Annotated in this window: 38 protein-coding genes and 1 tRNA gene; 14 read left to right on the forward strand and 25 right to left on the reverse strand. The window is 59.0% G+C overall.

Annotated elements, in window-relative coordinates; translation table 11 throughout:
• Positions 1–134 precede the first annotated feature (134 nt).
• Both NZK35_RS00180 and NZK35_RS00185 read right to left on the reverse strand, forming a co-directional pair.
• A complete protein-coding gene (locus NZK35_RS00180) occupies positions 135–1334 on the reverse strand; it encodes a trans-sulfuration enzyme family protein (RefSeq protein ID WP_259630582.1) in 1200 nt (399 codons plus the stop codon).
• Positions 1331–2512: a trans-sulfuration enzyme family protein gene (locus NZK35_RS00185; protein WP_259630583.1), complete on the reverse strand. Its 1182-nt coding sequence runs from the start codon at positions 2510–2512 to the stop codon at positions 1331–1333. The genes NZK35_RS00180 and NZK35_RS00185 overlap by 4 nt, the downstream gene beginning before the upstream one ends.
• A 385-nt stretch (positions 2513–2897) precedes the next feature.
• On the opposite strand from NZK35_RS00185, the gene NZK35_RS00190 reads away from it, so the two are divergent.
• Complete coding sequence (locus tag NZK35_RS00190) at positions 2898–4301, forward strand: hypothetical protein (protein WP_259630584.1); 1404 nt, start codon at positions 2898–2900, stop codon at positions 4299–4301.
• A 441-nt stretch (positions 4302–4742) separates the two neighbouring features.
• A complete protein-coding gene (locus NZK35_RS00195; protein ID WP_259630585.1) occupies positions 4743–6281 on the forward strand; it encodes a HEAT repeat domain-containing protein in 1539 nt (512 codons plus the stop codon).
• A 105-nt stretch (positions 6282–6386) separates the two neighbouring features.
• Here the strand turns inward: NZK35_RS00195 and NZK35_RS00200 are convergent.
• Positions 6387–6460: transfer RNA gene (locus NZK35_RS00200), tRNA-Ile, on the reverse strand.
• A 442-nt stretch (positions 6461–6902) separates the two neighbouring features.
• Entirely contained in the window at positions 6903–8051 is a 1149-nt protein-coding gene (locus NZK35_RS00205; RefSeq protein ID WP_259630586.1) for a hypothetical protein, read from the reverse strand.
• Between the two features lie 1761 nt (positions 8052–9812).
• Between NZK35_RS00205 and NZK35_RS00210 the strand changes: the two genes are divergently transcribed.
• Together NZK35_RS00210 and NZK35_RS00215 are read left to right on the forward strand one after the other, a co-directional pair.
• Positions 9813–10940: a patatin-like phospholipase family protein gene (locus tag NZK35_RS00210; protein ID WP_259630587.1), complete on the forward strand. Its 1128-nt coding sequence runs from the start codon at positions 9813–9815 to the stop codon at positions 10938–10940.
• Between the two features lie 50 nt (positions 10941–10990).
• On the forward strand, positions 10991–11644 hold the full coding sequence (locus tag NZK35_RS00215; RefSeq protein WP_259630588.1) for a hypothetical protein: 654 nt from the start codon (positions 10991–10993) through the stop codon (positions 11642–11644).
• 217 nt (positions 11645–11861) lie between these two features.
• Here NZK35_RS00215 and NZK35_RS00220 read toward each other — a convergent pair whose 3' ends face one another.
• A complete protein-coding gene (locus tag NZK35_RS00220) occupies positions 11862–12713 on the reverse strand; it encodes a hypothetical protein (RefSeq protein WP_259630589.1) in 852 nt (283 codons plus the stop codon).
• Positions 12714–12892: 179 nt separating this feature from the next.
• Between NZK35_RS00220 and NZK35_RS00225 the strand changes: the two genes are divergently transcribed.
• The gene (locus tag NZK35_RS00225) at positions 12893–13801 is read left to right on the forward strand and encodes a 3-methyl-2-oxobutanoate hydroxymethyltransferase (protein WP_259630590.1); all 909 of its coding nucleotides are present in this window, start codon (positions 12893–12895) and stop codon (positions 13799–13801) included.
• A gap of 104 nt (positions 13802–13905) precedes the next feature.
• Here NZK35_RS00225 and NZK35_RS00230 read toward each other — a convergent pair whose 3' ends face one another.
• The gene (locus tag NZK35_RS00230; RefSeq protein WP_259630591.1) at positions 13906–15084 is read right to left on the reverse strand and encodes an EF-hand domain-containing protein; all 1179 of its coding nucleotides are present in this window, start codon (positions 15082–15084) and stop codon (positions 13906–13908) included.
• Between the two features lie 304 nt (positions 15085–15388).
• Between NZK35_RS00230 and NZK35_RS00235 the strand changes: the two genes are divergently transcribed.
• Together NZK35_RS00235 and NZK35_RS00240 are read left to right on the forward strand one after the other, a co-directional pair.
• Positions 15389–16105 carry an SIMPL domain-containing protein gene (locus tag NZK35_RS00235; protein ID WP_259630592.1) on the forward strand — a complete coding sequence of 239 codons (717 nt, stop codon included), beginning with the start codon at positions 15389–15391 and terminating at the stop codon, positions 16103–16105.
• A 293-nt stretch (positions 16106–16398) separates the two neighbouring features.
• Positions 16399–18279, forward strand: a complete 1881-nt coding sequence (locus tag NZK35_RS00240; RefSeq protein ID WP_259630593.1) for a sulfatase family protein — start codon at positions 16399–16401, stop codon at positions 18277–18279.
• A gap of 195 nt (positions 18280–18474) precedes the next feature.
• Here the strand turns inward: NZK35_RS00240 and NZK35_RS00245 are convergent, their stop codons facing one another.
• The 5 genes from NZK35_RS00245 to NZK35_RS00265 all read right to left on the reverse strand — a co-directional run bounded on the left by NZK35_RS00245 (position 18475) and on the right by NZK35_RS00265 (position 25120).
• Positions 18475–20109, reverse strand: a complete 1635-nt coding sequence (locus NZK35_RS00245) for a sulfatase family protein (protein ID WP_259630594.1) — start codon at positions 20107–20109, stop codon at positions 18475–18477.
• Positions 20110–20149: 40 nt separating this feature from the next.
• Positions 20150–21571, reverse strand: coding sequence for an AI-2E family transporter (locus NZK35_RS00250; protein WP_259630595.1), 1422 nt, complete (start codon positions 21569–21571; stop codon positions 20150–20152).
• Between the two features lie 48 nt (positions 21572–21619).
• Complete coding sequence (locus tag NZK35_RS00255) at positions 21620–22468, reverse strand: hypothetical protein (RefSeq protein ID WP_259630596.1); 849 nt, start codon at positions 22466–22468, stop codon at positions 21620–21622.
• 13 nt (positions 22469–22481) lie between these two features.
• Positions 22482–24020 carry a hypothetical protein gene (locus NZK35_RS00260; protein ID WP_259630597.1) on the reverse strand — a complete coding sequence of 513 codons (1539 nt, stop codon included), beginning with the start codon at positions 24018–24020 and terminating at the stop codon, positions 22482–22484.
• Positions 24021–24271: 251 nt separating this feature from the next.
• Positions 24272–25120, reverse strand: a complete 849-nt coding sequence (locus NZK35_RS00265; protein ID WP_259630598.1) for a DUF1571 domain-containing protein — start codon at positions 25118–25120, stop codon at positions 24272–24274.
• Positions 25121–25326: 206 nt separating this feature from the next.
• Between NZK35_RS00265 and NZK35_RS00270 the strand changes: the two genes are divergently transcribed.
• Positions 25327–26574, forward strand: coding sequence for a serine hydrolase domain-containing protein (locus NZK35_RS00270; RefSeq protein WP_259630599.1), 1248 nt, complete (start codon positions 25327–25329; stop codon positions 26572–26574).
• A gap of 58 nt (positions 26575–26632) precedes the next feature.
• On the opposite strand, the gene NZK35_RS00275 is transcribed toward NZK35_RS00270, so the two are convergent.
• From NZK35_RS00275 to NZK35_RS00295, 5 genes are all read right to left on the reverse strand, one after another.
• Entirely contained in the window at positions 26633–28810 is a 2178-nt protein-coding gene (locus NZK35_RS00275) for an efflux RND transporter permease subunit (RefSeq protein ID WP_259630600.1), read from the reverse strand.
• A gap of 1 nt (position 28811) precedes the next feature.
• Positions 28812–29585: an alpha/beta fold hydrolase gene (locus NZK35_RS00280; protein WP_259630601.1), complete on the reverse strand. Its 774-nt coding sequence runs from the start codon at positions 29583–29585 to the stop codon at positions 28812–28814.
• A 495-nt stretch (positions 29586–30080) separates the two neighbouring features.
• Positions 30081–33206: an efflux RND transporter permease subunit gene (locus NZK35_RS00285; RefSeq protein ID WP_259630602.1), complete on the reverse strand. Its 3126-nt coding sequence runs from the start codon at positions 33204–33206 to the stop codon at positions 30081–30083.
• A 52-nt stretch (positions 33207–33258) separates the two neighbouring features.
• Positions 33259–34557 (reverse strand): efflux RND transporter periplasmic adaptor subunit, encoded by a 1299-nt coding sequence (locus NZK35_RS00290; protein WP_259630603.1) that lies wholly within the window; start codon positions 34555–34557, stop codon positions 33259–33261.
• 70 nt (positions 34558–34627) lie between these two features.
• Entirely contained in the window at positions 34628–34876 is a 249-nt protein-coding gene (locus NZK35_RS00295; protein ID WP_259630604.1) for a DUF6868 family protein, read from the reverse strand.
• Between the two features lie 100 nt (positions 34877–34976).
• On the opposite strand from NZK35_RS00295, the gene NZK35_RS00300 reads away from it, so the two are divergent.
• On the forward strand, positions 34977–35681 hold the full coding sequence (locus NZK35_RS00300) for a potassium channel family protein (RefSeq protein WP_259630605.1): 705 nt from the start codon (positions 34977–34979) through the stop codon (positions 35679–35681).
• 13 nt (positions 35682–35694) lie between these two features.
• On the opposite strand, the gene NZK35_RS00305 is transcribed toward NZK35_RS00300, so the two are convergent.
• Positions 35695–36633 (reverse strand): SHD1 domain-containing protein, encoded by a 939-nt coding sequence (locus NZK35_RS00305; protein ID WP_259630606.1) that lies wholly within the window; start codon positions 36631–36633, stop codon positions 35695–35697.
• An 83-nt stretch (positions 36634–36716) separates the two neighbouring features.
• Complete coding sequence (locus NZK35_RS00310; protein ID WP_259630607.1) at positions 36717–37403, reverse strand: RNA polymerase sigma factor; 687 nt, start codon at positions 37401–37403, stop codon at positions 36717–36719.
• A 128-nt stretch (positions 37404–37531) separates the two neighbouring features.
• On the opposite strand from NZK35_RS00310, the gene NZK35_RS00315 reads away from it, so the two are divergent.
• Positions 37532–38101, forward strand: coding sequence for a sigma-70 family RNA polymerase sigma factor (locus tag NZK35_RS00315; protein WP_259630608.1), 570 nt, complete (start codon positions 37532–37534; stop codon positions 38099–38101).
• Complete coding sequence (locus tag NZK35_RS00320) at positions 38098–39831, forward strand: serine/threonine-protein kinase (RefSeq protein ID WP_259630609.1); 1734 nt, start codon at positions 38098–38100, stop codon at positions 39829–39831. Before NZK35_RS00315 ends, NZK35_RS00320 begins: the two co-directional genes overlap by 4 nt.
• 332 nt (positions 39832–40163) lie before the next feature.
• Here NZK35_RS00320 and NZK35_RS00325 read toward each other — a convergent pair whose 3' ends face one another.
• Positions 40164–41819: an alpha/beta hydrolase gene (locus NZK35_RS00325; RefSeq protein WP_259630610.1), complete on the reverse strand. Its 1656-nt coding sequence runs from the start codon at positions 41817–41819 to the stop codon at positions 40164–40166.
• 126 nt (positions 41820–41945) lie between these two features.
• Complete coding sequence (locus NZK35_RS00330; RefSeq protein WP_259630611.1) at positions 41946–42410, reverse strand: Fur family transcriptional regulator; 465 nt, start codon at positions 42408–42410, stop codon at positions 41946–41948.
• Between the two features lie 168 nt (positions 42411–42578).
• Here NZK35_RS00330 and NZK35_RS00335 point away from each other — a divergent pair, with 168 nt between their 5' ends.
• Positions 42579–43523: a ZIP family metal transporter gene (locus tag NZK35_RS00335; protein ID WP_259630612.1), complete on the forward strand. Its 945-nt coding sequence runs from the start codon at positions 42579–42581 to the stop codon at positions 43521–43523.
• A gap of 70 nt (positions 43524–43593) precedes the next feature.
• Here NZK35_RS00335 and hemW read toward each other — a convergent pair whose 3' ends face one another.
• Both hemW and NZK35_RS00345 read right to left on the reverse strand, forming a co-directional pair.
• Positions 43594–44739: a radical SAM family heme chaperone HemW gene (gene hemW, locus NZK35_RS00340; RefSeq protein ID WP_259630613.1), complete on the reverse strand. Its 1146-nt coding sequence runs from the start codon at positions 44737–44739 to the stop codon at positions 43594–43596.
• 169 nt (positions 44740–44908) lie between these two features.
• Positions 44909–46567: a hypothetical protein gene (locus NZK35_RS00345; protein WP_259630614.1), complete on the reverse strand. Its 1659-nt coding sequence runs from the start codon at positions 46565–46567 to the stop codon at positions 44909–44911.
• Positions 46568–46672: 105 nt separating this feature from the next.
• Here NZK35_RS00345 and NZK35_RS00350 point away from each other — a divergent pair, with 105 nt between their 5' ends.
• Positions 46673–47149, forward strand: a complete 477-nt coding sequence (locus NZK35_RS00350) for a thiol-disulfide oxidoreductase DCC family protein (protein ID WP_259630615.1) — start codon at positions 46673–46675, stop codon at positions 47147–47149.
• Between the two features lie 233 nt (positions 47150–47382).
• On the opposite strand, the gene NZK35_RS00355 is transcribed toward NZK35_RS00350, so the two are convergent.
• The 3 genes from NZK35_RS00355 to NZK35_RS00365 all read right to left on the reverse strand — a co-directional run bounded on the left by NZK35_RS00355 (position 47383) and on the right by NZK35_RS00365 (position 50466).
• Positions 47383–48186, reverse strand: a complete 804-nt coding sequence (locus NZK35_RS00355) for a phosphoribosylformylglycinamidine synthase subunit PurQ (protein WP_261364502.1) — start codon at positions 48184–48186, stop codon at positions 47383–47385.
• Between the two features lie 113 nt (positions 48187–48299).
• Positions 48300–49715: a sporulation protein gene (locus NZK35_RS00360; RefSeq protein ID WP_259630617.1), complete on the reverse strand. Its 1416-nt coding sequence runs from the start codon at positions 49713–49715 to the stop codon at positions 48300–48302.
• The gene (locus NZK35_RS00365; protein WP_259630618.1) at positions 49690–50466 is read right to left on the reverse strand and encodes a hypothetical protein; all 777 of its coding nucleotides are present in this window, start codon (positions 50464–50466) and stop codon (positions 49690–49692) included. The genes NZK35_RS00360 and NZK35_RS00365 overlap by 26 nt, the downstream gene beginning before the upstream one ends.
• Positions 50467–50586: 120 nt before the next feature.
• Between NZK35_RS00365 and NZK35_RS00370 the strand changes: the two genes are divergently transcribed.
• The gene (locus tag NZK35_RS00370) at positions 50587–51348 is read left to right on the forward strand and encodes a VTT domain-containing protein (protein ID WP_259630619.1); all 762 of its coding nucleotides are present in this window, start codon (positions 50587–50589) and stop codon (positions 51346–51348) included.
• Positions 51349–51636 lie beyond the last annotated feature (288 nt).

Here is a 51636-nt window from a genome sequence, read left to right on the forward strand (position 1 = left end):
TCCGGTGTGTTGGCAAAGATGCGCAAGCCGGAGGGCTTGCGCCCTGCCGCTAAAACCTCGTCCAACACAGGAAATAAATCGTTCACGGCGTAGGGCGGAGCGCGGGAACCAGGGGACAAGGAGATGCCGGTCGCTCACGCGTCCCGTTGGGAAGCCGCGTTGATCGCGCGGGCCAGATCATCGCGTAGGTCTTCAAGCGATTCCAACCCCACCGACAAGCGGATCAATCCGTCGGTGATGCCGAACCGGGCGCGATCGGCGGCGTCATAGCTGGCGTGGGACATCGTTGCCGGTTGCTCGATCAACGATTCGACCGCCCCGAGGCTGACCGCCAAGTGAAACAGCTTGGTCGACTCGCACACCGCCGCGGTTTCCTCGATGCCCGCATCCAACTCGAACGTCACCATCGCCCCGAATCCGCCGACGAGTGTCTTGCGCGCCAACTCGTGTTGCGGGTGACTTTCCAGCCCCGGATACAGCACCATGCGAACCTTCGGATGTTGCTCCAGCCACCGTGCCAAGGCGAGCGCGGTCTTGGACTGTTCCCGGATCCGCAGATCCAACGTCTTCAATCCGCGGCTGACCAAGAAACAGCTCAGGGGATCCAGCACTGCGCCGGTCGCATTTTGGATGAAGTAGAGCCGATCCAAGAGTTCTTGATCGGCCACCGCCAGCGTGCCGCCCAAGCAGTCGCTGTGACCGCCCAGGTACTTGGTGGCCGAGTGCATGACGATGTCGATGCCGTGTTCCAGCGGTCGCACCAGCGCCGGTGTCCCGAAAGTGTTGTCGACACCGATGATCACGCCACGTTCTTTCGCGATAGACGCCAACGCCGACGGATCGGGGATCGTCAGCCGCGGGTTGCCGATCGTTTCCGCCCAAATCAATTTCGTCCGATCGTTGACCGCTGCGGCGACGGCGGCGGGGTCGGTCATGTCGACCAGCGTGACATCAATCCCGCTTCGATTGCAGATCTTGTGCAGCAATCGATACGCACCGCCATACAGGTCGCATCCGGAGACGACATGGTCGCCGTTTTCCAACAGCATCGTGACGCAGTGGATGGCGGCCATGCCACTGGAAAATGCCAACGCACCGACGCCCGACTCCAGCGACGCCAGCGTGGTTTGCAGATTGCTTCGCGTCGGGTTGCCGCTTCGCGAGTAGTCGAACTGGCCCCACTCGCCCGCACCGGGTTGGCGAAACGTGCTGGCCAAATGGATCGGCGGGACGACCGCACCGGTCGCCGGATCGATCTCGTTGCCGACGTGAATCGCGCGGGTCCGGAAAGAACTCTCGACCGCCGACACCGGGTGTCCGTCCTGATCGCTCATACCGACAGAGCCTGCTCCAGGTCGGCGATCAAGTCATCACCGTTTTCGATCCCGCAGGACATGCGGATCATGTTGTCAGCGATCCCGAACCGAACGCGGTCTTCGGGGGTGCAATGGAAGTAGCTCATCACCAACGGTTGTTCGATCAGCGATTCCACGCCGCCCAGACTCGGGGCGATTCGCGGGATACGAGCCGCATCGACGATGTTGGCCGTTTGTTTCCAATCGGCGTCGCGAATCGTAAACGTGATCAACCCGCCAAAGCCACGCATTTGGGCCGCGGCGATGGCGTGCGTCGGATGGCTTTTCAGCCCCGGGTAATAGACACGCTCGACGCGTGGGTGCGACTCCAGGAACTCGGCGATGCGGAGCCCGTTTTCGTTTTGACGCTGCATCCGCAATTCAAACGTCTTCAACCCGCGTTCGAGAAGGTACAGATTGTGGGGCGAGCTGATGTTGCCCAGGATGCCGCGCATGCTGCGAACGGCTTCTAGTTGCTCGCTGCGTCCGCAAAGCACGCCGGCCAGCAGGTCGTTGTGCCCGCCCAGATACTTCGTTGCCGAGTGCAGCACGTAATCGACGCCGTACTCGGTGGGATTCATGTTGTAGGGCGTCGCCAGCGTCGCATCGATCAACGTCTCGACTTCGTTGGCTTTGCCGACGGCGGCGAATTTTTCCAGATCGATGACCGACAGGTGTGGATTGGTCGGCGATTCGCTGACCAACATTTTGGTGTTGCGGTTGATCGCCGCTTCCATCGCGTCGTAATCACCGGTCGTCACTTGGCGGGTGACCACCCCGAAACGCGAAAGGTGTTTGGCACAGAACTCCCGACTGCGGTGATAACACTGGTCGAAGAAAACAATTTCGTCGCCGGCGGACAGTTTGGTCATCAGCAGGCCGACGATCGCCGACATGCCGCTGCCATAAACGATCGCTTCGTCGCACTTTTCCAGCGCGGCAATCTTGGCCTCGACACTGCGTTCGTTGGGATTGCCGTAGCGTCCGTATTCCTCACGCTGCTCTTCGCCGTTGACGAACCGAAGCAGATCCTCGGTCGATTCAAACGTGAAGGTGGCGGCGGTGTAGATCGGGGTGGCAATGCTGCCGGAGTCTTTCTGGCGAGCTTCCCCGGCGTGAACGCATTGCGTGGACAGTCCGGCACGTCGTGTGGGCATCGTCCCTGGCCTCTCCGTAACACGTTCCACCCTCGAATTCGCGGCCGGATCGTTCGCCGGCAGGGAAACGTTGCCTTGGTCAGAAGGCGTGATCGACGAAGGCGACGTGGCGTCACCGCTTGTTTGCTTTGTTTGCATGGCTCTTTAGCAGTAAGGCTGCAAGTGGCCGTAAATCCCATGAATTACGATTCGGACGGAAGATCGACCGAAATGTCACTCCCCACAGACTAGCTGCACGGGATAGAATCGACAAGCGAAAACGTGTTGACGCGACGGCAGCTCGCCTCCTTGGGACCCATTTAGCGGCATGATCGGTTCATTTTCTCAGCCCTGGCCAAATCGCCACCGTAGCCCGGCCTACGGCTCCCCTGCGTACCGAACACGGGTGTGGTGTGCGATTGTCGCGGCGGTGCACCTCTGCCTTTGGGGGGGCAGCGGTCTGGGGACCGCTGGCCTGGAGACCGTCGCGATCGGTCAAGAACCGGTTGCTCCGCCGGAAATCCGCCCCACCGCCGAGGCGGCAGCCGCCGGAAATCCGGTCGCCGACGATTTGGCGGAACAGGCCCGCCGACTCGTCGATGGGCTGCGCAGCGACCAATTCGCCGTCCGTGAACTCGCCTCCGAACAACTGTTTCGCCTCGGCCCGGCCTGCTTGCCGATCCTGCGAGCAACCCGTCGCCAAAGCAGCGACACCGAGCAATCCGACCGCTTGGACCGCATTATCGATTCGCTGGCCAAGCAGAACCTGGAATCCCGAATCCGCTCGTTCTTGCAAGGCGGGCCGTCGGAACTGGAGAATTGGCCCGAACTGGAAAAGTGGTTTGGCGATTCGCCGCGAATCCGCGAGCTGTTTGTCGACCTGTATCGCGAGCACCCCTACTTGGTCGATGCGCTCGGCGGCACACCCCAACAACTCTCGATGGGACTCTCGCGCGTGCACCGCCGGCTGTTCGAACGCGGCGTCGGCCCCCGCGAAACCCCGCAGCGTGTCGACTTGATCGCGTTGCTGTTGCCGATGACGGATCCCAATTTTCAAGCCGCCCCACGATCCGATTTGATCGTCGCGTCGCTGTTACAGCTTTACCCCGCCAACGACTTTCGAAAGGATGCCGTCTTTGGCGAACCGTTCATGCGAATGGTCGCCAAGTGGATGTCTCGCAGCGACCTGAGCATCCGCGAAAAGGTGCTGCGTCTGGCGCTGCAGTGGGAGATGGACATCGGCCTGACGCTCGCCGTGGAAACCCTGAAACAAAACCCGGACCCCATTTTGTTGTGCCGCTGTATGCAAACGATCTCGCGACAGGGGACGCGTGAGCATGCGGTCTTGCTGGCCGCGTACATCAACGACCCAACCGTCGTGTTCCAAAAACGCTACCTGGGCGTCCGCGGCGGTGAAGTCCAGGTGGGCGACGTCGCAGCCGCCTCGATCGCCCTGCTCAACTCCGTTCCGGTCACCGAAATCGGCTTCGCCGAACCCGCCGAACACCCGATTTTCGGGATCATCTACGAAGAGCTGGTGGTGCCGTTGAAGGTGCCGACGAAATCCGCCGGCGGTGACCAGGACGATGACAGCAACGACGACAAGGACGGGGACACAGCGGACTCTGCCGACGACGAATTCCTGGACGAAGACGACCTGACTCCGCTTCAACCAGGCGACCTGTCGCCGAAGGAAATCGCACGCTTGATCGAACACGCCAAGCGGCGGGAAGCCGCCCGAGTCGAAATCCGCCTCAAGGCGCTCGAACTCGTCCCGGCCGCTGCGGCGGAGGCTCCTCAAAAGAGCTGACCACAGTGCCGGTCTCCCATGGCGGAGCCGGAACTTGGGTGCGCTAGTGCGACCCCAAACTTTGATGTGGCACGCCGCGGGACGTCGATTCTTTTACTGCAGGATTTGGCAACCGATTTAGATTCTCTCCCTCTGGGAGAGACGGCGTTTGCGCAGCAAGCAAACGCCAGAGAGGGGACGTCCCCTGGCGTGAAACCGCTGCCGCGGTGGAACGAGAAGTGCGTCAGTAATACAATTGATGTCCTCCGGGAGAGTGACTTCTTCACCTGATGCCTAGGGAGTCGAGTGAAGCGAGGGAAGGTCGAACGGTGAATCGCCACGTCCACTCAACGACTTAAAAACTGCACGACCGCGGCGGTGGACGGACCTTGATGGACCGCTGCCTTCCGGTTATCACTCCGAAGCTGGAAGCTTACGCCACTTTCCCGGACCTTTTTTGTCGTGTCGATCCAGCAGACCACCACTTCGCTCCTCGGCCGCGACACTGACCCGGTCGCCGCCGGTTACCAGCTTCGCGACCTGGCCACCGGCGATGCCGCCTCCGCCGTCGCCATTCTGTGCCAGCTCGCCGGCGCCCGGGACCGCCTGGCCGAATCGGACCCCGCCATCATCGGCGCCTTGCTGCGGGTCGTGCACACGCTGCTGGCTCAAGATCGCTCCGAGTCGTCGCTGGAGATCATCGGCTCGCTGACGCCGGAGGTGATGGAGCAGATCGACGACTCGCTGCCGCCGGAAACCTCCAATCGCCATCTGTTATTGCACCTGTTGACGATGGCCCGTTCACGCGAGTCGCTGCAGGTGTTCGTCGAGATTTTGAAGCAGCGGCCGCCGACGGATTGGATGGACGCCGCTCAGATGCTCAGCCCGCTGATGCAATACGACGATTGGCCGGTCGACGCCGTGTTCCCCGCCGCGCTGGAGTGTCTTGCTGAACCCGCGCTCGCCGCGTCGCTGTTGGATCTGGCCAACTACCTGACCCGTCACGGTCGCGTCGCCGAGCACCCTGCCGCGGGCATCCTCGACACGCTGACCGCACTGCTCGGACAAGTCTCCAGCCGCCTCGGATTTTTTGAAGACAACCCGCGCGCCTTCGGTGACGACGTGCCGACGGTCCAGAAGCGTCTGGCCGAAGCGGTGGCGCTGGCGGTCGCGTTGTGCGATTCGCTGGCGTTGATCGGCGACGAGTCCGCGATCGCAAAACTGAACCAAACCGTCTTGCTGCGACACCGGCGGGTGCAGTGCGAAGCCGCCGGGGCGCTGGCGAAACTTGGCGACGCAGAAGGCCGCAAGCGATTGATCGAACTCGCCGGCGATCCCGCCGCACGCTTGCGCGCGATCGCCTACGCCGACGAACTGGACTTCGGCAACGAGATCGACGAAGCCTATCGCACCCCCGACGCGACGGCGGAGGCCGAGATGGCGTTGTGGCTCAGCCAGCCCCATCAAATGGGTGTGCCGCCGACCAACGTCGAAGTCGCCGCATCACGCCGATTGCTTTGGCCCAGCTTCGATGATCCGGTTGACGTGACGCTGGTGCGGTTCGAATACAACATGGGCGAACGGGGCTACAGCAACATCGGCATGACCGGGCCGGCAGTCTTCACGATGGCCTGCGACCTGGCGGACATGCCGATCGACGACATCTTTGCGATCTACGCCGGCTGGCACGCCGACCACCAAGACATCTTTTCTGTCCCGACCGAAGCGATGAACGAAGCCCAGCGACGGGCGATGGAAACGTTCCAACAGCACCTGCAACACCTCGGCTACGAGGAACTCAAACCCGTGCTGCTGGGGCTGTTCCTGGACGAGCGGGCCGGCGTGTTCACCGCGACCCGCGAAGGCACCGCATGTGTCGTCATCACCGACGGCTTAGAAACGATCGACCAAGCGACCGCCGGACGCAGCCGCCCCTTGAGCGGCGAAGATCTGTTCAACCTGTACAAGGGACGAAAGATGCTGCGGACGTTCAACCCGTAAGACGCGTCACGTGCGCCAACAGGGCAGCGCGGAGCGTTCTTGTTAGCGGCAGGGCGCGAGCCCTCCGGTCGTTCACGGTTAAAAAATGCTTCCCAGCGTTGCCAATAGGGGTGGCAGGACTCGAACCCGCGACCAAGGAATTATGAGTTCCCTGCTCTAACCGACTGAGCTACACCCCCGGTGCCGGCCGACGATTCTAGCCCAAATCCGGGCCCGTTCGAAGCCGGGCAGCGCCGTAACGCGCGGGGAATCCCTGACCACCGTTTGAGTCAAAAACAGGCCTCCACCGGACCAATGCCCGATTTTTTGACCACCAAATATTCTGACCAGCGTCTTCTCTCCAGCAACCCCCATCGGGGACAGAGCACGCGTGCGACCAGTGAATCGAGTTCCGGAAGTGTGGACCAGAAGAGGTAACCCACCGATAGCAGCACGAACCCACGGATCATCTTGACGGCGGTCGTTGGCACCAGCATCCCGGCTCTTCCCAATCATTCTGCCCCGGATCATTCTGCCATCCATCGACCGGCACCGCAAAACAGTCGGCAGTGCCAATTCGTCGAGAGCTGGCACTGACGGAGATCCTCCGCGGGCGTTTTCTTGAGAACGGTTTTTTTACAACTACTCTCGCCGGGACTGTGACACAACGGTCACTTGCGGCACGATGGATTGCACCAGTTCGTCAAGCCTTTCCCAATCGTTTGCTAAAAAATCCTGGATCGGAATCTCGAACATCGAGTGATCATGGGAAACAACCGCGACGGTCGTTTCGCCGATCCGAAGCTGCTCGACGTCGCTCCACTGGACCACTTTTTCATGATCTTCGTGGCAAACATGCAGGCCAGTCGGGTGCATCCAGCCCCATTGGAATGCCTGCGGTTCCGAAGTCCCCGGCAGGACCTGGCGGCGTACGGCCAACGCTTTCTCTAAGGCGACCCAGCAGAGCGCTGCGGCTATCGATGCGGCGATCATCATCTCGCTCAGAAGCAGGATGAACGCGAGCGAACCGGCGATGAACGCCATCGCCCCCGGCCAGTAGAAGCTGAATGCCCCAGAATTCAACGCTGAACTCGAATTCCGATTGGGAATTGGAATCTCAAATCGCAACGCGTCGCTTGGTGCTTTGCTCCAATCAAGACTGCAGCGAAAAACCGGCTCGCTCTCATCGACCGCACGAAACCGATTGATCTGCTCTCGCGCCGACGGAAAGTCATACCCATCAATGCATCGTGCCGGGATGCCGATCAAACCGGTCCTTGGAAAACTCAGGTCGAGTCGAATGCCGTTGCGATTGACGGTCACGCCGGAAAAGCTCGACCAGGTGTACTGGACTTTGGTCACATGCTTGTTGAACAGAAACAGCCCATTCGAATTGATTTCACCGCTCAAACCCCCAATCAGACTTGGCTGCATTCGGACCAGCCTTCTCGCGATCCGTGAGCGCGTCGTCGCCCAGAATGCCGCACCGCAAATCATTGCCAACATCGAAACGAATGCGAGTGCGGCGGCGGTAAAACGAATCGAGGTCTGGGCGGAAAGTCCAGCGAAAGCGAGCACAGCGAGAAAGGGGCCGATTACCAGTACGCACAAGCCAAGCAGAACGAGGTTGATCCATGACACCGAAAGAAGTCGTGCGATGTCATCCTCGGTGACTTCGCCGCTAAACTCGTATTGATCGGATACGGCGGGATCGAAATCGAAAGCCGGTGGTCGGTATGGATTTTCGAACACAATCGCCGCCCAAACGCCTTCGCTGTCACACGTAGTCAAGCTTGAGTCGCGATTGTATCAGCAAAAAGGGCGACAGGTTTGTCAGCGTCGACAAGATCGCCAACGCCTTTTTGCTTTGAGTTTCACCCGCCGAACATTGACCGGCGACTATCCGTTCTCCTGGCGTTCGTCTGCAAGTTCGGATCTGATGAACTCTTCGATCGGTTCATAATATTCCTCGACCGACCGGATTGCAAACCATCTGGAAGAGCATTCGACAGACACGGAATTTGACAGGGGGTTGGCGGCCCTTCGCCTTCAATCAGCGCGAGGGGTCACCCTGATCGTATGATTCGGGTTGTGCGGGCAATCGACTCGGCAACTGGTCGGCCAAGCCCGGGACCTTCGTTGCAATCAACCGCTACGCAGGTAGTCTTCCGGATCTAGTATTCGACTTCGAAGTCAAACCAAGTGGGACACCATGGCGATTTGCGAACACTGTCACGCCGGAGTTGAGATTCCTGAAGGGAGAGCGTGGATCGACTGCGGATCGTGCGGCCGGGTGGCATTTGGATTCAGTGAGCGAGAGTATTCAGCGCAGCGACGGGTACGAGAGATCGCGGGTCCAAAGAGTCTTGAGGGGCGTGCCTTGACTGCTGCGAAAGATCTTCGCAAATGGTTGAGAGCCACGACACCTCCGGGCTTCAGTTGGGTGCGGATGTGGGGGACGTGCAGCAGCGCTGTCGGCTTCAAGTTCGAAGATGATGGCAGTGTCTTGCTTTACAATCCCAACAACCCGAACCTCGGCCGTCCATCACTTACTCGTCGAGAAGTCACCATTGGTGCAACCGTGATGAGGCGACGCAAAGCTCGGGAGCTTCGTTTCACCGAAAGCGTGCTCGGGCAGCCTCAGGGAGTGATTCAGTTTAAGGACTACACCTTGGAGGGTTAATCGACTGAGCAACACTCCCGGTCGTTGGCGACCGCCTTGGAACGTCGCTTCTTTTACTGCAGGATCTGGCAACCGATTTAGATTCTCTCCCTCTGGGAGAGACGGCGTTTGCGCAGCAAGCAAACGCCAGAGAGGGCCCGCGCTGCGAAAGACTTGGGGCCTTGCGCTACGATCAAATCCGTCACTGAGACAATGGACGTCCCCTGGCGAACCGAGCCGAGCGATCCTTGATCCACCACGGCACAACGCATGAAAGTGCGGGCATTCTGCGCCCCCTCGGTCGCCGCTTGCCGGTAATCTGTCCATCAAACCTCAGCAAGACGAAAGCGCTCTCACGACATCCAAGCCATAACGATGACGAAAAGTAACGCAGCGATGGCGAACGTGATCATTAGCCCTCCACAGCCAATGGAATTGTTGGGTCCACCTACATCGCCGAAAAAATCGAAGTCGTCTAGCAAGGTACTGACTCATTGGTGGATTGAGTAAAAGGCCGATGGCAGTTAGGACCGTTTTTATCGTAACCCGAAACAGCGGACGCGGTCGCTGCCGACGAGGAGATGCCCTCTGACGAGCTGTCTTTTCTCGCTGCTTCGATCAGTCGGACCCGTCTGATCAGACCGATCCGACTGATCTTCCCACGCTGAAGTTGGATAAATTTCGCTGACTTACAAACTCCGAGAAATGCTTTCGGTGCCCACGACCGAGGCGAGTTTTGATACTCCGGCGGCAAAACGCTCGCTTGCCGGATTGATCTGGATCTGGCGTTTGCTGCGACATTAGGATCGCCGCGTCGTCTGACTCGCACGTCTCTCCCGGTTGCGTGAGTCCTTTGAAAATCCAGTTTCACGCCATCGCCGCTCTGTTTCATGAAGATCTCCCTGGCATTTTCCGGCGGTGGCGTCCGTGCGACGGTGTTTCACCTCGGTGTTCTGGCTCGGCTGGCGCGGCAGGATTTGCTGGGCAACGTGGAAATCGTCTCCAGCGTTTCCGGGGGCAGCTTGGCTGCCGGGCTGGTCATCGCATCGGCCGGTTACCGTTGGCCGACTAGCGAACAATACCTGCATGACATCGTGCCCCGATGCCTTGCACTGCTGACGACGCAAAACGTGCAGCGGACTTACGTCCTGAACTCGCTGCTGTTTCCGTGGCGACTGGCGACCGGTCGAGCATCGGTGCTAGGCGACGCGTTGGAAAGCAAATGGGGCATCAAGGGATCGCTTGCTGATTTGCCCGTCGCGCCACGCTGGATCATCAATGCGACCTGCTATCAGACCGGCAAGAACTGGCGTTTCCAACGCGACTTGATGGGCGACTATCAAACCAAGTACGTCACGGATCCCGATTTCCGCTTGTCGCACGCGCTGGCCGCGTCGGCCGCGGTTCCCGGTTTGATCGGCCCGCTGCGTCTCCCATCGCGCCGACACCGGTGGAGCGAGTTTCGTGATGGCGATTGGCACAGAATCTCGCCAAAGTACCAACACCTCCACCTTTGGGACGGCGGTGTGTACGACAACTTGGGCGTCGAGTCGCTGTTCAAACCCGGCGAAGGCCTGTGCGATGGCACCGATTTCCTGATCGTGTGCGACGCCTCGCGCCCGCTCTCGAGCGAAACCCGGCAATCACGCTGGCGGCCCGGCTACTTGAAGGCATCGATGCGGCTGGTCGACATCGCGACCGACCAGGTTCGCAGTCTGCGGACCAGAATGCTGATGGAGTACTTTATCCAGAACCCGGGAAAGGGCACGTATTTGCGTTTGGGGTTGGCGACGAAGAAGGTTTACGCACGCCATCCCGGCGCCGGCAAACCCGCCTTGACCGACGACGAAGTCAGCCGGGTTTCGCGGATCGAAACCACACTGCGTCGGCTCACCCACAGCGAGTTCAGCCTGCTGTTCCGCCACGGCTTCGAAGTCGCCGATGCAACGCTGTCCACCTACGGCAACGAAGCCCTCGGCCGAGTCCCCCGCAATCGAGTGCTGTTCAGAGCCGCGTGAAGTTTGGTCGGCCGTCGAAAACGGTTCTGCACAGATTCCAATGCTGTGAGTTGCTTGACAGCACCATCGAGGACCGTTCTGCTCACGGTGGATGCCTTCGCCGTGGGCAGAATTCAGAACGAGGTCTCGAATGCCTCACCGGCGTCAGGCTTTCCGTTTTCGACACGCTGATCATTGACCCGATGTTTGTCGGAAACGGGGATGACCAGTACGGCTGGATCGAAAGAACTTACCTGCAGAAATCAGAACTGCTCGAGGCGGCGAAGGTGACCCAGGGGGATGTGAGGAGCAAATGGCGATGGAAATCCGGAGTTCATGACTTTGAAATTGAGTTGGTACAGGGCAAAGCCTACGACTACCTCCCTGTAAAAGTCACGTTCAAAAGCAAAGACACGAGCAGGCCTGACCATTTTGGCGAAACCGCGATCAAGTGGAAAAAGCATCTGTCAGGGAAATTCCTTCCCTACGTGTTGAAGATGGCCTCGGAAAGCCCATTCGGCCAGAAGCAAGAACACCATCACTGGGTCCTTGACTGGCGTCTTGGAGATGAACTGCCAAGTGACTTCTTCCAGTGCGGCCTATCGGACTTCCGTACTCAGTTTACGCCCATCTACGATTTTAAGGTTGACGTCTACGCGCGTCCGAGCGGACTCATCCTCGGCACTCCATGGAAGACTCCCGAGGCACTTATTGAGGACGAGTAGTGTCGTTGGAATTGCTCATCAACGGGTGACGGATGGGGCAGCGGCTTTGCGATGGTTCGTACCGACATCCTGCCTGCGCTCTATCATTCTGCCCCGGATCATTCTGCCACCCCGATTACATGAACGATCTGTTCCCAAGCGATCTCGATCATCCAACCGCATTCGATAGGCCCAGCATTCCAGCCTGCGACGGCATCGTTGATGCCCAAACCCGCCCCTACTGATCCGGCCCGTGGCTGGACTCGATGATCACGGGTCGTTCGACCTTGATCCCCCAGGCTTTGAGCGTTTGGTAGGATTGGTCGCGGACGCCGTAGTACTTCGTGCGGGTTCGATCGTCGGCCATCTGTTCGCTGTACCGTGTGTCCTTCAGCAGCGCACGGAGCCGGTCGATGTTGGCTTCGGACTTGAAGTACCGCAGCACCTCGGCGGCCTTCGATCGGCTTGAATAGCTTTCGGAGTTCAGCAATCCGATCGCCAGCGTCTCCAGCTGCTCGTCAACGGGTACGATCAGTTGCCCGTAGGCTCCCAGCTTGGATTTGATCAGCACGTCCGGCGGAATCGGCAGACGAACGGTATGCAGCTGCCGCACGTTGGGTGGCACGCGGGCGATAATCTCCCTGGCCGCCTGGATGACAGCGTCTGGATTGCGCAGGATCGTAAAATCGGCGCGAAAGACTTCGACCTTGTCCGGCGTCAACTCAATCAACTTTGGCGAGAACTGGTGATGATCGCTGTGTGCGATCAGCAGACGGCTCGATCGCTCCTCAACGTCTTTGAACCGCGCCGTCGGGTGTTCGACGAACAGCCCCATTTTCTCGTGACGTTGCTCGAAGATCGGGTACTTGAGCGTTTCCTCCACTGCGATCGTGATGCCAGGCTTCTCCGAGCCGCCGGGGATCGGCTCGTCGCGGACCCTGACGATTCTGGCAACCCAAACCCGGTCCGCGTTGATGATCCAACTTTCCAGGCTCTCTGCGGTGTAGAACAAGGGTTGAGCCGTGGCGTGATCGCTCGCGAAGAACGCGAACCCCAAGACGACCACTGAAATTCGGCAAATGCGACGCATGCGTACCAGCTCCTGAAAGGGGCGAACCACTCGGGATTCCCTGTTGGAGTATAGCCGACGCGGTTCCGCCGTCTGGCGACGGCAGCGACGCTCGCTTTGATTCCTTCCGAGCGGTGCGATATGTTTTGCGACATCTCACACCAATTGCCGTTTCTTCTCTGGAACAGAAAATCAAATCGATGAACTCCGACGCAAACCCACCCAACGCATTGCCTCCCAGAGACGCGCACAAACGAGGGCTACACCGAACCATGACCCTCGGTGGGGCCTATGCAACCCGCAACCACACCATCAAGCACCTTCAAGATTTGAAAGGAAAAACCGTTCTCACCGAGACCATGCCGTTTACGACCAGCGAGGCGGTGGCGGCGGAAGCGGCGGGAATCGACACGCTGAAAGTCAAGTTTGATCCAGCGTATCCGGCCGGTGCACTTGCGATCCGAAACGCAGCGCCGCACACCTTCATGACGTTCTGTATCGGATTAACAAAGATTGCGACCGCGGCCGAAGCGGTCCGTGCCGGTTACGACGCCATGGAACTGGGCGCCGATGGAATCATGTGCCAATGGGGACCCGACTTCATTCGAGCCGTTGCGGATGCGGGAATTCCGGTTGAAGCTCACGCCGGCCTGGTGCCCCGCTTGAGCACCTGGACGGGAGGCCTGAGGGCGGTCGGCAAATCGATCGAAGAGGCGATGTGGGTCTACGAGCAGATTCAATCGTTTGAAGAAGCAGGAGCCTGGGCGGTGGAAGTGGAAGTCGTACCGGCCGAGTTGCTTGCACAGATCTCCAAACGTACCCGCCTGGTGACCTCGTCCATCGGTGCGGGCAGTGGCGGTGATATTCAATTCATGTTCGCCGAAGACATTTTGGGCAACCACGCTCCTCCCTATCCACGGCACACCAAACAGTATCGGAACCTGTTCAAGATGGAACAGGCGATTCAGGCGGAGCGAGTCGGGGGCTTTCGAGACTATATCGACGACGTCAAAGGCGGACGGTTTCCTGGCCCCGAACATGTGGTCAAAGCGCCGGAAGGATTGATCGACCAGTTCCTTGCCGCAGTTGACGGCGGCCAGGACAAGTAATTTCCATCAGCAGCGATGAGTGCTTCATTTTTTGACCACCCAATTTTTTGACCCGATTCTCCTTCGCAATGCGCCGCGACGAGTCCCGCGCTAACCTCCCGTCTTCAGGGCCGCTTCGTCTTCTGGATGAAACGCGCCAGTTCTTTCATGTCGACCTCTGCGTCGCCGTCTTGGTCGATCAGACTGAGCTTTTGCGGGGAGAGCGGGCTGTCGCGGTCCGCCCCGCTGGCGGTCAATTCTGACTTGGACAATTTGCGATCGCCATTGGAATCATTTCTCGCGATCAAGATCGATGCCCGGTTAGCGGATTCATCGTCGAACCCCAGAAGCTTTCGCTGCTTCGCCAAATACGTTTCGATTTCCAACAACGACAGGAGTCTGTCACCATTTTCGTCGGGGCTACCGAGGTCGGGGTCTGGGTCGGCTTGGTGAAACAGGTTCGCCGGCACTAAACCGTCGCCGTCTGGGTCGCTGCGTCGGATCACATTTCTGGCGAGCAATTGATCCGCAGGCGTCATGCCCATTCGCATGCGGCGATCGGCCAGGTATTCCGCCAGCTCCGAGACCGATAGCGATTCGTTGTCGTTTCGATCGAACTTCATCGTTGCCGAATCCAAACCGACCCTTTCGAGTTCGTCACCGGCCAATTGCCGATCCCCATTGGCATCGCCCTGGTTGATCAACGCCATCGCACCACCCTGGTCACAGCCCTTGACACCCAACTCGTCGCGAAACTTGCGTTCAAACGCCAACCCGCGAATCAGTTCATCGGGAGAAAGTTCGTCGTCGGAATTTCGATCGTAGCTTTCGATCTGATCTGAAAACGTATTGTTCTCCAGTTCCTTCAACTGCAACTTTCCGTCTCGATTGCTGTCATATCGCTTGGTGTAACGGTCGGCCAGAATCGCATCCATCTGCACGATCCCCGCCCGCTCACGTTCGGCGGCGAGTTTAAGCGTGACTTCGACGGACTGCAGGTTACCGCTGCGATTGAGATCAAAGGGGCGGATGTCTTCGCTGGTCCACTTCAGCCGCTCGTACTCGGATTTGCTCAGCGTTCCATCGTCATCCAAGTCATGCCGAGCATACAGTTTGGCGGTCGCCGTCAAATCCATTTCCAGTAGCTTGATCGAGAGCGGATCGGCCGGCTCGGATGGCGTGCCGGCGTCTTGTGCAACGAGCGATGGCGTGGCATGCAACGCGGCAACGCAGGCAAGAAGAACGAGCAGCCATGCCGGAGAACGATTGGATCGGCAACAGTGGGAGAGCATCAGGGTCGGCATCTCAGAACGGCTCCGCGTGATGGACTGAAGAGATCGGACACTTCTATTCGGCTCGTTGCCAAGTATAACCGCCATGGCGGACCAAACGTTCGACCTCCCCACGCTGCGCTCGACCCTCCCGCCAGGAGGGCGGCTATAAAAACCTGCTGCATTTTTCTCGCGGAGGCAGCGAGGTTTGATCGGTCACACGCCGTCGATTGACGCCCCATCGATGGTCCACTAGTGTGAATTCGGAGCAGCTGCTTGCAACCGACCGCCACGCCGGTGCAGCTGCACCGGTCTGATTCGAAATGGAACTCAACTTATGAACACACGTTTAACATTCGTCGCTGCCTTGCTGCTCCTCCCCCTGGGGATCGCTGCCCAGGAGCCACACTCTGAAACCGGCTCCGCCAACCGGGTGATCGTCGTCAGCGGGACGGGAGAGGTGAACGGCGTGCCCGATGTGGCCGAAATCAATGTCGGCGTTGTGGTCGAGGCAGACAGCGCCAAAGCGGCGCTGGTCGCAAACAACGATCAAATGGGGCGACTGCTGGACAAACTGAAACAGCTTGGCATCGCCGAAAAAGACATCCAGACCAGCAGTTTTAACGTCGCGCCACGCTACCAACGCTCGCGCAATCCCGACGGCCAGCCTCCCAAGATCGACGGCTATCGGGTGACTAACCAGGTTCATATCCGCGTGCGTAAAATTGAATCGCTGGGCGTCGTGCTCGATCAAGTCGTCACGGCCGGCGCGAACCAAATCAACGGCATCAGCTTTTCGATCGCCGATTCAGAAACGTTGATGGACGAAGCCCGCAACAAAGCCATCCGTGACGGCAAACGCAAAGCCGGCTTGATGGCCAAGGAAGCCGGTGTCAAGCTCGGCCAACTCGTGGAAATCCGCGACCACTCCGGCGGCGGCCAGCCCGCACCGATGCGTTTCATGGCGATGGCCGAAGCGCGTTCGTCGGTGCCGATTCAAACCGGCGAACAAACGCTCTCGGCACAGGTTCAACTGACGTTCAAGTTTGAATAGGTTCCGGAGGTGGCGCTGCGCTGACCTCCGGCTACTCGCTGCAATCCCTCCGGGATAGCTGGGACGCCGCGATGGGTGAAGGCTTTTCGCACTTGGTACGCCTGGCAGTGCGAAAAGTGAACAAGAAAGTGCAAAGCAGCTGGAGTCGGCCCCACCTGCCGCCACCGAGCTCGAGTTCGCCTGGGCCTGAAAAATTGGCACCGTCTGACAGGATCCGTTCTAATCAGGTCCTGTGACCGGCCCTCCCGAGGAGCGAGAAAGTTCGATCTCTGCAACCAACGCCCGCATTCGACATGACAATTAACCCGCTTCGTCTCGCGATCCTGTTCGCCGTGACTTCATTCACACCATTCGCCGTGGCGAAAGATCGCCCCAACATCTTATGGCTGTTCGCCGAAGACACCTCGCCGTGGATGGGGTGCTACGGCGACCCGGTCAATCAAGGACAGACACCGAACATCGATTCGCTTGCCGAGCGTGGCGTGCGATTTTCGCGAGCCTACGTTCCCGCACCGGTTTGCTCGGCATGCCGATCGGCCATCATGGCTGGGACGAATCAGATTCGCTTCGGTGCACACGAACATCGTTCCAGTCGCGGCCCGGCCAAAATCAATCTGCCCGAGAACATGAAACTGTTGCCCCAGTTGGTGAAAGAGACGGGCTACTTCACCTTTAACTTCGGCAAGGACGATTACAACTTCGTCTGGGATCAAGCGGCGACCTATTCGCTGCAAAAGAAGAACCGGGCTGCAATCGATTGGCAGGAACTGAAAGAAAACCAACCGTTCTTCGGCCAGATCCAAACGGCCGGCGGGAAGAACAACACCGCCAAGTTCCCGGCGGATCGAAAAACGGATCCAACGTCCGTGACCGTCCCGCCGGATTACCCGCAAAACCAACTCTATCGCGAAACGGTCGCACAGCACTACGACGCGATCCGAAAAGACGACGATTTCATCGGCACCGTGCTCCAGGGGCTCCGGGAATCCGGTTTGGACGACAACACGATCGTGGTCTATTTCGGCGACCACGGCGCAAACAACTTGGTGCGTCACAAGCAGATGCCGACCGAAGGCGGGTTGCACGTTCCGTTCCTCATCGCCGGTCCTTCGCCCTATGTGCCGTCACCCTGTGTTCGCGATGATCTGGTTGATCTGCTGGACCTGTCCGCGACGACGCTCGCGTGGGCCGGCGTTGACAAGCCGGATTGGTACGAAGGCCAGGATCTGTTCGCCGAGATCGTCGTCCCACGCAGCTTTGTGGCGGCCGCCAAAGATCGGCTCGACCATACCATCGATCGTGTCCGCACGATTCGCACCGACCGGTTTCGTTACACACGCAATTTCAAGACCGATCGGATCTTGCTGCAGCCCCAGTACCGAGACAAGCGACCGTTCTTGCAAAACCTTCACGAACTCTATCAGTCCGGTGAACTGTCGCCGAAGCTGACGGAAATCTATTTCGGCGAGCGGCCGGCGGAGGAGTTTTATGACGTCAAAGCCGATCCCAGCCAAGTCAACAATCTGATCAATGATCCCAAGCATCGCGACGAGATTCGGCGACACCGCCAGTTGCTCGACGAGTGGATTGCGGTCGGAGACGAAGGCGTCGACGAGGAGCCGCTTGCCGAGCTGGCCTATCAAGCCAACGGGCAGAAATGGGGCGAAGGGGTCAATCCCGAATACGAAGTCGTTCGCTCGGATAGCGATGGCGACGGATTGTCCGATGACTGGGAACGCATCAACGGACGCGACGCGTCCGACGGCCGGCTGCTGTTTACGTTTGATTGCGGCGGATGGCAAACCGAAGGCTGGAGCGGCAGCGATGAAGCGATGGGCAACATCGCGGGCCGGTTGGGATTTCTGGATTTCCGGCTTCCGGGCGGTAAGGCGATGATCACACGGCAGGGATTGAAGCTGGACCCGGCCAAGAACCAAGGTGACCTGGCCATCGATCTGCGTTCGGCGCCCGGCACCCAGGTCACTCTCATGGTCGGTGAAAGCGAGTCCACCGCCACCATGCACGACGCTACGCAGACGGTTCGCTTTCCATTGGATTGGAAAGACACCGTGCGTCAAATTGACTTGCGATTTGATGGTCCACCCGGAAGCGTCGTCGAAATCGATTCCATCGCCGTCGTGCCGGCACGGTCGTCATCGGATGGCCGCGACTAAGTAGCGTGTGGAGCTGTTTTTAGCTGCCGTCGTCAGACGGCGGCTGAAGCGGGACGGAGATGGCAGAATGATGGAGATGGCGTTTGATTCTGGCTTCGCGATCGGAGCGGTCAGGACATCATTCTGCCCCGTATGATTCTGCCACTTCCAATCCTACTGTCCCCGCCACGTGAAACGCGTGACGCGATCATGGCTTCACTGGCTGTTCTTGCGCGTCGCTTGTTCGTATTGCGCGGCCGAGATCCATTTTAGATCGTCCCAATACCCGGTGTCGTTGGGTTGGTCCGGACCAACGGTCGTTCGTCCGCGGAGGACGATCTGCGTGGCTTTGGCTTGCAGATCCATGGCGATTGTCATGTTTTCGGCGAGCACGTTTGTTGTTTCACCGGGATCTTCTTCCAGGTTGTAGAGTTCGGCGTCGGCCCGACCGTGGGGCAAAACCAGTTTCCATTTGTCTTCGGTGATCGCGAATCGACCGTTGATGGCGTGGTTGATCAGCGGTAATCGGTGACGGTTGCTCACGGGATTGACGAGTACCGATGCAAAGCTGTGACTGTCGACACCTTCGTCCGGTTGTAGGTCGATGTCGAGAAGCTCGGCGAAGGTCGCCAGCAAATCGATTTGTCCCACCGGCCGATGCCAGCTTCGTCCCGGCGACAAGATCCCCGCGGACCAGCGGACAAAGAACGGGACGCGATGGCCGCCTTCGTAGATCGAACGTTTGCCTTCGCGATAGCGGAAATTACTGCGGTGACCGAATGCTTTGATGCGTTGCTTCCACGAGCTTTCCGGACCGTTGTCGCTGGTGAACACGATCAGCGTGTTTTCCGCCAATTCGGCATCGTCGAGGAACTTGAGAATGCGGCCGACGTGGAAATCGGTTTCGATGACAAACTCGCCATAGCCGCCGCAATCACCCTGGCCGTGGAACTCGGGCAACGGGCAGACCGGGTAGTGTGGCGACGTCAGCGGCAGGTACAGAAAGAATGGTTTCTCCGAACTTGAGCCCGATGTATGCGACTGCATCCATTCGATCGCGGTGTCGGTGAACCGTGTCAAACACTGGTTGTCGATAAAGTCCGGTGCGACCTCCATGCCCTGCTTGCCGAGCGCCTGTTGCGTCGCTTCGGGGGTCGGCTGGTAGGGCGGCATGATGCGATAGTCCATGTGCCGTGCATTCGGTTTCTTGGCGGTGAAGACCGTCGGCGGCACCTTGGCATGTCGGCCTTCGAACCACGCCAGCACGCCGTAGTTGAGCGACGCGGGGACCCCAAAGAAGTAGTCGAAGCCTTTGTCCAAGGGCATGTCACGGGTCGGCTGAGACCAATCCCGGTTCTTGTGGTTCGTTCCCGGAAAGTCCATGCCGAGGTGCCATTTGCCGACCATGGCGGTCGCGTATCCGTTGTCACGCAACATCGACGCGATCGTGGTCCGTCCGTCTCCGATCAAGCATTCGCCCTCGGCGCCCATCACTCCCGTTTTCAGCGTCGTCCGCCACGAATAGCGTCCGGTCAGCAATCCGTAGCGTGACGGCGTGCAGACCGAATCGGAGGAATGCCCGTTGGTGAACGTGATCCCTTCGGCGGCCAATCGATCCAGATTCGGCGTCTTGAACTTGGCATCCGGATTCAAACAGCTGGCATCACCAAAGCCTTGGTCATCGGTATAGATGACAAGAATGTTGGGGCGAACCGGCTCGGCTTGTAGGGCCGGGGCGGAGAGGGCATGCGTCAGCAGGGCGGCAGCGGCCAGGACGCCCCACGTTGTCGTTCGGTGTCGCGAGAGTGACCGCCGAAAACCCATCGGCGTCGAAGCAAGGCGTTGGGTCATCTTGAATCCCATTGTTTAGAAGTTTGGAAGGTTGACAGCACTACGGAGCGACAGCGGGGGTTTCCAAGCGTCCGGCCATGATGTTCGCGATCTGGCGTGTCGGCTCGAATCGCTCGAGCACGATCTTGATCGCCGCGGTGATCGGCGTGGCCAGAAACATCCCGATGATGCCCCACATCATGCCCCAAAACATCAATCCCAACAGAATCGTGACGGGGTGCAGGTCGGACGAATTGCCCATCAACTTCGGCTCGACCACGTTTCCGCTGAGGATTTGGATGGCCGAAGTTGCCACGATCACCGAGACCATCCAGACGATGTTGCCGGACGGATCCAACAAGATCAACGGGATCGGCAACAAACTGGCGACGATCGGCCCGATGTTGGGAATGAAGTTCAAGAGAAACGCGAGCACCCCGAACGACAACGCCATCGGGACGCCGAACATCCGCAAGGTGAGGCCAAACACGGCGCCGGTGCCGATAGAAATCACCGTCTTCAGCGACAGGTAGCCCCGGATCTGCGAGTCGATTTCGCGCAACGTCGCGGTCTGGGCATAAGACGACTTGCCAAGCAAAAGAAAGAAAACGTAGATCAGAACGACGATGCTGGTCGACACCAGACTCAAAAAGGCCTGCAACACGACCGAAATGCCGTCACGCACGAAGGCGTCTACCAGTTCGGTGGCCTCTTGCATCCGCGACGATTCGACCGGAACACTTCGTGCGCGAATTTGCACGGTCGGAGTTTCCAGGAGCGGGAGTGATTCGTTCTCGCTTACCTCGGCATCTGCCGCGGACTCTGCAGCCGGATCGGAGCCCGGTGGGGCATCGGATGAAGCGGCGGCATCCGCCGGCGATTCAGCATCCGCCGGCGATTCAGCATCCGCCGGCGATTCAGCATTCGCTGGAGAGACAGCATCCGCCGGAGGGTTTGGGGACGCGATCGGTTCCGGAGGCTCGGTGGAGTCGACCGTGGTTTTGCGGTCGACGGCGGCGCCCGGCGGATCCAGGGGGAGAAACCCGCCGTCAGAAGTGGTGGATTGGTCGTCGTCGTTGGAAAACTTAACGCCGACAAACTTTTTTAGCGAGAGCGCGTCGAAGGAGAGCTTGTCATCGACCTTGTCCACCAATTGCCGCACACGCGTTCGGTATTCTTCTTTGTTTTTCGCCAGATCGATGATCGAGAACGAGATCGTCAACCCGAACACGCCCATCAGGCCGACCCCCAACAGAAACGCCATCCCGGCGGCGGCAACGCGTGAGACGTTGAACCGGTACTCCAGGTAAGACAGGATCGGGCCGACGCCGCTGACAATGAAACAGGCCACGACGAACGGTACCAGCACCGGTCGCAGCCAATACATCATGTAGATGCCCGCGACGCCGGCCAAGACCATCAAGCAGACCGTCTGGATCTGCTGGTCGCTGATTCGTTTTCCCGGCTGATCGGAATCTGGCATCACAAACTCATCTGCGTTGATGGGGTCAGCGTCGCGATCTCGATCAGATCACTCCGGTTGACGATTGCGGGTGGACTTGAGCTGCGAATTATAGGGGGACAGACTGCTCGGCGAGATCACCTCGGAAGGGATTTCCAAGAACCGCTCCAACGTCGCGGAGATGCGCACGATCGCGTCCCAGTTCTCCGTCACAAGCGGTTGCGAATGTGCCAGATTATTTCGCAAGGCTTCGATCTGGCCCAGCACGGTCTTGATTTGCGACCTTGAGCGATCCCAGTAGGTTTTCCGGAGTTGCTCCGATCGCGACAACAGCTGTCCCTTGTCACCGAGTTGCAAGCAGTCGATCAGGCGAACGGATTGATTGCGTCGCCGTCGTTCGGATTGGAGTGAGACAGCTTTTGCGTATCGCGACGCGGATACAAACTCGGTCCATGAGTCGTCTTGATAATGGTTGGCAACAATCCGTGTCAGGCTGAGTTCGAACAGCGTGACCATGCCGAACAGCCACATCCGCATCGGTGGTTTTTCGAAATCGTTGCGGACAATCACGCCGACGGGTTGGCCGAGCGCGGAAACCAGAAGAAACTCCGCGACCGACAGCGCGGTGACCACCGTATGGAGCGGTGTCGCCGCGGCGACGATCTGGATTTCCGAGAGTGGAACGAGTTGTTCGGTCAGGGGCCGATCGTCGTACAAGGCTTGCTCGATGCAACCGATGATCATACCGTTGTGCCGGATCCCGACGACCGACAGCGGACGATCGACCATGAAGGTCCCGACGGCATCGATATCTGCCGTCGTGTCGAAGGAAGCGATCGGCTCGGCGATGTCTTGCGCGACGAATCCCTCGTAGAACACGCGGCGCAAGCTGTCGACCGTATTCGTCTGGCCTTGCATCAGCGACCCAGGCCTAAAACTCGATCTGGTACTTCTCTGTCATCGTCCGGCGGATGCCGGCTGTTTCCTGATCAATCATCTGCCAGATTTGTTGCACCGATGCGGCGCCCGCGGTGCGTTCTTGACGCGTGATGATCGCATCGGTCCGCCCCTTTTCACGCAGCGACGCTTGACCGGCTCCGACGGTGGCCGTGTAGCCTTGGGGGCCATATCCGCCTGAGTTGTAGCCATAGCCCACGCGGTAACCGCCGCTGCTGTAGGAGTACCCGCCGGATCCCGCATTGTTGCTGGCTCGCCGATTGGAGGCCCGCATCCCGACGCCTTTCATGGACATCTCGGCACTTCGAAACAGCTCCGCGATGTTTGAGCCGTAGTTCAACAGTTCTTCGTCGACATTGAGAATGGGCAGGTTGTCGATCTTGCGGGCGTAGCGGTCGTACCACATCGCGGCTTGGCCGAAGGTTTTGACCTGGTCACGTTTCGGTTTCTCACGCAAGTCTTCGATTAACGTCGTCACCGAATTGTAGTATTGCTGGGCAGCGATCGTTTTTGCCGAGCCGTCGGGGTCCGAACCGGGCGACGACGCCAGTTGCATCGCATCGGAAAGCTCATGCGGAAGCTCCAAAATGCTCATCACGCGGCGAGCACCGTCGGTGGAGAGCGTTCCTCGAAGCATCAATGTGTTTCCACTGACCGAAGGCGTCCAATCGTGAAAGTCGTCGATCATTGCACCCTGTCGCTGCAGGACTTGGATCAGCAGTGGCTTGCCAATGTTCGCCAGCAAGCCTGCGTCAGCACTAAAATCGACTCGTACCGCTCCGACCGTCTTGTCTGTCACGGTCACTCCCAACGTGATCCCCTTGACGCCCGTGATCAGCTTGGTCAACTCGCCGAGGTCAACTCCCGACTCCTTCAGCGGTTCGAAGGCTTCCAACCGAGATTTCACCAGTTCGGCCGAAAGTGTGTCTGCGACATCCATCGCCATGATGACCGGCGTTCCGACTTCGGTTGCGTACTTGAAGGCCTGAGCCAGGTATGGCGAATACTCCGCATCGGACGTCGTCGTGTCCGTCTTCCGCAACCAGCGACTGACGTCCTGTCGGTTTGCCGGCGTGTAAGTCCCCAACAGGTCATCGGAAAGCTGAATGATGTAACGATCGTTCGGTAATTTCGCCGCCGTGCGGCCCTCCAGGTTGTCCATCGCTCCGCCGAATCGCTGGGCAACCGTCGAGACACTGCGTTTGCCTTGCAACCGGACGAGCGCCATTTCCCAAATCGATTTTCCAAATTCAAGATCGGAGCGTCCGGCCAGCAGCACCTCCTTGGCATCCGGTGGCAGGGCCGTCAGGCCTGCGTCATAGGCAGCCTTGCGGCGCGCGCTCCAGCGTTCGCGGTCTGCCACCGCCGAACCAAACATCTTGTCGGCGTTGATCATGACCAGAGTGTTTGCATCGGTCGGCACCCGGTACCGCATTCCAGAAAACGCGGACTGGGCGACCACCGTCGGCATGGTGATCGAAAACGTGACGAGAAGGAGAAGGCATCGATTCATGTTGTGGGTCCTTGGAGCACCGTGGCAAGGAGAAGTCAGAGCTTGCCTAGTGTAATGGATCCCAAGCCGGATTTCCTTGAGAAACCGCGTCTGAAATTCCTCAACTGACCCGTGAAACGAGAGGAAGCCCTGGAATAGCACGGAACGACGAGAAAAAACGCACCTCTGTCGGGGGCAGCGACTCTGCGTGTGCGGTTACGTCTCAATTCGGAGCCCCGCCGACAGCGCGTCGTGGGGCTCGCCACTTCCCGCTACCGGAAACGGTAGCTGGGATTGCTCGCATCGAAATCGAACGCCGACAGCCCGACGTTCACTTTCAAATTGAAATAGTTGTATTCTTCGTCCAGCACCGGCGGGCCACCCGGTGTTTCCGGCCACAACCAGGCTTGGTATCGAATCGGCATCTTCGTGTTGTTGTCGAAATAGACCCGCGCCCGATGGAACCGGAAATGCTCGCGACGAATCGGATGAATGACTTCCACGAGCGTGCAGCTGGTCTGGCCGAATAAATGATCGGTCTCGATTTGAACGTCACATTCGCCGTGCAAGCGATCCTGCTGTGCCGTGACGACGAATTTCTCCAGCAGGTTTTCGATCCCGATTTCCTTGATCGAATACCGCTGTCCACGCATCGCCAGCATGCCCTCGGGATCCAGCTGCGTCGTCAAAAAACTGGCGAACCCGCCTTGATGCACGATCAGGTTTCCGTTGTTGGCGTTCTCCACCCAGATCACTTCGCGACCCTTGACCGAACTGGGTTTCAAGAAATCAAGGTAGACACTCAAGGGAACCACAAGGTCTTGGCCGTCGAGCTTGCGATTGCGAATCTTCAAACTTGCGTACTGCAGCGGAGGCAAGACTCCGCCGACACGGCAACGTTTGATGAAGATCGCCGTGTAGTCGTCCACGTTGGCCCGGACGTGTTGCAGACTCTCTTCGGCGATTTCTAAGGCCGCGTCGACCGGATGCCGACGTTCCACCGGGGGAAGGCTCAACCGTGCCACCTGCTCGATTTCTTGCGCACTTGCTAGCAATGGTGCGGTTGCGAGCAATGCAATGATGATCAGCCGTCGTCTCGGCAGGAGTTGGAAGGGGTGCATCCGTTCGTTCCAGATTGAGAGAGAAGAGATTGCCGCCGTTGGCCCGGTTTTGAGGCAGGTTCTGGTGTGTACATCAATCTGGTTGCGAAGGACTAGTGATATTTTGACTAGATGTTGAGATTGCCTGCAGGTAGACGGTTCCCTACGATAAAACCGTTGCGTCTCTGATCTAATTCGGTGTGCTGATTCGTTTGGGGGAAGACAGGATGTTCACGCAGAGCGAAAGTCGTCCGACGATCCTCGGATCGGTGGCGCCGGGGTTCGAGCCAGTTCGGGCGGAATTTGAAACCAATTTTGTGTCGCGTGGCGAGCGTGGTGCCGCGTGCACGGTGTACCACCAGGGCCAAAAAGTCGTCGACTTGTGGGGCGGACGACGTTGCCATCACTCCGGAGCACGCTGGACCGAGCAAACGCTTTCGCTGGCGTTTTCGGTGACCAAGGGTATGGCGGCGGCCGTGATGGCGGTCGCCCACAGCCGGGGGCTGTTCGATCTGGACGCGCCTGTCGCAGCGTATTGGCCGGAATTTGGATGCGGCGACAAGCAAAACATTACCGTGCGTCAATTGTTGGCCCATCAGGCCGGTCTGGTGGCCATTGATCAAAAACTCAATCCCAGGATTCTGGCCGATCATGACCAGATGGCGGCGATCACGGCCAGTCAAAAACCGTTGTGGCAGCCCGGAACGAGGCACGGCTATCACACGCTGACCTTGGGCTGGTATCAGAATGAACTGATTCGCCGGGTCGACCCCGCCGGGCGGACACTGGGCGAGTTCTTCCAAGATGAGATTGCCGCTCCGCTGGGGATCGAGTTTTATATCGGACTTCCCGATTGGATCGACTCGGAACACATCAGCAGCACGCAGGGCTTTCGAAAGCTGGCCATCTTGGCCAACCTCAACCAGCTGCCGTGGAAAATGGTGATGGCCGGAATTTGGCCCCGTTCGGTCGTCTCCAAATCCATCAAGTTTCTGAAATTTGATGACCCCGCAGCGCTGGGCCGACCGGAGTACCGCGAGGTCGAGATTCCATCGGCCAACGGATTCGGTCAGGCGCGTGCCGTTGCCAAGGTCTATGACGTCTTGGCGCGGGGCGGACGGCGACTGGGAATCACGCCCGGGACCATGCAGGAACTGGTCGCCCCGCCGGTGCCACCCTCGCGCGGTTCGCGGGACGCCGTTCTAAAGATCGATACCCACTACAGTTTCGGGTTTTCTCGGCCCAGTGCCGGATTCCGCTTCGGCGCCGACGACCAGGCTTTCGGTTGCCCCGGCGCGGGCGGATCGTTTGGCATGGCTGATCCGTCCAAGCAGTTGGCCTTTGCCTACCTGACCAACACGATGAGCTTTCGCATCTTCGACGACCCGCGCGAACGGGCCGTCCGCCAAGCCGTCTATCAATGCATCGGCGCGATCCAAACGCATCGGGTGCCGTCGGACGCCAAGGTGGCGTAGCGGTGAGGCTAGGCGTCAAAAATTGACGTCCCGAGCAGCGAGCGGAACTGAAATCGCACTAACGCTTTTTCTCGAAACATCGGCCCAGCGGTCCGACCAAGATCGCCGGCAGCAGCACCAGGTCGCCGAGGAGCGCCGAGGCGAGCAAGAAGACCATCAACCAGGCGAAGTGCAGGATCGGCACAAACGTGCTGAGCGCGAACACGATCAACCCACACGAACAGATCAGCGTCGTGTGCACCATCGCACCCGAGCATCGCGAAAACGCGCTCTCGATCGCCTGTCGGCGCGACAGCCCTTGGTCGAGACCGCGGCGGAACCAAGTCAGCAGGTGGACGGTGTCATCGACCGCAATCCCAAGTGCCGCACTTGCCGTCATCACCGAGCCGATCTGGACGGGGATGTTCATCCACTCGATGCCGCCGAATACGATCACGGCGGGAAAGATATTCGGAAACATCACTAAGCAGGTTGCCCAAATGTTTCGCAGCACCACCAGCAACACGACCGCGATGACGGCGAAGGCGACCAGGAAACTGCGAAACAAATCCAACAGCAATTGACGTTGGGCTTTGTAGATCAGCGGGATCACACCGGTGAAGGTGCCTTGGACGTTCTCTTCGGCCAGCAGGGGTGCAACCGCTGCCCTGATTTGTTCGACAAAGATCCCGTAGTCCAAATCGCCGATGGCGTTGGCACGCACTGAAATCCGCCAAAGAGATTGGTCTTCGCCGTCGCTCAAGTACTTCGTCTCGATCAGACGTTGTTTGGTTTGCTGACCGTTGATCACCTTGCGTTGCACGATGTCACGAACGCTGTGTCCCGAGGGAAGTCGTGGAGACAGATTGAAAGCCGACAGGGTCGCCACCGGCTCGTCGAGCGATTGAATTTTGCTCTGTACCCTGGCCACCAATTTGATCTGCTCGACGCGATCACGAGGATCGTCGTTGTCAAAATGGACCGCGACCTCCAGCGGCACCATCGGACCGATGCGTGCTTCCAACCAACGGTAATCGGCGATCGCATCGCTGCTGGGGAGAAAGCGGTCTTGCAGTTTGACCGTTGATTGGATCGATGGAATGCGTGAGGCGCACAACAGCATCAAGGCGAAGCAAGCCAATGCAAAGAACGCGTGGTGATTGAGGATCGCATCGATAAACGCGTTGCCTTTCTTGGATGAATTGTCGGCCGATGGACGATCCGATTCGGTTTCGGGCTTGGGGGGAAACAGAAACAGCGCCGAGGGGAGCAATAGAAACAGGACGATCACGCTGGCCACAACACCGAGCGCGGAATAGAAGCCGAAACTCTGGATCGGCTCGATCTTGCTGAGCATCAACGAGACCAGGCCGATTCCCGTGGTGATCGCGGCCAGCGAACAGGGCAACCAACCCTGGCTGATGGCCCGGATCGCTGGGGGAACCGGGGACGCTGCCCCACGCGCCGCATCGCGGTAGTAGTTTGCCAAATGCACCGCCGAAGAGATCGTCAACACGTAGATCAACGGAGGCAGCATTGTCATCAACAGATTCATCTTGCCGCCGCTAAAGTACAGGATCGCCAGCGCTACTGTGGTGCTGTAGACCGCGACCAGTAGGACCGAAATCGCGAGTCGAATACTGCGCATCCGCAGCGTCGCGACCAAAAAGGAAACCAGCGCGGAGAGCCCGGCCAGGCCGAACAACAGTTTCCGACTTTCGGCATCGATCATCGCGGCATCCACCGTCGGACCGGCCAGTTTCAATTCGGCGGCCGGCAACTGACAAACGTCCCAAGCCAGGGTTTCGATTTCCTGCACCGCCGCACTGCGATTTGCTTGACCGGCGACGGAGGTGGTCAGCACCAGGCAGGTCGTTGTGTCTTGGGCGCCGATCAGGATGCGTCGCAGACGATTGATTGCCGCGGTGCGCGAAAAATTCTGCGGCGGCGACATCAATTCCTCGATCGCGTTCTGGCCGGTCCGCACGCGATCAAAGAATGCCGTCTTCAGCAGCGATTGGGAAAGTTGCCCGACACGCGGGTCGTCCAGATCGCAACCCGGCCAGCTGACGACGGCGAATTCGTCCGTGCCGAAGTGACTTTGAAACCAGTCGTAGGTGTCCGTTTCGGCAAAGGATCGCGGCAGCCATTGCCGGGGATCGTTCGACGTGCTCTGGAGCGCCCGGAGTGCCCCGTAGCCGATCAGCGGAAACGAAATCACAGCCAACAAAACGATCGCGATGGCGTATCGCGTCATTTCAGTCAGCAAAGCAGGTCGGAAGAAATTCATCCAGCAGTTCGGCGAACGCTTCGGGTTGTTCCCAGTTCGGCGCGTGCCCACAGTCTTGGATGAATTGCAGCTTTGATCCTTTGATCCGCCGCTGGAACTCGCGACCGGTCTCCGGCGGCGTGATCGAGTCTTCCTGGCCCCAGATGATCATCGTCGGCAGATCCAACTTGGTCAGCTCTTTTTCGACCGATCGGTCGCGGGTGGCGCGGGAGACTCGCAAGACGAATCGGACATAGTCGCGATCTTGGATCGAGGAATGCCAATCGTCGACCAGTTCATTGGTCACCAGTTCCTGCTTGTGAACGATGCCGCAAACGGTTTTCTTGACGAATTCACGCGAAGGTTTCGGCCGCATGCCGCCGATCGGGTTCTTTTCGAATAACCCGGCGCTGCCGGCAAGCACCAGACCCTTGGCGAAGTCTCTTCGGCGGGCGCAGAGGTCGATCGCCACCAATCCGCCCAGGGAATTGCCGCAGATCACAAAGGGATCAATTTGAAGCGTTTTGACGAGATCGGCGACCTGATCGCTCAAGTCGGCGATCGCGTTGATCCCGTGCTGGCGACGGCCGGGTTGGGGGTCGACCGGCAACTGGGGGGCGATCACGCGGTAGCGATCGGCCAGCCGCTCCATCACCTGGCGCCAATGTTCGGGCGTTCCAAATAAGCCGTGCAAGAACAGCACGGTTTCGTCCCCTGTACCCATCTCAACAATCCCGGCAGGGTCGATCCTGGCAGTGGTCATTGATTTAGAAGGAGATGAGCGATTGAGTAGCACAGACAATGCAATCCTTGACGTTGAAGCGAATCCTTTGGGATATCGTTCAATCGCCGGGGAGACGTGAACGGGCGCTTCCTGCGGCGGGCATTTTAGCTGCAATCATGATGTTGGTCGAATCCGTTTTTTCAGTGGGACTGGAAATTTTATCCCCAGAGTCCCCAAAGTCCTGCCCGAGCCAGTTGAATGTGGTGATTCTTTCGCAATCGGTTGGTCGATTTCGTCGATCGTTTCCCGGGCACTACGATCCTGTCAGACGCGACGCGTCAGCGAGGGCCGCCGTGTGGCCCCCGTGCGAAGGCTTGCGTGCTTCATTCGGAAAACGCACTGGGTGGTGAACGGGCACAACACCTAATTAGCCGGTCAAGCTCACCCACTTGCGGGGCGGCGTCGCGGCCTCGAGCTCTGCAGGTTCTTTCGTATCCATTCGTGTGACGACAATAGATTTTGTCGTGCAAAACTTCACTTTGCCCCAGATTCCCGGTGGGTTGATCCGGCCAATCGGGACAAGGAGCGAAACACGACGAAAAAGGTGGGGACCAGCAAGAGGGCGAAGAACGTGGCGGCCATCATCCCGCCGACCACGGCAGTGCCAACGGCGCGTCGACTCGCCGCCCCGGCACCCGACGCGACCAGCAGCGGCATAAAACCCAGGATCGACGAGAAGGCGGTCATCAAGATCGCGCGAAATCGCAACGCGGCTGCGGTGGCGGCCGCCTCGCGAATTTCCATGCCTTCACGCTCTTTCTCACTGGCGAATTCCACGATCAAAATCGCATTTTTACTCGCCAACGCCACCAAGAGCACGATCCCGATTTGAGTGTAAGTGTTGTTGTCACCACCACTTAGGATGATCGCCAGGACGACGCCCAGGGCGGCCAGCGGGACGACCGCGATCACCGCCGCGGGACTCGTCCAACTCTCGTACTGTGCCGCCAGGACGAGGAATACAAACACAAAAGCGAGCAAGAACACGATGTACTGGCCTCCCGAGGCGGCTTTTTCCTGAAAAGACATCCCGGTCCATTCGGTGCTGAATGAATCGGGAAGCCGCCGCCGGGCGATTTGTTCCATCAACTCCAGTGCCTGCCCGGAACTGACTCCCGGGGCCGCGGCACCGTTGACCGCCGCACTCGGATACAAGTTGTAGCGGCGGACCACGTCCGGGCCGAAGTCATCGCGCACCGTCGCAATCGCGCTCAGTGGCACCATCCGGCCCTCCGTATCCCGGACGTCCAGTCGACCGATGTCGTCGGGCGATTGCCGAAAATCCGACTCCGCCTGAACGCGGACTTGGTACGAACGGTTGTTGTACGTGAAGTCGTTGACGTAGGCCGACCCCAGTGATGCTTGAAGCGTGGAAAAAACGTTGCCCAGTGGAACGTTCATCGTTTTAGCTTTCGTGCGATCGACCTCGACAAACAGTTGCGGCACATTGGCTCGAAACGAAGTGTTCATCGAAGCCAAGCTCGATTGTTCGGAGGCGGCCGCAACCAGATCTTCCGTCGTCGCTTGCAACTCGCCAAAGCCGTTGCCGCCCCGGTCTTGCACCTCCATTTGGAAACCGCCCGACATGCCGAGCCCGTCGATCGGTGGCGGTGTAAAGGAGAACAGGACGGCGCGTTGCTCCTCGGCAAAATATTGTCTCAATTTCGCTTGGATCCCCGCCACGCTCGTTTCGACGGTTTGACGCTGTTCCCAGGGGTCCAGAACGAGAACGGAAAATCCGACGTTGGACCCTCCGTTTCCGCCCAGCAGCGAATACCCGGTCACGGACAACCAACCCTGAACGCCCGGCACGTTGGCGTAGACAGCATCCATGCCGTCGACGACAGCCTGCGTCCGTTGCTTGCTCGCCGCATCGGGCAGTTGGAGATTGACGAACACGACGCCCTGGTCTTCATCGGGCACAAATCCCGTCGGCAATCGGGTGAACGTCCAACCGGTGATGACGACCAAGCCGACGAACAACACGCTGACCAAGCCGACGACACGAACCATTCTTGCGACCACGGCACCGTAAACTTTGGTGACGCGATCAAAGACGGTGTTGAACACTCGAAATCCGATGAACGTCGACTCCGTCGAGGGCCGCAAAAAGATTCCGCACAACGCCGGGCTGAGTGTCAAAGCGTTGACGGTACTGATCAGAACCGCAGCCGAGATCGTTAATGCGAATTGCCGAAACAACTCGCCGGTGATTCCTTCCATGAACGCGCACGGGACGAAGACCGCCAGCAACACCAATGTTGTCGCGATCACGGGACCGGTGATCTCGCTCATCGCTTTGACCGCCGCTTCCTTGGATGACAATCCATTCTGAACATGCCGTGACGTATTTTCCACGACGACAATCGCGTCGTCGACGACAATGCCGATGGCCAACACGATTCCAAACAGCGAGAGCATGTTGAGCGAAAAACCGATGCCGTTCATCACCGCAAACGTCCCGATCAGAGAAACGGGGATCGCAGCGACGGGCACGATCGTCGCCCGCCAGTCCTGGAGAAAAATAAAGATTACGACGACCACCAACACGACCGCCAGAAACAGCGTGCTGTAGACTTCGTTGATCGAGGCGGTCACAAAACCGGTCGCGTCGTAGGCGATCGTGTACTCGACACCCTGGGGCCAATTTGCGGCGCTGCGCATCGTTTTGAGTTTCGATGCAATCGCGTCCGCCGTCTGTAGCGCGTTGGCCCCCGGCAATTGGTAGATCGCCAGTACGGCGGCACCTTCGCCGGTGTAACTTCCGGCCAACGAATACCGCTCCGCGCCCAACTCAACCCGTGCCAAGTCGCCAACCCTCAAGACTTGCCCGTCCGCACCGGTGCGAATAATGATGTCTTCAAATTCGTCCACCCCGGCCAGGCGACCGCGGGTATTGATGGACAATTGAAAGGGGGTTCCTGAGGGAGCGGGCGGCGCTCCGATCTGCCCGGCTGCGACTTCAACGTTTTGTTCACGAATCGCGTCGACGACGTCTTGGGTCGTCAATTCACGCTGCTTCAGCTTTCTCGGATCCAACCAGATCCGCATGCTGTAATCTCCGTCGCCGAACGTTTGGACATCTCCAACGCCTTTGATGCGACTGATCTCGTCCCGCAGGTCGAGCGTGTAATTACTCAAGAAGAGTCCGTCGACCGACTTGTCGGGCGATGTCAACGCGATGAACTGCAGCGTTTGCGTGGACCGTTTCTTCGTCGTGATGCCCTGAGAACGGACTTCTTGCGGCAGACTCGCCTCGGCCGTTCCGACCAGGTTCTGCACCAGCACCGAAGCGGTATCCAGGTCCGTTCCCAACTCGAACGTCACCGTCAGCGTGTACGTCCCGTCGTTCGTGCTGGTCGATGACATGTAGATCATGCCTTCGACACCGTTGACCGCTTGCTCGATGGGGGTCGCGACGGTTTCGGCGATTGTCTTCGCGTTTGCCCCGGGATAGACCGCCGACACCTGAACCGTGGGCGGCGAGATGGGTGGGAATTTCTCAACCGGCAGCGCGCCGAATGACACCAAGCCCGCGATCACGATCACGATCGAAATGACCGTCGCAAAAATGGGGCGATAGATAAAGAAACGTGACATGGAGTTGGACTGAAGGAGTAGCTGGGATCGGGGGATGGTGACGCGAACGCGTCTATTCGTTCGGCGACTCGTCGGTCGTAGAACCGCTGGCGGTCAGCGACGCTTGCAAGATCGGACTCCCTTCGGTACTCAACTCAATTTCCGTCGGTGCAACCTCGCTACCGGGGCGGGCCCGCTGCAATCCCTCCAACACAAAACTTTCGCCCCGGTCCAGACCTTCTTCGACCAAGACCCAGCCGTCCAGTCGCTGACCCAAGACAACCTCGCGCCGCTCGACGCGATTGTCTTCGCCGACGACCAGCACGAATTGGCCCATTGGACTTCGTGCGACGGCACGTTCAGGAATCAGCAGAGCGGATTCGATCGTCTGGATCGGCAACCGGATCATCACAAACATACCCGGCAGCAGTTGTCGATCGGCATTGTCAAACACGGCGCGCAAGGAGAACGTTCCGGTCGATTGTTCGATCCCCTCTTGATCCACGTAGTTCAATCGTCCCGTCAGAAATTCTTTCTTCGTCGTGTCCCGCTGAAGATAGACGGCAATCTTCGACCACTCTTGCGGTGTATTGCGTCTGTCTTGGTCGATCGGCATGTTGTCCATCAGTTCGAGCAATTGCTGGTCGCTGAGGCTGAAATTGGCGAAGATCTCTCGCTGATCGACGACCGTCGCCAGGGGCGTCCCGACTTGCACCAGGTTGCCGAGTTTGACTTCTGTTTTCGTCACCCGTCCCTCGATCGGGGCGCGCACCGTGGTGTACTCCAGATCCAGCTCGGCCTGGGCGAGCTCGGCGTCGGCTTGCAACTGTTTCGCCTTTTCCGCTTCGACGTTGGCCGCCGCGGCCTGCCGCTGTGCCAGTGCCGAATCGCGAGCCGCTTCGGCGGCATCCAGTGCCGACTGCGATCCCGCATTGGAATCGAACAGCCGCTTCTCGCGGTCATACTGACTGGTGACGTTTTTGACTTCCGCTTCTGCCGTCGCTTGTGCGGCCTCGGCGACAGCCACCGCCGCCTTGGCGGCTTCAACCGCCGCCGCCGCGGATTTTTGGATCGCGCGATACGTATCCGGTTCAATCTTGTAAAGCTCGTCGCCGGTTTGGACACGTTGCCCCGGTTCAAACAGGATTTCTTGAACAAATCCGCTCACCCGCGATCGGACCTCTGCGGCTTCAACCGGTTCGGTCTGGCCATTTTGTTCCAGGAACAGCGTCAAAGACTGCTGGATCGGCTTGGCCGTCGTCACAGTCGGTGGCGGAGGCGGGACATAGTCATTGCTCGCGCCGGAGCATCCCGAGAGCAAGCCACAGCCGACCATCAGCAAGCCCACTGCATAAAACCGATGTTGAGTCATTGTCTTGAAGGAGAGGGAGGAGTACGGAACGTTGGTAGAGGGGGGGGGCGGGGCAGCGTTTCCGCTCTTGTCAGTGAATCGCGATCCGCAGTGCGAGGTACGGTACCAGATTGAAAACCAGCACGAGCAGCTTGTAATTCGCCAAGTAGCGAAAGTACTCCCGTCGAAGGTCATGACGTTCCAAATGAAACCATTTTTGGTGCAGCCGCCCCACGGCTCCTCCGCAACCTGCAATCATTGCTGTGCTGAGCGTCAGTATGCCTAAATTGATGAGCGTGCACCAACCGAGTGCCGAAAGCACTACTTCCCACGATGTCATGATGGTTCCCCACTTGTTTTTTTGATCACGAGCCGGCTTGGATGGGACCTCACGATGCACCGACCTGATCGTGCACCTTTCGCCCTTTGAACGAATGACGATGCCCGACCCACTGCCCGATTCCCAAACCAATCATCGCCGACTCGGCCATCTGGAACTACTGATCGCATTGATCTCGATGGTCGTCTTGCAGAGTTTTCTTTCGTCGGACAACCGATGGCAGCGGGTTACACTCAACGTGATGTTCTTAATTGTAGTGTTTTCGTCGATGAGATCATTGTCGGCGTCAAAATTTAGAATGTGGGCAACGGTCGTGTTGGGGGGCGTCGCGTATGGACTGTCGTGGATTGATGAGCTACAGACATCGAGACTGGTGACCGGCACCGTCCACGCGTGCTTTATCACGGTATTTGGGTTGCTGATCAGCGCGCTGGCCGCAAATGTGTTTTGCGACGGACCGGTCGACGCAAATCGAATCCTCGGTGCGATATCGATCTACTTTCTGATCAGTCTCGCCTGGGCCTTCATTTACGCATTGATCGAATTGTGTCTCCCCGGTTCCTTTCGCTTTCCGTCCAAGGCAGTGGCCGACGAAGCCCATCCTGGTTTTGTGGGCGAATTCGTTTACTTCAGCAACGTCACGTTGACCACGCTCGGTTATGGAGACATGGTTCCGCTTTCGCCACCGGCTCGCATGTTTGCGTCGCTCCAGGCCATGGCCGGCCAGCTGTACGTCGCGATAGTGATCGCCCGTTTGGTCGGGCTTCAGATTTCGCAAACGGCGGATCAGGCGAACACTTCGTGAGCCCGCAGAGGCGTTATCGGCTGACCTTGCGAATCGGTCCGACGGTGAATCCGGGGTACTGCTGAAGCGCGTTGAACCTCGCTTGTTGACTGTTGCGTCCGGGGACGACGACCCAAGTCGGTGCCGCCATGTTTCCGTTGTTGGGGTACAGCGTGACTTCCCAAAAACTGGTCAGCCCTGCCGTGACGGAATTCATCGCCAGGTTGGCAACCGCGATCTCGCGATTGATCGCGCGCTGGTGTTGCATCGCGGCGGCCATCGATTGCAAGCGAAACGACTCGTCATTCTTGGCTTCGTAATCCTCTTGCCCGGCATCACCGTGGGCCGCGAGCCATTCATCCCAACCGGCCTTCAAGATCTTCAAGCTTTCGTTGCTGAACAAGAAGAATGGCACGGTGTATTCGTTTCCGTCCTTGAGTTCGATCACGACTCCCTCGATATCAAAAACCCGCGGCTCCCCTTTTTGCTTGACGAGCCAAGCGTCGAACTTTCGGTCATCGACGTCTTGGAGCCCTTCAAGATGCTCCAAACTTTTTCGCACGATCACCTGGTAGACCGGTGGAAGCGACTTGTATTGCCGATCGTTGACCCATGATTTTGCGCGGCGTCGCTGCACGGTGACGTTCATTTTCGCGTAGTCGACGATCCGGCCGACCAGCCGATAGCCGTCTTTCATCGTCCACGCTTGTTCCTGGTCCAAGTTCGCCTCGGAGAGCTGCGATGCTTCTTCGCTCTGCAGGTATTTCTTGTCGGCGTCCGAGAGTGCGTCGATCGCGAACATGCCCATCTCTCCGTCGGCCCTCTGGACGACGACGTGTTCATGATTGAACGCGAACAGTTCCGCATCGATTGTGTAGACACCCGTCTTGTCGGTCCAGATTCGAGCGTGCGCGGCGACGGTGAATCCACTGCAGACGAGGGCGAGGGCGAGCAGACGAGAAACGGCATGCATGGCAGATTTTCCCAAAAAGTGAACAGCGAGGGGCCTCTAAACTAGTTTGTCGACGGCTGGGACGTAAGTGTCCAATCGGCCCTTCACCTCGGCCGCCGACTTTCACCCCCCTCCGGAACCCTGGAATCCGCCTGCACCAACGCGGGGACATTGGGGCGCCGTGCCTGGCCGGCGGGTATGCCGGAGACCGAATCCAGGTGGGCCAGTTCATCGCGAAGTCGCTCACGGGCCCTGGAAAGACGGCTGCGGACGGTCCCCAGGGGAATCTCCATGATCTCCGCGATTTCCCGGTACGAACGCTCTTCGAACTCGCGAAGCAACAGAATCTTCCGGTGACGCAGTTCGATCTCGCCGAGCGCCCTGCGTAGCATCGCGACGTGCTCCTGCCGCTCCAGCGGCACGTGCGGTTGCGACGACTCCGGTGCCGAGGTGCTCGACTCCGCCCCGCAGACTTCCAGGCTGATTTCGTCTCGACACGAGCGTGAGCGGCTCACGCTCGTGTTCCAGGCGATTCGGTAAATCCAAGTGTAAAGTTGGCTCTTATGCTGAAAACCCGACAGATGCTGAAATGCTTTGATAAACGTCTCCTGGACGATGTCTTCGGCATCATGCCGACTTCCGGTGTGCACCAGCATGCTCGTGAACAACCGATCTTGATAGCGATTGACGAACTCGCCAAACGCTCGCTGCTCTCCCCGCAACATCCGCTGCACCAAATTGCGGTCTCCTCGACCGTCGTCCCGATGGCGTTTCTTGACTTGGGTTATCATGGTGAAGACTGCGCTCAGAGGGCTCGGGAAATGAACTCGGGCACTGTTGGTGCCGACACTGACGCGGCGCCACCGACCACCATCCGCAGCGGAATTTGGGATTTTTTTTGCAATCCGAGGAAAGAGACTTGGAACCCATTTCGACCAGCGACCTGGTCAATCAGGCGGTTTCCGGCGACCGGGCCGCTGCCGATCAATTGATCCAACAGGTCTATCAAAAGCTGCGTGACCTGGCGGGGGAACTGCTGCGGCATGAGTCTCCGGCCCACACCCTGCAGCCGACGGCCCTGGTCAACGAGGCCTACATGCGGATGGTGGATCAGAATCGAGTCGACTGGAAAGGGGCGACTCACTTCTATGCCGTCAGTGCAAGAATGATGCGACGCATCTTGGTCGATCACGCGCGAGGTAAGAAACGCGATAAACGTGGCGGCGGCATGGACCGAATCCGGCTCAGCGATGATCTTTGCGTGACCAAACGCAACGACGAAGATGTCCTGGCGGTCGACGACGCCATCAAGAAATTGGCAGCACTGCAACCGCGGCAAGCCCAGATTGTGGAACTGCGTTTCTTTGGCGGTTTATCTGTCGCCCAGGTCGCCGAAACATTGAGCGTTTCGAAGCGAACCGTCGAAGCCGATTGGACCTTCTTGCGGGCTTGGCTGCGTCGCGAGTTGTCGGGATCAAACATCGCATGAGTCCGGACGATTTTCAAAACGCGCAGCAGCTTTTTCTTCAGGCCATCAAGCAACCGGCGGGGCAACGTGAAGACTTCGTGCGCCGGCACAGCCGGTCCGATGCAGTGCGTGACGAAGCTCTCTCGTTGCTGAACTTCCATGACAACGAAACGCTGCTGCCGGACACTGCGGTTTGCGTGGATAGTCTGCCGCGAAACATCGACGAAACGGTTCAGCTGCAAAGCGGTCAGGGATCTGCCGGGAAGGGGCCGGCCAGCGAGCGTTCGGGAAGTTCGCCGTCGGTTATCGGGTTGCTGGACATCGAACCGTCGGACGCTCTGTCTCAACGATTCGCCCGATCGACGAACCAGCTTTTGCGTCATCGCCTGATTGCGGCAACCTACGTCCTCAGCGCCATGTTGGTGTTCGTCACGATCGTCTCGGCCGCAATCGGCGAATTGCATTGGGTGCGTTTGGTTGTCCGCTGCATCACACTGAGTTTTCTGGGCAGTTGTTGTTGGTACCTGAAGAAGCATTTGATTGTCCCGCGACGAGTGCTGCGTCGTCTGGAACTGGTGATCATTGCCACACCGCTTGTTGAACTGAGCTTGATCCAGTGGTTCGAATCAACGGACATGCTTGCACAAGGCGACGCGATCCAGATCGAAGAGTTTCGAGCGATCGCGTTTACCGCCGCTTCGATTTACATCGCCGTTTATGGCATGTTTATTCCGTCCAATTGGCGGCGGACGGCAGTCGTGACCGGCCTGATCGCGCTGCTGCCCACGGCGGTCTCTGTCGCGCATCAAGTCGTTTATACGTATCCGCCAGGCGTCCAGTGGATGAACTTCTTGAATCCCACCCTGATCCTGGCGATGGCATTTGCCGCGACCGTCGGTTCGGGAATCGTGCATCGCGTTCGCCGCGAAGCGGAATCGGCAAAGTACTACGGACAGTACCAGCTGATCGAAGAAATCGGTCGCGGCGGCATGGGCGTTGTCTATCTCGGTAAACACCAGATGCTCAAGCGACCGGCCGCGATCAAGCTGATCCGTGGAGAAGCCGCCGGTAGCCCTGATGCAATTGCTCGGTTCGAAAAAGAAGTCCAGGCGACCGCAACGTTGTCGCACTGGAATACAGTGCAAATCTACGACTATGGCATCACCGATTCGCACGACTTTTATTGTGTCATGGAATACCTCCGCGGCATGACCTTGCAACAGAGGCTGATTCAACGTCAGACGCTTGATCTCAAGCCAACGATGGACATCGCGATTCAACTGTGCGATGGATTGCAAGAGGCCCATCGCAAGGGGCTGGTGCATCGGGACATCAAGCCGGCGAACATTTTTCTGGCTGAAGTCGGCGGGTTTCCCGATGTCGTCAAGCTGTTGGACTTTGGGCTCGTCGTTACCAAGGCCGAAACCGCCGGCGAAAACGCAGCCGTCGTCGGCGGCACGCCCGCGTACATGTCGCCCGAACAGATCCGTGGCGATTCCCTAGACGGTCGCAGTGACATCTATGCGATCGGTTGCGTGTTGATGGAGTGCCTGACGGGCGATCCTCCCTTTCAAGCGTTCCAGGTCTCGCAGCTGGTCGCCGACCATCTTTTTCGGGTACCCGATCTCACGCCACTGGCCCAAATCGATTTCGCACTGCCCAGGCTGTTGGAGAAGTGTTTGGCAAAAAAAGCCGAAGATCGATTTGCCGATGTCGGCCAGTTGCGCGACGCTTGCCACCAATGGGCCTAGGTAAAAAAGGATTCGGCAACCGTTGGTGTTTAGCCTTGAGGCGACTCCTTGTCGCTGCTGCACAGCGGCCCAGGGCGGCTCAAGCCCAATACNNAGATGAGGGCCCGTAGGCTCGCGCCAAACGGCTGATATTCGTTTGACATCAGCCGGTTCGCGCCAGCGTCCGGGCCCCCTCATTCATGTTAACTTAGCGGCATTGGGCTAAAGCCTGCACAGCGACCCAGGGCGGCGAAAGCCTGCACACCAACATTGATGCCCGTGCCATTCGTACCGGACGCCTTTTCCGCTCGTTCAATGCAGCCCGAAAACTTAGCGTTGACAAAACAGGAGCACTAGGGCTTGGGCGTCTCGCGGGATTCGAACATTGCCTTCAGTGCTTCCGTTTTTTCATCCGACCAGTCCGGCGGCTGAGTCACCGCGATCCAAGCGTCGATGTAGCTGGACGGGGAATAGTTGTGCCCGTAGCCCAACGGCACGGCAGTCGCAACCGGTAAGTCAAAGGCGACTTGCAAGAACGTGGTCAGCGGATACCAACGCAGATGCGGCGACACGTCCGGGCCGCGCTGGTCGCCGAGCCAATCGGGTCGATTCCATGCCAGGTCGGGGGAAAACCAGACCATCGGATCACTGGCGTACTGCACATAGACGCAGCGCATTGGGCCCCACGGTTCGCCGCGATTGAGCGCGTTTCGCTGCCCCGTGAATCTCAAGATTCGGCTGTCACGAAACTCGGGAAGCCAGGCCGGGGTTCCTTCGTTTCGGTTTTGAACGATCTGCTTCCAATTCTGACTGGGAAAGGGGGGGCCGCTCCAAACTGCACCGTCGATCGGGTCTTCGAAGATGGTGAACAGGTCCGCCGAGACTTCGGACCCCAGAGAGCCGAGGCTGAGTCCTTGCAGGTAGAGTTGCGGACGCGAATCCTTTGGAAGTGTTTTCCAATGAGTATAGACTGCCTCGAATAATGCTTCGGCGGATTCGATCGAACGACGCGGGTCGACCAGGATCGTGATCCAACTGGGTAAATAGGAGTATTGAGTGCTGACGATGGCCGAATCACCGCCGTGCAGATACTCCAGCGTGTCAACCGCAGACGGATCCAGCCAGCCCGTCCCCGTGGGCGTTGCGACGATCAACACCGAGCGTTGGAAACCGCCGACCCGCTTGAGTTCCTCAAGCGCCAGTTCCGCGCGCTCCTGTGCCGTGGGCCGCGAACGCATCCCGACGTAGACCCGGATCGGTCGCATCGCTTCACGCTGCGTGAAGGAAGCAATCTCTGCCTGCGTCGGACCATCGTTGAGAAAGAGTTTTCCCTGGCGACCGATCGTTTCCCATGTCACCGGTGATGATTCGCTGCCGGTCAACCTGGGGTCTGTCGGTTTGTCGGTGTCGTCGTCGACCAGCTGGTCCAGGTTCAAGAAAAAATGATCCGCCGAACGCAAGAGTCCCGTCGCGATGACATCATTGGTCAGGAATAAGACCAACAGGACGGCCATCGCAAAACCGATCGCGTGGGCAACCCGCCGTGGCATCAGGCGCTGTAGTTTGCCAGAAATGAAATGGCCACATTGCAAAAACAATCGCCCGCCGGCGATCAGGATCGCGGCGAACAAGACCGCGATCAGTGCCACGCGGTACGGATAGGCTGTTTCCAGTCGCGGCATCTCCATCAGTTCGCGAATCGAATTCTGCCAGTACGTCATCCGCCACACAAATCCGACGCTGACCACGGCGACCGCGGCGACGGTCAAACGCTTGGCGAGACGCTGTGTCGTTCCGGTCGGCTCACGCAATTCGAAAAAACGATAAACCGTCAGCAAGCCGATGCCGACGCCGTAGCCGATCGCAAGCGAAAATCCCGAGAGGATTCCCTGGACCCAGTAATGTCTCGGTAGCAACGACGGCGTCACCGACACGGCAAAAAACAATGTCGCAACGATCAACCCGACGAAGGAAAATGAATCCCAGTAGTTTGCGATTCGCTGCTTCATGATTCGGTGTTCACCCAATTCTTTTTCATTACCAAGCGATCAGGGCCGTTGAAGAGTGGCTTCCTATCCATGGGCCATGGCCTGCAATCCAACGGTTTGCTTTCGACAGGATACCGTGTTTCTGATTCAGCCTGTGGTGCGGCCGGGACATTCCCCTGATGCCGGGGTGTCGGAGCAACCGTTGCAGTGACCGCGCAGCAGGATCTCGGTGATCTCGCCGATCTTCGCGCTCTGTCGCAGACTGCCCGCGGTCAACTTGACGTCGTCCAAACAGGAAACCGTGCCGCAATCGACGCACAAAAAGTGGGGGTGGCCGGTGTCGTCTTGAGACTCGCCGCGGACCGCTTCGAATCGCCAGACGTGGTCGCCGAGCTCGGTCCGACGCAGCAATCCGACTTCGGCCAAGTCATTGAGATTTCGGAACGCCGTCGCCCGGTCGATGCCCCTGTCGGCGAGCCGCTGGGACACTTCGGCATGCGTCAGCGGCGACGTCGACTCGCGCAGCAACAACAGCGTCGCAAGGCGAGCCGGTGTAGCGCGCAGCCCGCATCGACGGATTTCGTCCTTGACGGGATCATTCGGTGCAGTCATCGCTTTGATTTCTTTTGTTCGGCAGGCTAACGATGCCAACAGGACGCTGTCCGGCTAGATCGTAGCCATTTGCAATTCGGTTGCAAGTGCACTCCCGTTACCCATAGGCGAAGCCGACCGGTTGACGTACCATTTCGGCGGTCAGCCCCTTTCTCTGTTGCTCCAGCCATGTCGCCTGTTTCACTCCTGTTTGTCTATTGCGTGTTCATCTTCGTCGCCTCCAACACGGGTGGACGGCTGTCTGATCTGATCCGCATGACGCACCTCCGGACGCAGCTCTTGATGAGCGCTGTCGGCGGGCTGATGCTCGGCATCGCGATGCTGCATCTGCTGCCGCACGCCGGCGAGATCCTGGGATCGTCTTCCATGACCGGGATGGGGGCGCTGCTCGGTCTGATCTCGATGTTCTTGCTGATCCGGCTGTTTCACACGCACGATCACGGCACCCGCGAACCGAACTTTGGAAACGGTGCAGACGGCCAGCCCGGTGGGACCGACGGTCCGCCGGGCGCGCAGGCGGGCGAACACGAGCATCATTGTGACGGCCATCACGACCACGACCACGGTCACGACCACTCGGCCAAGCCGAAACGATTCGGCTGGGCCGGTGTCTTTTTCGGCCTGGCGCTGCACACGCTGATCGACGGCGTCGCGTTGGCCAGCAGCGTGATCGCCGATGCGTCTCACGGTTCCTGGATGGGGCTGGCGGGCATCGGAACCTTCTTGGTGATCGCGCTCCACATCCCGCTCGATTCCTTTGCGATCACGTCGGTGATGAGCAAACAGGGTTGGTCGTCGGCCGCGCAGCGACTGGTCAGCATGCTGTTTTCGCTGGCCTGCCCGCTGGGAGCATTTTTGATGTACCTGGGGGCAACGACGATTCTTGAGGGCACCGGGATTCTGGGCTGGGGCTTGGCGATCTCGGCCGGTTTCTTCATCTGCATTGCGCTGGCGGATCTGTTACCCGAAGTGGCCTTTCACGACCATGACCGCGTCAAGTTGACGATCGCGTTGTTGTTGGGTGTCGTCGTCGCAATCGGCATCGAAAACCTGCCCGGCCACGACCACGACCACAGCCCCGACGGCGCCGCCGAACACGATCATCATTTTTAAACGTGGGGTGAGCTTCCAGCTTGCCGTCTCGTTTCACTCGTGAAACGCAAGCTGGAAGCTTACGCCACTTTTAGCCTAGCAGTTCGGAAGCGACGGTGTCGGCGAAGTGGATGCCTCGCGGGGTCAATTTGATGTGTCGGCCGGATCGATCAATCAAACCTTGTGATTGAAGTTCGCCCAGTTGCGGTGCGCAGAGGATTTCGATAGCGATGCCGGTCCGTGTTTCCAGCTCCGAAAGGTCGACCCCGTCGATCATGCGGACGCCGAACGCGGCGCCTTCGCGCGCGGCCTCGACCGCGGAGATCGTTTCGGATTCCGCGATCGCGCTGTCGCCAGATTCGATCCGTTTTAAATAGGTCGTGGTGCTGCGATGGTTGGTGGCCCGCACGCCGTCGATGAAGGCTGCGGCACCGGGGCCGGCGGCGAACCAGCCATCGCCCCGCCAGTACGCCAGGTTATGCCTGCAACGAAAGCCCGGTTTCGCGAAGTTGGAGATTTCATAGTGTGCCAAACCTGCCTCGGCTAACAGGCGGCGGCTCAGGTCATACATCGTGATCTCGACCGATTCGTCGACTGCGGACAACTCACCGCGCCGCCGGCGGGTCCAGAACGATGTGCCTTTCTCGTACGTGAGCGAGTACGTCGAGAGATGCGTGATCGGAAGGGCCGCGGCGGTGCGAAGGTCCCGCGCCCAGTTGGAGATCGTTTCACCCGGTGCGGCAAAGATCAGGTCGATAGAGACATTGGGGATTCTTTCCGCGACCCGCTGAACGATCAACTCGGCCGACTGCCCCGAGTGACTTCGTTCCAGCACCGCCAGCTTGCGATCGTTGAAGGATTGAACGCCCAGGCTTAAGCGATTGACGCCAAATCCGGACATCATCGATAGCTTTTCGTCGCTGATGTCCTCCGGATTCGCTTCCATCGTCCATTCAAATCCCTCGGCGAATTCGAAGCGGCGACGAAGCGACTGGAGAAATATTTCGAGCAACTCGTTCGGCAGATGCGTCGGCGTCCCGCCGCCGACGAACAAGGTGTCGATGATCGGGACACCCTGTCTTTTCTCAGCGATCACTTCCAGTTCATGGTCGATCGCCACGAGGTAGCGTTGCATCAAGTCGTCGCGATCGGCGACGACACTGAAGTTGCAGTACCCGCATCGGTGCCGACAGAACGGCACATGAACATACGCGGATCGAGGAGTGGGCCAGTCCATGTGGCGTAAGCTACCAGCTTGCGAGCCGTGGCGTAAGCTTCCAGCTTGCGAACCGTGGCGTAAGCTTCCAGCTTGCGAACCGTGGCGTAAGCTTCCAGCTTGCGAGCTCCAGGATTGGCAAGCAGGATGCTTACCCCACTGCTGTCTGGCAAGCAGGATGCTTAGACCACTATTCTCCGGCCCGCAGCTTGTTGAAGTAATCCATGGCGTGCTCGCGTTCGGTGCGGGGCAATTGCTGGTTCTCCAGCGGGTCGCTTTCTTCGCTGAACGAGCTTTCGATCGCGCGTTTGACGTCTTCGCGACTGATGCCTTTGCGGTTCGGCCCGTCGGCGAAACCGGAGATCACGGCCTTGCCTTTCTTGACTTGGCCGCGGACTTGGGTCTCGTAGGTGTTGGTATCGCCTTCTTCTTCCGGACGGTCCCCTTGCCCGGCACCTTCGCCGAGTCCGTCACCGGGTTTGTCGCCTTCGCCCATGCCCATCCCCATGCCTTGGCATTGCTGGCAACCGCCGCCGCCGCAGGAGCTGCAACGCATTTGTTCTTTCGATTGCGACAGGTCGTTCATCGCGTCTTCCAGGTCTTGCAGTTCGCTCATCTCCTGCTGCATGTCGCCGAGTTGGTCGGCCATCGCATCGAGGGCGTTGGCGGCTTGTTTGGAGTCGCCGTTTTGCATCGCTTGTGCCGCTTGGCCGAGCTTGTCGGCCATCTGCTGCATTTGTTGCGATTGCTGTTTGGATTGCTGCTGCATTTCGTTGAGCTGCTGCTGCATTTTGGCGGCGTCTTCGGAACGGCCTTCGCGTTTGGCTTGTTCGATCTTTTCTTTCAATTCGTCCTGCTTGCGTTTTTGCTCGGCGATCGCTTTTTCGAGCTGGTCCTTTAACTGCTGGACTTGTTTTTGCAGCTGTTCTTTTTCCTTGTCGCTGAGCGTGCCGTCTTTCATTTTTTGGGCGAGCTTGCGCATCACTTGTTCGGCTTTTCCGAAGTCACCCTTGGCGATCGACTGGGCGGCTTCGTTGGCGGGGCCGGCTTGCAGCGAATTCATCTGCGCCATCGCCTTGCGCATCTGGTCACTCGAACCGAGTTGCTCGCGACGTTCTTCGAGTTGTTTCTTCAGATCGTTGAGCGCGATCATCGCTTCTTTTCGATCGATGTTTTTCTTTTCGGTGATCTGGTTGAGGTCTTTCTCGAGTTTTTCGAACAGGTCCTTGGCGTCTTGCAGCCCCTTGGCTTCGGCGTTGCGTTTTTGTTGCGCAATACGCTTTTTCAGTTGCAACGACGCGCGTTTGACTTGGGCGGCCACGGCCGGATCGATCTCGTTGGTGCCATCGGGGTCAATCGGTGTGGCAGGGTCGACCAGGATCAAAACCAGGACCAGGATGGGAGTGATCACGAGGGGCAGCCAGCCGAGTCGACTCGGTTGGTAGCCGAACTTTTCGGCGATCTTGATTTTGTCCGCGCGCCGATCGGCGTCGCTGATCACGGCCAAGCCGAACTCCGACTCGCGGTCTGCGGCAGACATCGAGAGCGAGCTGCTGAGCCGTTCGCTCAGCCCGAAGCGTTTGTCGACTTCCAGAGCGACGCGGTCACGACTCGGTGCGGTGGCTAGGGCGTAAATCAACGCTGCGGTGACGGCGACCACGATGGAGCCGACGATCCACGCCAAATTCCAGGTTTCCACGTCAACATCGAGTGCGCGGATGCCCGGGACCGCACAGGCGATCGTCGCCACGATGAGCGCGGCGAACAGGGCGATACAGAGGGAACGTCCGAAATTGCCTAGGATCAGGCGACGTCGAGCGTTGCGAACTTGGGATTCAATTCGGTTCATGGCGGTAGCCTGGGGTGTGTTGCGGCCTACAATCAAGTATAGGAGCCGCGGGCCGTTTGATGGCAGCGTGATTCCCCCCCCTCATACCCCTTTTTTCGCAATTTCATGGCCGATTCAGCCACCCAATCGTTCTCCACCGGTGCCGAAAACGGTTTGCCCGACCCGGCGGAGCTGCCTGATGCCGATGTGGTGATTTATGACGGGGACTGCAATTTCTGCATTTCTCAGGTCAAAAACCTGCGGCGGTTGGATTGTTGTGGCGGTCGATTGTCGTTTTTATCGCTGCATGATCCGCGGGTCGCAGAGCGGTATCCGGACCTGACGCACGATCAGCTGATGGCGCAAATGTACATCGTCGATTCCCAAGGCCGCCGACATGGGGGCGGGGACGCGGTGCGCTACCTGAGCCGGCGTTTGCCGCTGTTGTGGTTGGTCGCACCGATCTTGCACCTGCCCGGAACGGCAACTCTGTGGCGTTGGATGTACAACCAAATCGCCAAGCGGCGCTACAAGCTGGCAGGCAAGAAGTCAGGCCAAGGGACCTGCGAAAACGATGCCTGTGCGGTCCACTTCGGGGAGTAGTGGGGTAAGTATCCTGCTTGCCAGGAGGAGTGTCGATTGGATAAGTGGCGGAGTTGATCGTGGCGGAAATCGCTGAGACTTTCGCAGCGCCGGCCCTCTCTGGCGTTTACTTGCTGCGCAAACGCCGTCTCTCCCAGAGGGAGAGAATCTAAATCGGTTGCCAAATCCTGCTGCAAAAGTGTCGACGACCCGAGTGGCATCGCAAGCTGGAAGCTTACGCCACGTTTTGCCCCTTAGGCGAACCAGCTGACGGCGTTTTGGAACATGGCTAGGCCGTCGCCGGCGGCCGGCTGTTCTTTGCGACGCGTCCAATAGGGGTGTTGGGTCGGGTCGATGTGACGCTCGGGGTGCGGCATCAAGCCGAACACGCGGCCGGTCGCATCGCAGACACCCGCGACATTGGCGTCGGCGCCGTTGGGGTTGGCGGGGAAGTCCAGCGGAGTCTCTTCGACGGTGCCATCGGCATCACGGGCGTAACGCAAGCAGAGTCGTTCGGCGTCGCGCAGCTCGCCCAGCACCGTTTGATCCCGGGCGACGAATTTGCCTTCGGCATGTGCCATCGGCAGATACATGTGTTCGATGTCGCGCAGGAACACGCACTTGGTCCCGTCGGTGGCCAGATCCACCCAGCGATCCTCGAACCGACCGTGATTGTTCCAGGCCAGGGTGGCCGGTTCGTGACCGCCGGCGGCTTGGACGTTTTCGGTCAGCACGCCCAACCGCATCAGCACTTGCATTCCGTTGCAGATTCCCAGCACCAGTCGGTCGCCGTTGCCGTGGACGAACGTGTCCACCAAGTCGGCGAGGTGGTTTCGCATTCGCGTCGCAAGAATGCGGCCGGCGGCGATATCGTCACCGTAGCTAAAACCGCCGGGCAGGCAGAGGATTTGATAACGGTCCTTGAGCGTCGGATTTTCGATCAGCCGATTGACGTGAACCCGCTCGGTGGTCGCGCCGGCACGTTGAAAGGCGTACGCAGTTTCTTCGTCGCAATTGGTGCCCGGGGCACGTAACACGAGGACTCGGGGGGACGACATGTCGAAGGCTTGCGAGACGGATGGTTGGGGGGCACGATAGGCTGACGGCAGCATTGACGCGGCAAAGCGGCCTATTCCGGTGCCCGGAGTTTATTCCGTGCCGGCTTGCTTTCCTAGCGGACCAAAACCTTGATTTGCAGACGCCGGTGCTGGTGGTCCCAGCCGACGATCGTGCCGCGACAGCGCCACAGGTCGCGGCCGGCTTGTTCGAATTCGTCCGCCAATTCGTGGGGGACATACAGCACCAGCGGCAGCGGAGGATCGCTGTGGCGGGCCCAAACGGCATAACCGTCGTCGTAGACGTGCGGGTCCTCTTCGCCGCTGTAGAGCAAGCGCCGCTCGATGAAGGTGTCGATCTCAAACGTCATTCCGGTCACCGCTTCGACCAACAGATCCACCTGTTCGGCGTCGCGGCGGGCTTCCCACAGATGCGTGGCGGTTTCGGCAAAGGTGATCTCATCGTGCCGCGGCGATGCGGCGTCGGTCCCTTCGCCGGCCCCGCCGAGCGCCGCATGCGGTTCGGTCGTTTCGGGTCGCTCGATCGGTTGGCCATTGGGATGGACCAACAATTTCAGCGATTGCGTCCAGTCCGGCCAGCGTGGAATATCGACTCGCAATTCGATCGTCCAATTCAAGTCGTTGTCAGCCAGATCGAACGAATAAGGCACATCACCGGGGATCGGAAAATCAAGATTGAACTCCTTGCGGTCGCCGGCTTGCAGCGTCGACTGGCCTTCCAGTTCGTGTCGATCGGTGAAGAAGGTGTGTCGGTGCGTCGTGCGATTGCTGCCGCTGCCACTGACGCAGACCTCGGTTCCGGTCAACTCGGCGCTGATCGAATTGATCGTAAAGCGACGCTTGGGTTGGAAGGCGAGTCGGGCGCGAACGCGGTCACCGGGTGCCAACTGGGGCGTCAGCAGTTCGGCGTGGACGTTGCCCAGCAGCCACTTCGGTAGCAACTTTTTGGCGGCAAAAAAGCCGAACAGTGGGATGATAATGGCTCCGGCGACCAGACCCGCAAACGGATTGACGACAAAGGTGACGAGCAAGAAGCCGAACGCGACGACCATCAGGCCCAACACCAGAGCGACCAATCCGTATCCGATGCATCCGCTGACGGCCGTCGCCACCTGTGCGTCGGCAGGGTCGGGACCGGTGACCGGACGCATCACAAATTCCTTGGACGCTTTCGGATCAAACGCCCAGGGGATTTTGGCCCGTGCATCGATGTAGTGATCGACGTTGATGTAGTTGCCATGGTAACTGGGCGGCCAATCGGCGACCTCCAGCTCGAATCGATACGACTCGCGCTGGCCGGCGGTCCATTCACCGACAAACAGCGTGATGGATTCGGCGGTGCCCCGCGCGATGTTGCCGCGTCCATGCGTTCGCCAGCCGGAGGACACCTCCAGCCCTTTGCACTTCACGTCGGCATCTGCCAGGACGTGCAGGGTGCCGGTGATCTTGTCGCCACCTGAATAAATGCGTTCGGGGTGGTCGAGCTCAATCGATAAATCGCATTTCGCCATGGTGATTCACTTGAGACTGCACGATGTCGTAAAGGTAATTTTCGATGCCCCGCACATCGGTCCCGAACCGCCAGATCAATGCGTCGGCATCTTCGTCGCTGATGCGTGGAACGGGTTGCCGGTGATCGCGACGCGACGCCGCGATTCGCCGGTTGAGGATTTCGGCTAATTGTGCGACCGATAGCGACAGACCGATCTTCTCCGTCGTCACCATGTAACCGGCCCGTCGCAGCGCGGACGACAAGTTTTGATGGGTGGCCAGGACCAGTGTGGCGCCGCTGGCGAACACCTTGCGGCGGACCCGCCAGGGAAGCCGTTGTGCTTCATCGATCAGCAACGGTTCGCCGCTGGGAATCGTCGGGCAAGGCTGGTCCTCGGGCAAGTAGACGTAGCTGGACGAGGGGAAGGCCTTGGCGATCGCCAGCATGCGAGTCGTCTTGCCGCGGCCGCACTCGCCGATCATCTGGTAGGCGGACCGGGGGCGAAACGTGATGGGGGCGTCGCCGATCGCCGGTTCGTCGATGGTTGGTTCGCCGATCGCCGCGACAATCTCGGCGACCGGAACCACCGCCAGTTCGGCGCGTTCGCTGCGCGTCAATTCGCCGAAGGGGTTGCGGAACAGGTTGGCCGCCGGCCACCGCGAGGCGGGCTGCAGGCCGTCCGGCGGCACGAAATCGCGGTCGCCTGTGTGCACGCGAGGATGAAGATTCTGTTGCGAGGCCGATGCGGACGTTTTCGCGAACTCTGTCATTTTGCTATGATGCTCGCTGGGGCGGGCGGCTTGCTTGATGGATCAGCGGATATCTGGCGGGAATAGGGTGGGATAGGCTTCCAGCCTGTCGATGTTGCAATGACAGACACGGTCCTCTCGATGATTCCTTCTCCAAAGACCGCCGCGCTATTGCGAAGGGTTTCTCTACCCCTGGGGTTTGTTTCGTTCGGTCTGCTGCTCGTTTTTTCCGGGTATCGTTTCGACGATCTGTCTCTCTGGCTGCAATCCACCGGCAACTGGGCGCCGCTGCTGTTCATCGTCACGGGAACCTTGTTGATGACGATGATGATGCCAAAGACAATGGTGTCGCTGGCCGCGGGAGCGTTGTTCGGCACGCAAGACGGATGTCCGATCATGTTGGTGACGGCCGTCACCGCCGCCGCCCTAAACTACACGATCGGAAAGTACTGGATCGGAGCGGGCGGTGATTTTTATTCAAATCGATCCTCCCTCGGCGGGCAGCACGACGTCCGGGACGTGTCGATCGGGCCGCCGGTCAGTTGGCCGCGCGCGGCGGGACAGTTGGCGCACGATGCCGGCTTCGGCATCCACTTACTCGTTCGCCTGTCGCCCGTCCCGACCACCATCATCAGTTATTCGATGGGCGCCGCCGGCGCCCGATTCGCACCCTACGTGGCTGCGGCCGCGGTCGCGGTTGTGCCACAATTGTTGTACGTCCACGCCGCCGCGATGGCCGTGGACTCTGAACAATCGCTGCACTTCCGCTGGATCAGTTCGGTGCTGTCGCTGTCCGTCGCGACCCTCGTCAGTCTCGCCCTGCCGCCGATCGCCATACGAAGGCTAAAAGAGATTCGTGGTGCTTCGTTGACCGAGGCGTCTGGGTACGCCGATCGAACGTAACGCCTCGATCGGCCGATGATGAAGACGGACGCGCGATCGTTCAACTTTCTTGATAAACTAGGCACGACGCATTCTCCAAGCGGAAAAAGGGTCAGGCACCCATGGCACGGGCATAAGCGTTGGTGTGCAGGCTTTAGCCGCCCATTGTCGCTGCGTAGCAGCGACCGGGAATCGCCTCAAGGCCAATACCGCTAAGTTAACATGAATGAGGGGGCCCGGACGCTGGCGCGAACCGGCTGATGTCAAACGAATATCAGCCGTTTGGCGCGAGCCTACGGGCCCTCATCT

Source organism: Stieleria sedimenti (assembly GCF_025060895.1).
Classification (GTDB): Bacteria; Planctomycetota; Planctomycetia; order Pirellulales; family Pirellulaceae; genus Stieleria; species Stieleria sedimenti.

Excerpts from the sequence above, each read along its gene's own strand:
- NZK35_RS00180 (WP_259630582.1), bottom strand. The coding sequence starts at position 1,334 with ATGAGCGATCAGGACGGACACCCGGTGTCGGCGGTCGAGAGTTCTTTC.
- NZK35_RS00185 (WP_259630583.1), bottom strand. The coding sequence starts at position 2,512 with ATGCCCACACGACGTGCCGGACTGTCCACGCAATGCGTTCACGCCGGG.
- NZK35_RS00210 (WP_259630587.1), top strand. The coding sequence starts at position 9,813 with ATGAAGATCTCCCTGGCATTTTCCGGCGGTGGCGTCCGTGCGACGGTG.
- NZK35_RS00220 (WP_259630589.1), bottom strand. The coding sequence starts at position 12,713 with ATGCGTCGCATTTGCCGAATTTCAGTGGTCGTCTTGGGGTTCGCGTTC.
- NZK35_RS00225 (WP_259630590.1), top strand. The coding sequence starts at position 12,893 with ATGAACTCCGACGCAAACCCACCCAACGCATTGCCTCCCAGAGACGCG.
- NZK35_RS00230 (WP_259630591.1), bottom strand. The coding sequence starts at position 15,084 with ATGCCGACCCTGATGCTCTCCCACTGTTGCCGATCCAATCGTTCTCCG.
- NZK35_RS00235 (WP_259630592.1), top strand. The coding sequence starts at position 15,389 with ATGAACACACGTTTAACATTCGTCGCTGCCTTGCTGCTCCTCCCCCTG.
- NZK35_RS00240 (WP_259630593.1), top strand. The coding sequence starts at position 16,399 with ATGACAATTAACCCGCTTCGTCTCGCGATCCTGTTCGCCGTGACTTCA.
- NZK35_RS00245 (WP_259630594.1), bottom strand. The coding sequence starts at position 20,109 with ATGACCCAACGCCTTGCTTCGACGCCGATGGGTTTTCGGCGGTCACTC.
- NZK35_RS00250 (WP_259630595.1), bottom strand. The coding sequence starts at position 21,571 with ATGCCAGATTCCGATCAGCCGGGAAAACGAATCAGCGACCAGCAGATC.
- NZK35_RS00255 (WP_259630596.1), bottom strand. The coding sequence starts at position 22,468 with ATGCAAGGCCAGACGAATACGGTCGACAGCTTGCGCCGCGTGTTCTAC.
- NZK35_RS00260 (WP_259630597.1), bottom strand. The coding sequence starts at position 24,020 with ATGAATCGATGCCTTCTCCTTCTCGTCACGTTTTCGATCACCATGCCG.
- NZK35_RS00265 (WP_259630598.1), bottom strand. The coding sequence starts at position 25,120 with ATGCACCCCTTCCAACTCCTGCCGAGACGACGGCTGATCATCATTGCA.
- NZK35_RS00270 (WP_259630599.1), top strand. The coding sequence starts at position 25,327 with ATGTTCACGCAGAGCGAAAGTCGTCCGACGATCCTCGGATCGGTGGCG.
- NZK35_RS00275 (WP_259630600.1), bottom strand. The coding sequence starts at position 28,810 with ATGACGCGATACGCCATCGCGATCGTTTTGTTGGCTGTGATTTCGTTT.
- NZK35_RS00280 (WP_259630601.1), bottom strand. The coding sequence starts at position 29,585 with ATGACCACTGCCAGGATCGACCCTGCCGGGATTGTTGAGATGGGTACA.
- NZK35_RS00285 (WP_259630602.1), bottom strand. The coding sequence starts at position 33,206 with ATGTCACGTTTCTTTATCTATCGCCCCATTTTTGCGACGGTCATTTCG.
- NZK35_RS00290 (WP_259630603.1), bottom strand. The coding sequence starts at position 34,557 with ATGACTCAACATCGGTTTTATGCAGTGGGCTTGCTGATGGTCGGCTGT.
- NZK35_RS00295 (WP_259630604.1), bottom strand. The coding sequence starts at position 34,876 with ATGACATCGTGGGAAGTAGTGCTTTCGGCACTCGGTTGGTGCACGCTC.
- NZK35_RS00300 (WP_259630605.1), top strand. The coding sequence starts at position 34,977 with ATGCCCGACCCACTGCCCGATTCCCAAACCAATCATCGCCGACTCGGC.
- NZK35_RS00305 (WP_259630606.1), bottom strand. The coding sequence starts at position 36,633 with ATGCATGCCGTTTCTCGTCTGCTCGCCCTCGCCCTCGTCTGCAGTGGA.
- NZK35_RS00310 (WP_259630607.1), bottom strand. The coding sequence starts at position 37,403 with ATGATAACCCAAGTCAAGAAACGCCATCGGGACGACGGTCGAGGAGAC.
- NZK35_RS00320 (WP_259630609.1), top strand. The coding sequence starts at position 38,098 with ATGAGTCCGGACGATTTTCAAAACGCGCAGCAGCTTTTTCTTCAGGCC.
- NZK35_RS00325 (WP_259630610.1), bottom strand. The coding sequence starts at position 41,819 with ATGAAGCAGCGAATCGCAAACTACTGGGATTCATTTTCCTTCGTCGGG.
- NZK35_RS00330 (WP_259630611.1), bottom strand. The coding sequence starts at position 42,410 with ATGACTGCACCGAATGATCCCGTCAAGGACGAAATCCGTCGATGCGGG.
- NZK35_RS00335 (WP_259630612.1), top strand. The coding sequence starts at position 42,579 with ATGTCGCCTGTTTCACTCCTGTTTGTCTATTGCGTGTTCATCTTCGTC.
- hemW (WP_259630613.1), bottom strand. The coding sequence starts at position 44,739 with ATGGACTGGCCCACTCCTCGATCCGCGTATGTTCATGTGCCGTTCTGT.
- NZK35_RS00345 (WP_259630614.1), bottom strand. The coding sequence starts at position 46,567 with ATGAACCGAATTGAATCCCAAGTTCGCAACGCTCGACGTCGCCTGATC.
- NZK35_RS00350 (WP_259630615.1), top strand. The coding sequence starts at position 46,673 with ATGGCCGATTCAGCCACCCAATCGTTCTCCACCGGTGCCGAAAACGGT.
- NZK35_RS00355 (WP_261364502.1), bottom strand. The coding sequence starts at position 48,186 with ATGTCGTCCCCCCGAGTCCTCGTGTTACGTGCCCCGGGCACCAATTGC.
- NZK35_RS00360 (WP_259630617.1), bottom strand. The coding sequence starts at position 49,715 with ATGGCGAAATGCGATTTATCGATTGAGCTCGACCACCCCGAACGCATT.
- NZK35_RS00365 (WP_259630618.1), bottom strand. The coding sequence starts at position 50,466 with ATGACAGAGTTCGCGAAAACGTCCGCATCGGCCTCGCAACAGAATCTT.
- NZK35_RS00370 (WP_259630619.1), top strand. The coding sequence starts at position 50,587 with ATGATTCCTTCTCCAAAGACCGCCGCGCTATTGCGAAGGGTTTCTCTA.